Consider the following 54,816-nt stretch of genomic DNA (forward strand, 5'->3'; position numbering starts at 1 on the left):
TGCTCGTCTACCACTACTACGCGAACAACGGCGCGTCCCGGCTCGGCATCAACCTGCTCGGCTACGACACGGCCGGCTGGCCCTTCGCCTACTAGAAGCGGGGACGATGATGAGACGCATCCTGACAGCGGCCGCCGCGCTCCTCACCGCGGCCGTGGGCGCGGTCGCCGTGACGACGTCGGCCGACGCCGCCACCGTGTCGACCGGTGTGCCGTACGTGCTGGTCAACCGCAACAGCGGCAAGGCCCTCGACGTCTACAACCTGGCCACCGGCGACGGCGCGGCGATCAACCAGCACACCCGCAACGACGGGGCCTGGCAGCAGTGGAGGTTCCTGGACTCCGGCGGCGGCTGGTACCGGCTGCAGTCGGTGCACAGCGGCAAGGTCCTCGACCTGCCCACGGCCGACAACGGCGTGCAACTCGTGCAGAACACCGACCGGAACGACGCCCGGCAGCAGTTCCGGCTGGCCGACTCGGCCGGTGGTCATGTCCGGCTGATCAACCGCAACAGCGGTAAGGCGCTGGAAGTGTGGGAGTGGTCCACCGCCGACGGGGCCAAGGTGTCGCAGTACCAGGACGTCGACGGCAACAACCAGCAGTGGCAGCTCGTCGCGCTGTCCACCGCGGCACGGACGTTCATCAACCCGATCAAACGGGGCGGCCCGGACCCGTGGCTGCAACACCACAACGGCTACTACTACCTGGCCACCACCACCTGGAACTCGACCATCACGATGCGCCGTTCGGCCACCCTGGCCGGTCTGGCCGGCGCCCCGGATCAGGTCGTCCTCAACCTGGCCGGACGGCCGAACGGCTGCTGCACCATGTGGGCGCCGGAGTTCCACCTGATCAACGGGCGCTGGTACCTCTACTACACCGCCGGGCAGAACGTGTCCGACTTCAACCCCACCCAGCGGCTGCACGTCGCCGAGTCGGCCGGCAGCGACCCGATGGGCCCGTACACGTTCAAGGCCGACCTGGGCAACGAGTGGGCGCTCGACGCCAGCGTGCTGCGCGTCGGCAGCAGCCTGTACCTGATGGGCACCTACAACGCCGGCGGCTCCTACGGGCAGTCCAACTTCATCCAACGGCTGTCCAACCCCTGGACGCTCACCGGCTCCAAGGCCCGGCTCAGCTCGCCCACGCTGTCCTGGGAGCGGCAGACCCATCCGGTCAACGAAGGCCCGGAACCGCTGTACCGCAACGGTCGCGTCATGGTCGTCTTCTCCGCCTCGGCCTGCTGGGGACCGGACTACAAACTGGGCATGCTCACTCTCACCGGCACCGATCCGATGAACATCAACCACTGGACCAAGAGCCCGAACCCGGTATTCCAGCGCAACGACGCCAACAGCGTCTTCGCCCCCGGCCACAACGGGTTCTTCAAGAGCCCCGACGGCACCGAGGACTGGATCGTCTACCACGCCAACGACTCCGCCGGCGGCGGCTGCGACATGAACCGGTCCACCCGCGCCCAGAAGTTCACCTGGAACGCCGACGGCACCCCGAACTTCGGCGCCCCGGCACGTCTCGGCGTCACCCTCACCGCACCCTCCGGCGAGTAACCGTCCTTCCCGCGCCCGCCCCGGCCACCCCGGCCGGGGCGGGTGTCCCTCCGCGCCCCGGAAAGGCAGAATCCCCATGCCACTGTCCCGACGGAACCCGGGCCCCCGGCCGTCCGCGTCGATCATCGTCGAGTCGCCGGCCAGTGCGATGAGCATCGGTCTGGATGTCGCCGACACGGCGAGACAACAGGAATACGGCTCACCGCCTTCTGGCCCTCGTTCGCTGTTATCGCTAACATTGACGGTTGACATGACCGTAACGTGCTCGGAGGCGCTATGACCGCCCGGCGAGCCGGCGCCCTGCTGGCCACCACGACCGTGATCACCGGATGTGCCATCGCGTTCCTCGACGCCGCCGCCCAGGCCGCCACCCTGCCCACGGGCGCGCGCTCCCTGGAGCCGGTCAACTACCCCGGGCGGTACGTGCGCCACCTCGACGGTCTCGCCCGGATCGACCCGGTCACCTCCAGCAGCACCGCCCAGGCCAAGGCCGACGCCACGTTCACGGTGGTCAACGGGCTCGCCGCGCCGTCGTGCTACTCGTTCCAGGCCAAGAACGGCCAGTTCCTGCGGCACCGCGACTACCGGCTGCGGCTGGACACCAACACCGGCGACGCGACGTTCCGGGGTGACGCGACATTCTGCGCGGTCGACGGCTCGGTGGCCGGGTCGGTCGCGCTGGCCTCGTACAACTATCCGTCCCGGCGGATCCGGCACCGCGACTACGCGCTGTGGCTGGACACCTATCAGGACACGGCGGCGTTCCGGGCCGACAGCTCGTTCCGGCTCACCACCGCCTGGGCGCCGAAGACCGCGAAGAACCCGGTGCTGCCCGGCCTGTTCGCCGACCCGCACATCACGAACTTCAACGGCCGCTACTACCTCTATCCCACCACCGACGGGTACGCGGGCTGGGCCGGCACCTATTACAAGGCGTTCTCCTCGGCCGACCTGGTGAACTGGACCGACCATGGGGTGATCCTGGATCACGGGCCGGACGTGTCCTGGGCCGACAACTCCGCGTGGGCGCCCGCGGCCGCCGCCGCCAACGGCAGGTACTACCTGTACTTCTCCGGTGGCCTGGCCAGCGGCAACACCGCCAAGCAGCTCGGTGTGGCGGTATCGGACTCGCCGACCGGGCCGTTCCGCGACGCTCTCGGCCGGCCGCTGGTGACCAGCGGCCAGTTCTCCGGCGGGCAGGCCATCGACCCGATGGTGTTCACCGACACCGACGGGCGCTCGTACCTCTACTGGGGGCAGGGCGTGTGCCGGGTCGTGCCGCTCAACGCCGACATGACCTCGTTCGACCCGGGCCAGGTGCGCACGATCACGCCGAGCGGGTACAACGAGGCGCCGTTCGTGCTCAAACGCAACGGAACGTATTACCTGATGTGGTCGGAGAACGACACCCGGAGCGAGAACTACCAGGTGGCGTACGCGACGAGCAGCTCACCGCTGGGCCCGTGGACGAACCGGGGTGTCGTACTCAGGAAAGCTCTTGATCTCGGCATCAAGGGCACCGGTCACCACTCGGTGGTGCAGGTCCCCGGCACCGACACCTGGTACATCGCCTACCACCGGTTCGCCGTGCCGGCCGGCGACGGCACCAACCGGGAGACCGCCGTCGACCGCCTGGAGTTCACCACCGACGGCACCATCCGCCCGATCGTCCCCACCCTCTGACTGCGCTTCTTCGTTGGCGACGGCTGATGCCGGGCCGCCGCGCAGGTAGGCGAAGAGGACGGCGTGGACTGCCGCGGGCGGGCCGGTCAGCATCGGTGGCTCGGTGCCCGGGAAGGTCATGATGCAGGTGGCGTCCTCGAGGTAGTACTCCATCACCGCCGCGTGGTCGCACCGCAGCCACCTGCCGTCGAACACCGCCACCTCGACCGGCACGGTCCCGGCTGGGAATCCGTGCGCGACGGTGCCGCCCACGACCAGGGATGGCCGCTCTATCTGGCCCGCTACGCCACCCTGTTCACTCAGCCGGATCCACCGATGGCTGAGGTGTGGAGCGGCGGCCCATCAGTGGTTCCAGGCCGGCGAGCAGGACCTCGATGCGGGCCTTGATCTCGTCACGGATCGGGCGGACGGATTCGACACCCTTGCCGGCCGGGTCCTCGAGTTTCCAGTCCTCGTAGCGCTTGCCGGGGAAGACGGGGCAGGCGTCGCCGCAGCCCATGGTGATGATGACGTCGGATTCCCGGGCGGCGTCCCAGGTCAGCTTGGTCGGGATCTGGTCGGTGATGTCGATGCCGACCTCCTTCATCGCCTCCACCGCGGCCGGATTGATCGTCTCGGCGGGAGCGGAGCCGGCGGAGCGGACCTCGACGGTGTCGCCGGCGAGGTGGCGCAGCCAGCCGGCGGCCATCTGGGAGCGGCCGGCGTTGTGGACGCAGACGAACAGGACGGTGGGCTTGGTGTCGCTCATGGCCGGAACTCGCTTTCGTACGGCACGGGGTGTCAGTTGACGGTGGGGCTGCGGCGTTCGAGCAGGATGACGTCACGCCAGTGGCCGTGATGGCGGGCGATGCGTTCGCGGGTGCCGATGGTGCGGAAGCCGCGTCGGGTGTGCAGGGCACGGCCTATTCCCTGGCCGCTGCGGTCGGGGTGGACGGAGACGGAGTGTTCGGCGACGCCGGCGTACGCGGCCCGGGTGGACACCGCTGAGCAGGCGATCCAGCCGATGACAGTACCGTCGGTGTCGGCGGCGACATGGCGGTGCCCGGCCGGCCGGGCGGCGTCGAAGGCGTCCCAGGTGGGTGCGGCGGTCTCGAAGGTGGCGTTGCCGGTGGCGATACCGGCGGCGTAGATCGCCGGCACCGATGCCGCGTGCTCGGCTGTCATCGCGATCACCCCCACGGTGCTCATGCGCGGGCCGGGCCGGCGTCGTTGTGCGGGACCACGACGGCGTGGTCACCGGCGTGCGGATAGAGCGCCACCACCAGGCCCACCCCGATGAGCAGGCCGGCGAACTGGGCGAGGACGAAGCCGGGGACCGAGGCGGGGGCGATGCCGGCGAAGGTGTCGGTGAAGGCGCGGCCGATGGTGACGGCCGGGTTGGCGAAGCTGGTGCTGCTGGTGAACCAGTAGGCGGCGCCGATGTACGCGCCGACGGCGGCCGGGGCGGCCGCAGCTCTGCCGGACCGGCCGAGCGCGAAGATCAGCAGGAGCAGGCCGGCGACGGCGACCACCTCACCCAGCCACAGGTTGCCGGCGGCCCGTTCCTTCGCCGACATCGTGACCGGGGCCAGGTCGAACATCAGGTTCGCCAGGATCGAGCCGGCGATGGCTCCCAGGGTCTGCGCTACGGCGTACCCCGCGAGGTCTTTGATGGTCAGGCCGGTGCCGGTGCGGCGGCCGAGGAACCAGTCGGCGGCCGACACGACCGGGTTGAAGTGGGCGCCGGAGATCGGGCCGAAGGTGAGGATGAGCGCGCCGAGGGCGAACGCGGTGGCGACCGAGTTCTCCAGCAACTGCAGGCCGACGTCGTCCGGCGACAGTTCGACCGCCATGATGCCGGAGCCGACGACGGCGGTGACCAGCAGCGCGGTGCCGAGGAACTCGGCGAGCAGCCGCCGCCACAGGATGATCGGGGTCATGACGGTCCGCCGGCCGCGAGGGCGAGCCGGTCGACGCGGTCGGCGAGGTCGGTGTACGCGGCCTCGAACGCCTCGTCGGTGTCCACCCGGGCGGGATCGGGCACCGACCAGTGCAGCCGGGGCCGGACCGGGCCGGTGAGATCCTCGTGGGCGTTGTCGCAGACCGCGATGATCAGGTCGCCGTCGTGCACGACGTCGTCGACGTGGTGGGTGCCGGCCGGGTCGAGGGCGAGGCCGTGCTCATGGGCGACCCGGACGGCGCGGGGGTGGACCCGCTGGGCGGGCGCGGTGCCGGCCGAGGCGACCGGGCCGCCGACACGGTCGCGCCACAGGGCGGCGGCCAGCTGCGACCGGGCGGAATTGTGGGTGCAGACGAATACCACCCGATCCGCGCTGTCCCACCGCGGGGTGGTGAGCGAGGACAGCACGCCCGGGACGAGGCGCAGGTAGGTGCGGCGGCGGTCGCCTTCGGACCGTGTCCGCACGAGCAGGCCGGCCTCGTGCAGGACCTTGACGTGGTGGGCGACGAGGTTGCTGGGCATGCCGAGGTCGGTGGCGATCTCGCCGGGGGAGGCGTCGCCGAGGACGAGCGCGTCGACGATGGCGAGGCGGGCGGGGTCGCCGAGGGCGGCGTGCACACGGGCCCGCGCCGCCAGCGATGAAGGTTCAGCAGTCATTGACTCAATAGTCGCTGAGAAATTCCGTCGTGGCAAGTGAACGTCAGCCGAGCAGCGCCGACAGTCTCCGGATCATGTCCTGCCGGGGGCGGTAGTAGACCCAGCTCGCCCGGCGCTCGGCGTCGACCAGGCGGGCTTCACGCAGGGTCTTCAGGTGATGGGAGATCGTCGGGCCGGACACCGCGGACGCAGATCTCGCGGCCCGGGGCCGAGGCGATCATCGACATCAGCTGCAGGCGGACCGGGCCGCCGAGCGCTTCGAAGGCCGCGGACAGGTTCACGGCGGTGGTCGCGTCGATGCGCTGCTGTCCCATCGGCGGGCAGCACGGGGCCTCCGTGTCCTTCTCCGGGGTGTCATCGCGCGGCTGTCAGACGGTTCTCGACCCGGTCGGGCAGCCGCCGGCGTTCCGGAGCCGAGGTGTGCAGCACCTGGAACAGCTCGGCGGCGTCCGGAACGTGATCGGGACGCCGCTCGTGCAGGGTGAACGTGACGAGTTCCCAGGTGCGCGGGTCGACCCCGTACGCCCCCAGTCGGATCTCGCCCTTCTCGGTGGCCTCGGCGAGCCGGGTGTCCGTTGTGCGGGTGACGGCCACGATGTCGGCATCCGCGGTCAGGGCGGTCCGCTGCCGGATCGCGTACGCCGGAGGGGTCCGCCAGTCCGCGGCCTGGTGGGCGGTGCCGCCGATCCAGGTCTGCACCACCGGCCGGCCGAAGTCACGCAGGATCGCGGTGAAGCCGGCGCCCGACCAGAGGAAGGACGACGCACCCGCCGTGTCGGCCCAGAGGTAGAACGGGGCGTACTGGTTGGCGGTGGAGCCGTCGATGCCGCGTTCGCGGATCAGGAATGCTTTCAACCCCAGACCGGGGTACGAGTCGAGCAGGTGACCGGAGGCGGCGACCCGGTCGCGGATGATCCGCATGTCGTAGTCGGCGGGCAGCGTCATCTCGTACTGCATCGCAAGCATGTGTTCTCTCAGTCCCTCGGATAGTCGTCGGCGTGGGAGGCGACGGCGATCACGGCGCGGTCGCCAGTCCCTTGAGCAGGCCGAGAAGGCCCCAGACGGCGGCGGTGAACCGCTCCTCGTCGAGGTCGGCGCGGGCGAGCACGTACCCACCCTGCAGTGTGGACAGGATCGTCGCCGCGAGGTCGCCGGGCGCGATGCCGGGGGCCAGCTCGCCGCGGGCCTGTCCGTCCTCGATCACCGCTGCGAGCGCCCCGCGCACCCAGGCCAGGGCGTCCGCCACCGGCTGCCGCAGGTGGTCGGCAGCGAACACCTCCGGGTCCTGCGTCATGCGGCCGATGCGGCAGCCGCGGAGCACGTCCCGGTCGCGCAGCAGGAACCGCTCGAGCCGCTCGTAAGCGGTGCCGGGGGAGTCGAGAGCCTCCCGGGCGGCCCGCGTGAGGGTTTCGGCGTTGTGCCGGATCGCGGCCACCGCGAGGTCCTGCTTGCCGGCGAAGTGGTGGTAGAGGCTGCCCTGCCCGACCGCGGCGCGTTCCAGCACGGCCGAGGGGCTGGTGCCCACGTAGCCGCGTTCCCACAACAGATCCGCCATGCCTTCGACCAGGCGCGTACGAGCGTCTTTGCCTGTCACGGTGCAACCCCTGCCTCTCCGGGCGAGCGCCGAGCGAATGCCGCACCGGCTCGCTCACCATACATACTAGTAGGTATGGCGGCAAAGCCTGGGCAGCGTCGCTTTGCCGAGGCCGCGAATCGTCAACCCGCTGCGGTGATCCGGTGTACCGCGGTTGCGGTATCAGGGGCGCCGGTAGTTTTCGGCGGAGTAGCGTCGTCGGCCTGGCGTCCCTCACGTGCGCTCAGCTGCCGGTCGGGCAGCCGGACCAGGTGCGTGCCGTCCCGGACGCGGTGCGGGCCGGGAACTGACCAGCTGAGAGCAGGGGACACCGCCGTGTGGCGGTGTCCCCACGAGCTGTCAGGCGCCGACGGACAGCACGGTCTGGCCGATCCGGGTGGTGCCGTCGCTGTAGGCGATCAGGCCGAGGTAGCGGCTTCCGGCGGTCAGGCCGGTCCACGCCGCGGTGACCTTGGCCGGGGTGCCGAGGGTGACGGCCTGAGCGGCCGGGGTGGCCGTCAGGTTGCCCGCGGCGGTCTCACCGACGATCCACGAGTGGTGCGCGACGTCGAGCTCCTCCACCCCGGGCGCGGTGGCGAACTGGACCACGTAGACGTCGTACGCGCCGGCCGCCAGGGTGACCTTCTCCTCGGCCGTCGAGCCCGCGCTCGACGCCACCAGGGTGCTGGTGCCGGCGCGGTAGGCGAACAGGTCCAGGTCGGTGCCCGCCGGCACGTCGGCGTCGAAGGTCGCCGCCCGGGCCAGGCGGGTGCCGGCCGGAACGGTCAGCGTCACCTTGCCGACGGACGGGCCGGCCGCCGGGGCCGCCGAGTCGAAGTCGGTCTCCGAGCCGGCCAGGTGCAGCCGGTCCACCACGGACGGGACCAGCCCGGCCGGGGTGGCGCTCAGGGTGCCGGCGAAGCCCGGAATGACGGTCAGGTCCGTCGAGCCACTGACCCCGGTCCCGGTGGCCTGCACCGGGGCGGCGATCGCGACCGGCCGGATCGCGATCGGGCTGCGCACGTCGGACGAGACCAGGCGCTTCGGGTCGGCCCGGTTGACCCAGGTCAGGGAGCCGAAACTCCACTGGCCGATCGCGGCGTCGGTGCGGGTGACGGTCACCTTGTACGACGCGGACTTGCCGGGCGCGACGACGAACCGCTTCGGCGTGACGGTCACCGTCGTACCCGCGGGCGCCTGGATCTTGGCTTCGTAGATGCCCGGGAACCTGCTGACGTTCGTCACGGTACGGGTGGTCGTCTGCTTGCCGGCCAGGTCACCGATCGAGATCGACGGGTAGTTGAGGTCCGTCGGGTCGATCGCGCCGTACTGGGCGCAGGCGGCCCCGGTCGCGCCGCTGCCGCACGCGAACCGGATCCAGTCCGGGTAGGTGGAGTCGAAGACCAGACCCGGCCGGTACGACTGGCCGGGACGAACGTGCCCGGAGCCGTAGTCGAGCGGCGTCGCGGCGGTCCCGGCCCGCTGGATCGGCCGGCCGGTGGCGTCGGTCTGGCCCGCGGTGGTCATCATCGCCGACTTGACCCAGATCGGGGACCAGCGGGGATTCTCGCTGATCATGAGGGCGGCCAGGCCGGCGATGTGCGGGCTGGACATCGAGGTGCCGGAGTACGCGTCCCACGTGCGGCCGTTGTTCGCCGGCGGGGCGACCGGCGCCACCACGTCGACGCCCGGCGCGGTGATGTCGGGCTTGAGCAGGTCACCATTGCCGGCCAGGGCCGGGCCGCGCGACGAGAAGGAGGCCATCTCCGGGGCACGGACCTTGACCGCGACACCCGCCGACAGGCTCGCGGTGGCGCCGGCGGAGGCCGCGTACGCCTTGATCGCAAGCCCTGCCGCGCTGTTGACGTGCACTGTCGGCACGAAGTGGTAGTCGGCGTTGACCGAGTTGTCGGGGTTGTTGTAGAGGATCATCCCGACGCCACCGGCCTGCTTGACCGCCAGGCTCTTGTCCGGACGGGAGTTGCCGCCCCGCAGGCACAGCACGATCTTGCCGGTTACCGTGGCCGGGTCGAGCTTGCCGGAGTAGCACAGCCGCGCGTCGGCGACCGGGGTGCCGGGCAGGCCGGCCACCTCGGAGTCGATCAGCGGCGCCGACGGCACGGCCGAGCCCTGCCCCGCACCTGCGTAGGTGGCGCCGTTGCCCAGCGTCACCGACTTGTTGGACCCGCGGTCATGGGTGCTGGCCGCCACCGTGGTGACCCACGGCGAGTTGTGCGCGACAGTGCTGGCGGTGGGCCCGCTGTTGCCGGCGGACGCGGCGACGAACACGCCCGCGTTGGCGGCGTTGAGGAACGCCAGCTCCACCGGGTCGACGAACGACGACGTGGAACCGGAGATCGAGTAGTTGATGACGTCGACACCGTCGGTGACCGCCGCGTTGATGGCCGCGACCAGGTCGACTGTCGTGCCGCTGCCGCCGCCGCCCTGATCCCACAGGGCCTTGTAGACGGCGAGACGGGCGGCCGGGGCCATGCCGGACGCGTCCCCGACGACCTTGCCGTCGATGACCGCGTCGACGCCGTGGTTGCCGACGGCGGTGCCGGCGGTGTGCGAGCCGTGGCCGTTGAAGTCACGCGGCGACCGGAACTCGGCGGGATTCGTCTCGTCGAGCGAGCCCTCGGTGAAGTAGCGGGCGCCGATCAGCTTGTTGTTGCAGGTGACGTTGCGGGCCGGGTCCGTCTCCTCGCCCTGCTGGCAGACCCCGCGCCACTTGGCGTCGATGATCCGCTGGTCCGGGCGCGGGCCGGGAAGGGCGGCGAACGCCGGGTTCTCCGGCCAGATGCCGGTGTCGATCACGCCGACGATGACGCCGAGCCCGGCCCTGGCCGAGCCGCCGAACTGGCGCTGCCACACGCCGCCGCGGCCGGTCAGCCCGAGCAACTGCGGGGTGGAGACGGTGTCGGCCTTGTGGACGGTGTTCTTCGACACGGCCAGCACACCGGGGCTGCGGCGCAGCACGTCCGCCTCGGTGGTGGACAGGCGGGCGGCGTATCCGCTGAAGGCCACGTCGTACTCGTAAAGGGTCTCGCCCGCCGACACACCCGCCAGCCGCTGGGTCCGCTGCCGTTCGGACTTCAGATGCGCCCGGTACGCCTTGGCGGCGCTCGTGCTCAGGTCGATCTTCTCGCCCGAGCCGGGCCGGGTCGCGGGGATCCCGGAGACCCCGCCGGTGTACGCGGCGACCGGCGGCGCCGCCAACTGCACGATGTAGAGGCTCGCGGCCTGTTCCGGCGCCCCTCGGGCCACGTCGGCGCCACCGATGACCAGGGCGGCGGACATCGCTACGGCTAAGGCCGTGCGGGCGGTGTGTCTCGTTGGCACAGGCGTCCTCCGGGTAGAAACGCTCACATTGATCCCGGAGCATATTGAGAAGCATCTACCGGCGGAAGATCACGGATCGGTCCTAGCGCGGGGTGATGATGGCGGTATGGAATCGCGTCTGCGCACCCTGTCCGGGATCGTCACGGCCGGCGTCGAGCATCAATGCCTGCTGATCGGCGACTATCAGCTCGTGGGTGGGGATCGTGCGGTGATACGTGCCGGGGCGAACGTCGCGGTCACCGGCCGGGTGATCCCCGACCTGGTCACGACGTGCCAGCAGGGCACACCGTTCCTGGTCAGCTCGGTGCAGCTGATCGGCTGATCGCCGGGTCACCCGCATCCGCGGCGTCAGTATGCTCGCGGTGATGGATAACGACGTGACGGTCCGGCGCCGTGCCGTGGGGCGGGTGCCGGTCATCGCGCTCACCGGCCACCTCGGCGCCGGCAAGACGAGCCTGCTCAATCATCTGCTGCGCCGGCCCGGCGCACGCCTGGGCGTCGTGGTCAACGACTTCGGGACGCTGAACGTCGACGCGGCGCTGGTCACCGGGCAGGTCGACGAGGCCGCGGCGATCTCCGGCGGCTGCGTGTGCTGCCTCGAGGACGCCGGCGGCCTGGACGACGCGCTGCAGCGTCTGTCCCGGCCCCGGCTGCGGCTGGACGCGATCCTGGTGGAGTCCAGCGGCGTGGCCGAGCCGGTCGCGCTCGCCCGTCTCATCGGCCTGAGCAGCGTCAGCGGCATCCGGTCCGGCGGCCTCGTCGAGGTGATCGACGCCGTCGAACACTTCCGGACCGTGGACCTCTGGCCGGAGCCGCCCCTGCGCTATGCGGCGGCGACGCTCGTCGTCATCAACAAGGTGGACCTGTTGCCGGCCGGGGACCGCGACCAGGTGCTCGACCGGATCCGGGAACGGGTCCGGCTACGTCAGCCGCACGTGCAGATCGTCACCGCCCGGCACGGCAGGATCGACCCGGCGCTCGTGTTCGACACCGCCGCCGACGAGGACCCGGTCGACGAACTGCCGCTGGCCCGGCTCGTCCGCGAGCAGAACCGTGAGCGTGACGACCACGAGCATGCCCGGGCGGCCTCCACACCACTGACCCGGCCGGTCTCGCCGAGCCTGCTGATCGACCTGCTGGAGAACCCGCCCACCGGCGCCTACCGGCTCAAGGGCCGGGTACGGGTGCACGGGTCCCGGGCCGAACAGGGCTTCGTCGTCAACGTCGTCGGCACCCGGATCCACATCATGCCGCTGCCCGAACCGCCGCCGGCCGGTGAGCTCGTCGCGATCGGCATGCACCTGGACCAGGCGGCCGCACAGCGGCGCCTGGACGCCCTGGCGAGCACACCGGCGAACGAGCCGGACACCGCCGGGCTCCGGCGGCTTCGCCGTTACCGCCGGATCAGTACCTGACACGGTCCGCTACGCCGAGAGTTCGACCGCGCCAGACTTCGTCTACTTCCTGCTCACGTACGCGCTCGGCATCACCCGCTGGAACGGGTCCGCCGGCGCACGGCCGGAACGTCTGCTCGGGAAGATGCCACGGCAGACCCGGCTCGGCCCGGCCTCCGGTGTGTGGACGCCGCTGAACCTCCTTGGCGCGCGCTGCTGGGTGCACCAGCGCTTCCGTGACCAGATCGCCGCCGCCGACCGTGACGCCGGCTTCACCCCATAGGCATTGCGGTAGGGATGAGCTGAGCTGACGGCGCACGCGGGAGTGGCGGGCCGGTTCGAGGGCGTCTACGCCGCGCGCGGAGGCGCGGGTCCGCGAGCACTGGATGAAAATTCTTATTGCTCAGAATGCGTTGCAATCGTAAAGGTTTTTGCCTTCTCATTGACGGAAGTCGACGACGATACGGCTCGGCTCACCCCCTCCAAGGAGCTATCTCGTGACCAGATCTCTCGTCCGCCGCATCCTGGTGACAGCCGTGACGGTGGCCGTCGCCGCGGCGGTGACAGCCGTCGGACTCACCACCGCCGCGCCGGCGAGCGCCGCCGTGGCCTGCGGTGTCCTCTTCGACGACTTCGACTACGGCTCCAGCGCCGACCCGGCGCTCGGCCGGCGCGGCTGGCACGTACGCACCAATCAGGGCGGTCCCGGTGTGCCGGGAGCGACCTGGTCCGCCGGCAACGTCTCGTTCCCCACCGTGGACGGTCAGAAGGTGGCTCGTCTGCAGGCCTCCACCGACGGCACCGCGGGCGGCACCAGCCACGCCGAGTTCTCGCTGTCCGGCCGGCGGTTCTTCGAGGGCACCTACCTGGCCCGGATCAAGTTCTCCGACACCCCCGCCACCGGCCCGGACGGCGACATCGTGAACCAGACCTTCTACACGATCAGCCCGCTGCGGTACGCGTTCGACCCGATCTACAGCGAGCTCGACTTCTCCGAGTACCTGCCCAACGGCGGGTGGGGCGAGAGCGGCCCGACGAACTTCCAGACCACCTGGTACACCTACCAGCCCGACCCGTGGGTGCAGGACCGCCAGTACAGCAAGCAGAACGCCAGCATCGCCGGGTGGCGCGACGTCATGGCCACGGTGGCGAACGGCGAGATCAAGTACTACATCGACGGCCGGCTCGTCGGCGCTCACGGCGGCAAGTACTACCCCCGGCAGAACATGTCCCTCGACTTCAACCAGTGGTTCATCGACCTGACCGGCCACTCCGGCGGCACCAGCGTCTGGCACCAGCACATCGACTACGTGCTGCACGCCAAGAAGCAGGTGCTCACGCCGGCCCAGGCGACCGCGCAGGCGAACGCCTTCCGGGCGAACGGCGCCACCCACACCGACACCGTCACCGGCGACAACGACTGCACGCCCGGCTCGACGGGCAACCCGCAGCCGACCGGTACGCGGATCGCCAGCAACTGGAACAACAAGTGCGTCGACGTGTCCAACGGCAACTTCAACCCGGGCCAGCGCCTGCAGGTCTGGGACTGCGCCGACACGGTCAACCAGAGGTTCGAGTTCACCGGCGGCACGCTGCGCGCGCAGAACAACACCTGCATGGACGTCGCCGGGGCCGGCACCGCCGACGGCACACCCATCCAACTGGCCACCTGCAACGGCCACGCGGCTCAGCAGTTCGTCCTCACCGCGGCCGGCGACCTGGTGAACCCGATGTCCGGCAAGTGCGTGGACATCGCGGCCTGGAACCCGGACAACGCCGCACCCCTGCACCTGTGGACCTGCGTGGGCGGCGCCAACCAGAAGTGGCGCCGCATCTGACGCGCCATGAGCCGCGACGAGTTCCGCACCGATTCCGGCGACCTGCGGCGACTCATCGAACGGCCGACCGTCACCCCGGCCGAGGCGATCGCCGCCGCGCTCCACTGACCGGCCGGCGCCGCCGCCGGTGACGCTGATCAGCGTCACCAGGCTGAACAACGCCTTTCCGGTGCTGTCAGCCGTGGTCAGCGGGCGTCGAGGAGCGCGCGGCCCGCTGACCGGAGGCGTTGCTACCGTGCGCGCATGACACACGGACCCGGAGGTTCCTCCAAGGTGGCCGGCCTCGCCGTCGCCGCAGCCGTGGGCGCGCTCGCCGGCGCCGCACTCACCGGCCGGCGCGGCTCCCGGGCGGCGGCCGGCGGGCTGGCCGGCGCGGCGATGCTCACCGCGGTCGAGGCGGTCGCCCGTGCCCGCCAGCGGCCCGGCGAGATCCCGGCGTGGTGGTCACGCGTGGTGATGAGCGGCGCATTCGCGGCGCCGGCGGGATGGCTTGCCGGGCGGCTCACCGGCGCCGGGCCGGTCACGGTGGGGGTGGCCGCAGGCGCCGTCGCCGGCGCGCTCGGGTTGCGCCCGCAGAAGGTGGTCCTCGGCCCGGTCGCCGGGGCCGCCGCCGGGCTCGCCTGGCGCCTGGCGGGCGGCCGCGGCACGCCGCCTGCCGTGGTCGCGGCGAGCGCGGTGGTCGGCTACCGGGCGCTGGCCGCGCTGCTGTTCCGCGACCCGCAGGTGAGTCTGCTGGCCGAGCGCGCGCGGGCCGAGGACCTGCCGTTCGTGGTGCCGCTGGAGGCCCGCGCCGGCTACGTCGGCACCGGGTATGTGCGTGAGCTGGCCGGCGTGCTGGGTGGCAGTTACCGCGCGGACGCGGCGGATGCCGGGATCGTCGCCTCGCTCGACGACCTCGCCGGGCCGGACTTCGACCCCGCCGGTGTGCACCCGCTGGTACGTGAGTTCTACGAGCGGACCACCCGGTTCACCCTGGACATCGTGCCCGAGTGGCGGCCCTGGGTGCGGCCCGGCTACCTGCTGTACCGCACTCTGGTGGCCCGGCCGCTGGGCCAGGCGAACGTGCCGATGAACCAGCGCGAGACGGTCCGCGGCGTCCGCAGCCGCATCGACACGATCACCCCCGACGGCACCGGCGTGATCGGCGTACGCGGGTGGATCCGCTCGTTCGCCGACACCGACGAGCCGATCTACGTCGGCATCTACACCACCTACCGGCACGACGGCCGGGGGTATGTCAGCGTCGGTTTCCCGGTGCCGCAGAGCAACTTCACGGCCACGCTGCTGCCGCTGCCCCGGCCAGGTGGCGGGCTCGTGCTCACCAGCAGCAGCGCGCTGCCCCACCCCGGCCACTATCTGAGCTACGTCGACCCGGAGACCCGGGAACTGACCACGCTGGCCGTGCACGGTTTCACCGAGCGGCTCGACGTCTTCGTCGCCGACGGCGAGCTCCGGGCGGCGCACGCGTTCGCGCTCTACGGCCTGCCGTTCCTGACGTTGCACTACCGCATCCGCCGCAAGGCCGTGACCACCTGACGCACTGGCCGGGTTCTTCCTCGGCGCCGGCGTCAGGAACGTCATCATCCGGAACCTGACCATCGGCGACACCGCGATGGCCGCCGATGACCCGGACGACAAGGACTTCGACTACGACGGCATCCAGATGGACACCGCCGACCACGTGTGGATCGACCACACCGGCCAGCGCGACCCCAGCGCCGGCAATCTGCAGAGCGGCAGCATCCTGGTGAGCTGCACCGGCAAGGCGACCACGTCGGGGCCGGCGTTCAACCCGGGCGACTTCTATCCGTACACCCTCGATCCGGCGGCCGACGTGCCCGCCCTGGTCCGGGCCGGCTCCGGCCCGCAGCCCGGCATCGGCTTCTGACAGAGCCGCGGGTTGACGCCCGGCGGCAGGATGGCGGGCATGCTGGACTTCCTCGAGGCGCTGCACCCCGGGTGGTTTGCGCTGCTGGCGCTGGTGGAGAACATCCTGCTGGCCGGGGTGGGCGCGCTGCTCGGGCACGTCGCGCTGCGGCTGCCCGGCGCGCGGCGGCTCACCCCCGAGCCCGGGCCGGTGAGCCGCCTGGAACTCGGGCTGGTCGCGAGCACGACACTGCTGAACACGGCGGTCACCGTGGCGGGGTGGTGGCTGTGGAAGCACGGCGTGATCGAGTTGCGGGGCGGGTTCGGGTTCGGGGCGCTCGCTGAGCTGCTGGTTCTGATCATGGTGATGGACGTGCTGATGTACGCCGGGCACGCCACGGTGCACCTGCGGGCGCTGTTCCCGTGGGTGCACCGGCTGCACCACGTGTTCGCGGACGCGCGGCCGATCACGCTGTTCGCGCTGCATCCCCTCGAGGCGATCGGGTTCGGGGCGATGTGGCTGGTGGTCCTCGCCGTGTACCCGTTCACGGTGGGGGCGCTGGCCGCGTACACCGCAGTGAACCTGATCTTCGGGATCCTGGGGCACCTCGGGGTGGAGCCGTTGCCGCCCGCCGTACGCCGCAATGTGGTCTTCCGCTGGGTCGCCACGCCCGCCATGCACGTCGGGCATCACGCCGACCCCCGCTACAACCTCGGCTTCTACACCACCGTGTGGGATCGGCTCCTCGGCACGCTGGAGCCGGGGTACGACAGGCGGCGCACCGCTGACGTCCCCGACCCGTACCCCGTGGCCTAGTCGTCGACGCGGAACCCGAGTTTCACCAGCACCTGGTAGTGGGCCACCTCCCCGTCCACCACCTGGCCACGGATCTCCTTGGCCTCGAACCACTCGATGTTGCGCACCGTCTCCGCGGCCTTCCTGACCGCGGTGCGGATGGCGTCGTCGACGCTCGTGGGGCTGCTGCCGACGACCTCGGTCAGCCGATACACGTGATGGGTCACGGGCCCAACCTACGGGCGCTCTCAGGGTTTTGACAGCGGAACGCTGGTAGCTTTCGCCGTCGACCGAGCCGTTCGGTCGAGCCGGAGGACGCACCAATTCATGATCGTTTTAGCTGTGCTGGCGGCGGTTGCCGTCGTCGGCGTGTTCGGCGCGCTGCATTGGTACCTGTGGCGGCGCCTGGTCGCGGCGACCACCACGCCGGGAAGCCGGTGGCGGCGAGCCGGGACGGTGCTGTTCACCGCCGCGCCCATCCTGGCGGTGGCGGCGATGGCCGGCGAGTCGCTGCCGGTCCCGCTGGTGGTCAAGAGCATCCTCGCCTGGCCGGGGTACATGTGGCTGGCGATCTTCCTGTATCTGCTGCTCGCGGTGCTTGCGGGGGAGCTGGTACGGCCACTGCTGACCCGCTGGCTGCACAGCCGGGACGCCGCGCCGGTGCTCGTCGGGGCGGCGGGTGACACCCGTACATCTGACGCCGAACCGGAGACCGTGACCGGGCCGCCGCAGATCAACCGCCGCATATTCGTCTCCCGGGTGGTCGGCGCGGGCGCCGTCGTGGCCGCCGCCGGAACCGTCGGGCTCGGCACCTGGAGCGTGCTCAACGGCCCCGGCGTCAAGCGGATCACCGTGCCGCTGGCGAAGCTGCCGCGCAGCGCGCACGGGTTCCGGATCGCCGTGGTCAGCGACGTCCATCTCAGCGCGGTGCTCGGGCGCGGGTTCGCGCAGCGGGTCACCGACACCATCAACGCCACCCAGCCGGACCTGATCGCCGTCGTCGGTGACCTGGTCGACGGCGACGTCGACGAGCTCGCCGGGTCGGTGGAGCCGTTGCGGGGGCTGCGATCGCGGCACGGAACGTTCTTCGTCACCGGCAACCACGAGTACTTCTCCGGCGCCGACGAGTGGATCGACAAGGTGCGCGAGCTGGGCTGGCAGCCGCTGGAGAACGCGCGGACCGCGATGCCCGGGTTCGACCTGGCCGGGGTCAACGACGTCGCCGGGGAGGACTCGGGGGCGGGGCCGGACTTCGGCAAGGCGCTCGGCGACCGGGATCCGGCGCGGGCGTCGGTGCTGCTGGCCCATCAGCCGGTGCTCATCGACGAGGCGGTCCGCTACGGCGTGGACCTGCAACTGTCCGGCCACACCCACGGCGGTCAGATGTGGCCGGCCACCATGATCGCCGACGCGGCGAACCCGACGCTGGCCGGGTTGGAGCAGTACGGCGACACGCAGCTGTACGTCAGCCGTGGCGCGGGCGCGTGGGGGCCGCCGGTCCGGGTCGGCGCCCCGTCCGACGTCACGATCGTGCAGCTGGCGTCCCGCCAGGCCTGATTCCAGCGTGTTGAGTTCGGCCGTCATGTGCGCCCGTAATCCACACGCCGCTGGGTGTGTTGAGTTCGGCCGTCATGTGCGCCCGTAATCCACACGCCGTCGGGTGTGTTGAGTTCGGCCGTCATACGCGCCCCGATTCCACACGCCGCTGGGTGTGTTGAGTTCGGCCGTCATGCGCGCCCGAAAGTCACACGCCGTCGGGGTCAGCGGTAGATGCCCAGGAGAGCCCGGGAGGCGGCCTCGACGATCTCGTCGGTGGACGCCTCCAGGGCGCCGTCCAGCCAGGCGGTGATCAGCTCGGCCATGCCGCCGATGAACAGCATCCCGCCGATCTCGTCCTGCGCGGCGCTGCGCCCGGGATCACCGAGGACCTTGCGGGACTCCAGCGCCGACTGATGGGCGAGATGCCGCAGCAGGGCGGTCCGGCGCTGGCGTAACGCGGGCACGCCCACCGACTCCACGATCGCGACCCGCCCCTTGCGCGGGTCGGCGACCAGCAGCTCCATGAACGCCCGCACCGCCGCCCGGACCCGGTCGGCCGGGTCGGCGCCGGCGGCCTCGGCGGCGGCCCGGCTGCACTCCTCGATCTCGGCCGCGATCCCGTCCATCACCGCTTCGAGCAGCTCGTCGAGGCCGGTGAAGCTCTCGTAGAGGTACCGCTCGCTGAGCCCGGCCTCGGCGCAGACGGCGGTCATCGTGGTGCGGGTCCGCGGGTCGGCCCAGACGGTGAGGGCGGCGGCGAGCAGCCGGGCGCGGCGCCGGGCCACCCGGTCGACGGCGCTGACGCCACGGTAGACCGCCATGTCCGCAACCATGCCACAACAGTCCGGAAACATTGACAGGGCTCTCTTCCAGATTCAGGCTGGCCGGTACGAGGACGCCAGCGCGAGGTGAGCCCATGACGGCTGAGACGCGGAACCCGAGATCACTGCCCGGCCTGCGCCGCGAGGATCGTGGCCTGCCCTGGGTCGGCAACCTGTTCGTCTATCAGAAGGATCCGGTCGCCTACTACCGGCGGCAGTGGGAGCACTACGGCCCGGTCGCCCCGTCGTACATGATCGGCCGGACCACGGTGATGCTGCTCGGCCCGGACGCCTGCGGCGCGGCGCTGCAGAACCGGGACAAGGCGTTCGCCAACGGTCCCGCCTGGTCGGAGCTGGTCGGCCCGTTCTTCACGCGCGGCCTGATGCTGCTCGATCTCGAGGATCACCACGGGCACCGGCGGATCATGCAGGAGGCGTTCACCCCGCAGCGCCTGGACGGGTACACCCGGCGGCTGCACCCGGCGATCGAGCGGGGTGTCGCGGGCTGGGAGACGGGTCAGCGGTTCCCGGCGTACCGGCATCTCAAGCAGCTCACCCTGGACATCGCCGCCGACCTGTTCATGGGCGGGGCGGGGGAGACCAGCGCGGCCGAGATGGCCCGGGTCAACCGGGCGTTCATCGCGTGCGTGCAGGCGGCCGGCGGGATGATCCGGGCGGACGTGCCGTTCACCCGGTGGGGCCGCGCGTACCGGGCCCGGCAGGTCCTGGAGAGGTTCCTGCGGCACTACCTGCCGGCCAAGCGGGCCACCACCGGCGACGACATCTTCTCGGTGCTGTGCCACATCGAGACCGAGGACGGCGCCAGGTTCTCCGACGACGACGTGATCAACCACATGATCTTCCTGATGATGGCGGCGCACGACACGTCCACGATCACCACCACCGCGATCCTGCAGTACCTGGGCCAGCATCCGGAGTGGCAGGACCGCTGCCGGGCGGAGTCGCGGGCGCTCGGTCCCGCGCCGGACCGGGCCGGTCTGGAGTCCCTCACCTCGCTGGACCTGGTGATGCGGGAGGCGCTGCGGCTGCGCGCGCCGGTGCCGGTGCTGGTCCGCTACACGGTCAAGGACACCGTGGTCGAGGGCGTGCGGATCCCGGCGGACACGTTCTGCTCGGTCGGCATCCAGTTCACCCAGCTGATGGAGGAGTACTGGACGAACCCGATGGTCTTCGACCCGGAGCGGTTCGCGCCCGGCCGCCGCGAGGACCGTTCGCACCGGTTCGCGTGGGAGCCGTTCGGCGGCGGCGTGCACAAGTGCATCGGCCTGCACTTCGCGGGCCTGGAGGTGAAGGCGATCATGCACCGGCTGCTGCGCGGCCACCACTGGGACGTCGACCCCGGCTACGTGCCGCCGATGGACCAGCACTCGCTGCCGTTCCCGAAGGACGGCCAGCCCATCGTCCTGGTCCGGAACTGAGAGGGGTCGGCCGTGGACAACGGACCGGTCAGCGCCCATCGGCCCGCCTGGCTGACCGACGCCCGGCTCGCCTCGCTGCGCCGCTGGGTCGCGGTGCCCGCCTCCGGCGGCAGGACCATGCAGACCGCGATGGCGCCGTACGACGCCCTTCCCGCCGTTGCCGTGCCGGTGTGCACCGTCGAGGACGTCGAGGTGGCCGCCGACCGGGCCCGGACCGCGCAGGAACACTGGGCCGGACTGTCCTACTCCGCGCGCGCGGAGGTCGTACTCCGCTTCCATGATCTTCTCGTCGGCCGCCAGGACGAGGTGCTCGACCTGATCCAGTGGGAGACCGGCAAGGCCCGCCTGCACGCCTGGCAGGAGGTGCTGCTGCTGGGCACGGTGGCCCGGCACTACGCCCGGCACGGCGGCTCCTATCTGGCCGACCGCACCGTGCGCCCGGCCGTCCCGGTGCTCACCCGGGCGCGCGAACTGCGTATCCCCAAGGGTCTCGTCGGGATCATCGCCCCCTGGAACTACCCGCTCTACCTCGGCGTCGGCGACCTGATCCCGGCGCTGCTGGCCGGCAACGCCGTCGTCGGCAAGGCGGACGGCCAGACGCCGCTGACCGTGCTGTGGGCCCGCGCCCTGATGGCCGAAGCGGGCCTGCCGGAGCACGTGTGGCAGGTCGTCACCGGGGACGGGCCGGCCATCGGCTCCGCCGTCGTCGATGTCGCCGACCACCTGTGCTTCACCGGCTCCACCGCCACCGGCCGGGTCGTCGCCGAACGTGCCGCCCGCCGCCTGATCGGCGTCTCCCTGGAACTCGGCGGCAAGAACCCGCTGATCATCCGGGCCGACGCGGACCTGGACCTGGCCGCCCGTGGCACCGTCGAGGCGGCGTTCGCCAACAGCGGCCAGATGTGCATCCACATCGAGCGGGTGATCGTGGACGCGTCCGTGTACGACGCGTTCACCGCCGCGCTGCTGGCCGCCACCAGCGCGCAGCGGCTCGGCCAGGGTCTCGGCTACGGCTACGACGTCGGCCCGCTCGCCACCCGCGCCCAGCTCGACAAGGTCAGCGCGCACGTCGCCGACGCGGTCGCCAAGGGCGCGACGGTGCTGGCCGGTGGCCGGGCCCGCCCCGACATCAGCCCGTACGCCTACCAGCCCACCGTTCTCGCCGACGTCACCGACGACATGGACCTGTGCCTGGGCGAGACGTTCGGGCCGGTCCTGGCGCTGCACCGGGTCACCGGCGACGACGCCGCGATCGCCGCCGCCAACCGGGGCCGGCAGGGGCTGTCCGCCGGGATCTTCAGCCGGGACACCGTCGCGGCCGAGGCGATGGCGCGCCGGATCCGGGCCGGGGCGGTCAACATCAACGACGGGGCCGGGCTGGCGATCGGCACGGTGGAGGCGCCGATGGGTGGCCGCGGGGAGAGCGGGCTGGGCCGGCGGCACGGCGCGGAGGGCATCCGCCGGTTCACCGACGCGCAGACGGTGGCGGTGTCCCGGATGGGGCCGCTGGGCCCACCGCCGGGCCGTCCGGCGGAGTCGTTCGTGAACCTCGGCAATCGACAGTTGCGGCTGCTGCGGCGGCTCGGCATCCGGTGAGCCCGGCTGTCCCGGCACCGTCCGGACAGCCACCCTCAGCTTCCGGCGACCAGAAGGGATCAGTGTGGATTTCGACGACACCCCCGACGAGGCGGCCTGGCGGGCCCGGGTCCGCGCGTTCCTCGAACAGCGACGACCCGACCCGGACGATCCGCGGGGCTGGCAGGCCACCCTGTACGAGGCCGGCTTCGTCGGGGTGGCCTGGCCGGAGGCGGCGGGCGGGCGCGGCGGCACCCTCATGCAGCAGGCGATCGTCGACCAGGAGACGGCCCGGCTCGGGCTGCCCGCGCTGATCAACCTGATCGGCATCGGGATGTGCGGGCCGACCGTGATCATGCACGGCAGCGAGGACCAGAAGAGCCGGTACCTGAAACGGCTGCTGCGCGCGGACGACCTGTGGTGCCAGCTGTTCAGCGAGCCGGAGGCCGGCAGCGACCTGGCCGCGCTGCGGACCCGGGCGGTCCGCGACGGCGACGGCGGGTGGCGGATCAGTGGGCAGAAGGTGTGGACGACCCTCGCGCATCTGGCCGATTACGGGATCCTGCTCACCCGTACCGATCCCGATGTCCCCAAGCATCGCGGTCTGACCATGTTCGTCGTCGACCTGAAGGCGCCAGGCGTCACCGTACGGCCGTTGCGGCAGATGAACGGCGAGGCCCACTTCAACGAGGTGTTCTTCGACGACGTGGCGATCCCGGACAGCGAACGGCTCGGCGACCCCGGCGACGGCTGGCGGGTCGCGCTGACCACGCTGATGAGCGAGCGGCTGTCGCTCGGCGGCGGCGGCACCGGCATCGGCCCGAAACCCGAGGCGGTGGCCCGGCACGTCGCGGACCACCTCGGCGCGCTGCCCACGGACCGGCAGGCGCTGGCCCGCCAGCAGCTCGGGCGGGCGTACGTGGCCGCGCTCGGCGCCCGCTACACCGGCTACCGGCAGCTGTCCAAGCTCAGCCGCGGCGAGCTGCCCGGCCCGGAGGCGTCGGCGGGCAAGCTGAGCGGTACGCGATCCGCCCGCGACCTGACCGACCTGGCCGTCCGGGTGCTCGGCGGCGACGCCCGCACCGGCGGCGGCATCTGGCCGAACGCCCAGGCCGTGCTGCCCGGGATGGCCATCGCCGGCGGCAGCGACCAGGTGCTGCGCAACATCATCGGCGAGCGGGTCCTCGGGCTGCCCGCCGAACCCCGAGCGGACAAGGGCGTCACCTTCCGGGAGAGCATCCGATGAACTTCGACCTGGACACCGAACACCTCGATCTCGCGGCTGCGGCCCGTGACCTCCTGTCCGCCGCCGCGTCCCCGGCGGCGGCCCGGGACGCCCTCGACGGCGGCGGCCCGGTCCGGCCCGGCCGGGAGGAGCTGCTCAAGAGCGGTTTCGCCACGATCACCTGGCCGGACAACGGCGGCAGCGTCCTGCACCTCGCCGTGGTCGCCGAGCAGGCCGGGCGGGTCCTGGCCGGGCCGTCGCTGGTCACCTTCGCGCGGGCGGCGGTGCTGCTCGACGGGGACACCGAACGGCTGGCCGGGATCGCCGACGGCAGCCTCGCCGTGGCGGTTGTCGACGACGACGGGCCGGTCCTCGACGCCGCCGGGGCGACCACCTTCCTGGCGTTGCGGGACGGCGCGCTGGTCTGCGGGCCGGGCGAGGTCACCGTGCGGGAGCCGATCGACGCGACCCGCGGGCTCGGCGACGTCGTCCTGGGGCAGACCACGGTTCTGGTACGCGACGCGGCAGCGCTGTGGGAACGGGGCGAGCGGGTCGGCCGTACCATCCTGGCCGCGGAAGGCCTCGGTGCCGCCGCCGCCCTGCTCGACATGGGTGTGGCGTACGCGAAACAGCGGCACGCGTTCGGCCGGCCCATCGGCTCCTACCAGGCCGTCAAGCACATGCTCGTGGACGTCTACGTCGCCGTGGAAGAACTGCGGTCGCTGGTCTGGTGGGCCGCCTGGGCCGCCGACCACGCCCCCGGGGAACTGCCGCTGGCCGCCGCCGCCGCGAAGGCCGCCGCCGCGACCACCCTGGAACTGGCTGCCGAGACGGTGATCCAGGTGCACGGCGGGGTCGGGTTCACCTGGGAGCACGACGCGCACCTGTACTGGCGGCGGGCCAAGGTGGACCGGTTCCTGCTCGGCGACGACATCGCGGCCTTCGACGAGGTCGCCCGGCTCGCGACGGGAGCGGCGGCATGAGCTTCCACCTGGCGGTCCTGGCCGAGCAGGCGTACGAGCGGCTCGGCGACTACGAGTCGCTGTTCTTCGAGGGCGCCTGGCTGACCTCGACCGAGATCCACGAACGGTCCGTGCGGGCCGGGGCGGGGCTGCGCGCGCACGGGGTCCGGCCCGGCGACCGGGTGGTGGTGATGACGATGAACACGCCCGAGGTGTTCATCGCGTACCGGACCATCTGGCGGGCCGGCGCCGTGGTCACCCCGGTGATCTTCCTGCAGAGCGAGCCGGAGCTGCGGCACATCCTCACCGACTCCGGCGCCACCGCGGCGATCATCAGCCCCGAGCTGGCCGGCCTGTTCCGGGCCGCTTCCCATGACCTGGACATCGCCACGTTCGTCATCGGCGGGAACTACGCCGACCTGGAGGCCGCCGAACCGGCCGGGATCGTCCCGCGCGCCGACGACGACCTGGCCGCCCTGCTCTACACCGGCGGCACCACCGGCCGGGCCAAGGGCGTCATGCTCAGCCACCGCGGCCTGTGGGAGTCCGGCCACGGCCTGCAGCAGGCCGCCCGGACCGTCGACACCACCCGGTCGCTGCTGCCGCTGCCGCTGTCGCACGCCTACGGCCTGATCGTGGTGATCAGCGGCCTGCACTCGGACCGGCGGCTCGTCTCGGTGCTGCAACGCTGGTTCGACCCGGCGGGCTGGCTGCGGCTGGTCGCCGAACACCGCCTGGAGACCAGCCCGGTCGTGCCGACCATGCTGCAGATGCTGCTCGCCCAGCCGTACGCCGAGCATGATCTGTCGACGCTGCGGTCGTTCGGCTCCGGCGGCGCGACCCTGCCCCCGGCGATCCGGGCCGCCGCCGAGAAGGCGTTCGGCGTCACCGTGCTGCAGGGCTACGGCTGCACCGAGAGCAGCGCGGTGATCTCCGCGGAGACCCTCACCGAGCACCGGGCCGGCAGCGTCGGCAAGCCGTTGCCGCACGCCGAGGTGGCCATCGTCGACCTGTCCGGCAAGGAGCTGCCGGCCGGGGAGGACGGCGAGATCTGCGTACGCGGCCCGAACGTGATGCTCGGCTACTGGAACGACCCGGACCTGACCGCCCGGACCGTCCGGGACGGATGGCTGCACACCGGCGACGTCGGCCACCTCGACGACGACGGCTACCTGTACGTGGTCGACCGGATGAAGGACCTGATCATCCGGGGCGGGTTCAACGTCTACCCGCGCGACGTCGAGGACGCCCTGCTGGAACACCCCGCCGTGCAGATCGCCGCCTGCGTCGGCCGGCCCGACACCGAACACGGCGAGGAGGTGGTCGCGGTGGTGCAGCTCGTGCCGGGGCAGCGGGTGGACAGCGCGGAGCTGATCGAGTTCGCCAAGGCCCGGCTGGCGAAGTACAAGTACCCGCGCGACATCAAGGTCCTCGACGCGGTGCCGCTGACCAGCGTCGGCAAGATCAACCGCCGTGCGGTACGCGACCTCGTGAACCCGGGAGACGGCGATGACTCGTAAGATCGCCGGGATGGCCGTGATCGTCACGGGCGGCGCGCGCGGCATCGGCCGGGCCACCGCCGAACGCCTGGCCCGGCTCGGCGCCTCGGTCGCCATCGGAGACCTCGACGCCGATCTGGCCGCCACCGTCGCCGCGCCGTTCGGCGACCGGGTCGTCGCCGCCCGCCTCGACGTCACCGACCCCGCCTCCTGGGCCGACTTCCTCACCGAGACCGGCCGGCTCGGGCCGTGGGACGCGCTGATCAACAACGCCGGGATCATGCCGCTCGGGTCGCTGCTCAAGGAACCCGACCAGCTCACCCGGACGATCTTCGAGGTCAACGTCTTCGGGGCGATCAACGGTACGAAGGCGGTCGCCCCCGGCATGGTCGACCGCGGCCGCGGCCACATCGTCAACGTCGCCTCGGCGGTCGGCCGGCTCGCCGTCCCGAACGCGGCCAGCTACTCGGCGTCCAAGTTCGCCGTCGTCGGCTTCAGCGAGGCGATGCGGGCCGAGCTCGCCCCCGCCGGCGTCGACGTCACCGTCATCCTGCCGACCGTGGTCCGCACCGAACTGTCCGCGGGCGTGCCCACCGGCCGCGGCGTCACCACGGTCAGCCCGGACGAGGTGGCGCAGGTGATCGAGTCCGCGCTGCGCAAGCCGCAGCCGGAGCTGTGGGTGCCGCGGTGGGTGCAGGGCCCGACGAAGGTCACCCAGGCGCTGCCACGGCGGGTGGCGGCGGTGCTCGACCGGCTGTCCGACGCGGGCCAGCTGCTCAACCGGGTGGATCCGGCGGCGCGGGAGGTGTACGAGGAACGCGCCCGCCGCTCCGCCCAGGACCCGCCCTGAGGCCGATCAGAGCAGGCCGGTCTCGCGGGCGTGGTTGACGGCCTCGCTGCGGCGTGACACCGCCAGCTTGCGGTAGATCGCGCGCATGTGCGCCTTGACCGTGTTCACCGAGATGCCGAGATCGGCGGCGATCTCGGCGGCGCTGAGCATGGTCGGCAGGAAGCGCAGCACCTCGGCCTCGCGTTCGCTGAGCACCTCGCCGGCCGGTGTCCGGCGGGCGCCGCGGCTCCCGGAACGCAGCTCCTCCAGGAAGGCGCCGTGCCCCTCGCCGGGCAGCAGCAGCGGCAGCCGGTGCAGCAGGTCGTCGAGGCGGCTGCCGGCGTGGACCAGGAACGGCCGGCGGATCTGCTCGCGCGCGGCCAGGTGCAGGGTTCCGCTGAGCAGCTCCACCGCCTGCGCGGCGTGCCCGCGGGTGTCCGCGATCAGGGCGCTGAGCAGGCCCGCCTCCACCGTCGCGGCGGTGTACGGCAGGGCGACCGGCCGCGGGTCGAGCAGCAGCGCGGCGGCCCGTAGATCCTTCTGGGCCAGGGCGGCGCGGGCCAGGACGACCCGGTGCGCCAGGTCGTCGCCGGGGGCCGGGGGAGCGGACGGCTCCGGTCCGGGCCGGCCGGCGGCCAGGTCCGCCTCGATCGCGACGGTGGTGAGCCAGCGGTCCAGCCACGGCACCCGGGTCCGGGGGCTGCGCCCGGCATGGGCCGACTCCAGGAACATCCGGGCCCGCCCCGGTTCGCCGCGGGTCACCGCCAGCCAGGCCTGTGCGGCGGCCAGGACGATGCGCTGGGCGGCCTCCGGTTCGCTGCGGTGCGCGCGGATCGCGGCGTCCAGGGTCTCCTCGGCGTCGGCGAACTCGCCGCGCTGCACGTGCACCAGGACCAGGGCGACGTACGCGGCGACCGCCTGGACGGTGTGCCGCCAGCCGCCCTGTTCGGCACGGGACCGGGCGCCCGCGGCGAGCCGGGCGGCCTCGGCGACCGACCCGCGGGTGGCCTCCAGGACGGCCAGATGCCCGGTGGCGTTGATCTCGGCGAGTTCCAGGCCGGCGGCGTGGGCGGCGCTCGACGCCGCCCACAGGTCCCGGGCGGTGTTCTCGGCGTCGCCTGCCCACAGCCCGGCGACGCCCCGGTTGTTGAGGGCGATCGCCCGTTGCTGGGTGACGGCCGGCCCGGCGGCGCCGCCGTCGGCCGCGAGCAGGGCCAGGATCTCGGTGCAGCCGGCGTGCACGGCGGGCATGTCGCCGATCGCCCGGTCGGCGGCCAGTTGCAGGGTGAGCAGCATGATCTCGACCGGCCGGCGTTCGGCGACGGGCCGGCGGCGCAACAGCCGGCGGGCGTGGTCCAGGCGTGCCGGGATGGCCTCGTAGTCGCCGTCGTGGAACAGCAGCACCGCGGCGGCGATCATCAGCTCGGCGGTGGAGCCGAGCCGGTCGGCCGGCACCTGCCGCAGGATCCGGACCAGCGCGGGCCGGTGCGCCGACAGCACCAGCGGCGCCGCCTGGCCGGTGACCAGCCGCCCGATGTACGCCCAGTCGCGCGCCGCCACGGCGTGCGTGAGCGCCTCCATCACCAGGTCGTTGGCGGCGTGCCAGCGGGCCGCCCGGCGGTGCAGTTCGGCGACCGCGGCGGGCGCCTCCACCCGCAGCCGGTGGCCGAGCGCGTCACGCAGCAGATGGTGGTACCGGAACCAGAGCGGCCGGTCGCCCAGCCGTACCACGAAGTCGTTGTCGTTCTCGAACTCCTCCAGCATCCGCTGGGCGTCCTGGCCGGTGGTGATCGAGTTGGCCAGGTCGGCGCAGACCCGCTCACAGATGCTGGTCTGCAACAGGAAACGCCGCTGCCGCCGGGTCCGCCCGGCCAGCACCTCGTCGGTGAGATACTCGTCGACGCCGCGGCCGTCGCCGGCGAAGTCGGCGACCGACCGGGTGTCGTGCCCGGCCAGGAACCCGGCGCCCAGGTGCAGGCCGACCGCCCAGCCCTCGGTACGGCGGACCAGGGCGCTCAGATCGGCGGCGCCCAGCGCCAGCCCGTGGCCGCGGACCAGACCGGCCGCCTCGTCGTCGGTGAACGCCAGCTCGGCGGCCCGGATCTCGGTGACCTGCCCGGTGCCGCGCAGCCGGTGCAGGGCGAGCGCCGGCCGGGACCGGCTGATCAGCAGCAGCCGCAACGGCGCCGGCGGATGGCGCAGCAGGTCGTTGATCTCGGTCAGCACCTGCGGGTCGTCGATCTCGTGGAAGTCGTCGACGACCAGCACCGACCGGTCCGGCAGGCGGCTCAGGCCGTCGGCGAGCCAGCGGACCCGCTCCCGTTCCCCGGCCGGGACGGCGGCGGCCGTGCCGAGCGGGTTGCCGTCGGGCAGCAGGCCGGCGGTGCGCAGGGCGGCCACCACGTACGCCCAGAAGATCCGTGGGTCGTTGTCGTGCCGGTCCAGGCTGAGCCACGCGACCGTGGGCCGGGCGCTCTGCGCCCAGGCGGAGACCAGCATGGTCTTGCCCCAGCCGGCGCCCGCGGTGACCAGCGTGACCGGGGTGTCCATGGCGGTGTCGAGCAGGTCGCACAGGCGCTGCCGGAGCACGCCGGCGCGGGCCAGGCGGGGCCGGGCCGTCTTGACCGGCAGCAGCGCGGCGCCGGGCAGACCCGCGCCCATCGTCATACCGCCCCCGCCCCGTCACCGGACTCCTTGGTGGATCGTCCGATCCGGATCATCGCATGCGCGGCTGCGGCGGCCGCCGTGACGGCCAGCACAGCCAGCGCCGGGCGGTAGCCGCCCAGGTTCTGCCAGGCGTACGCCATCAGCAGGGGGGACAGGAAGCCGGCCAGCCCGCCGGACGCGCTCGCCACCCCGGTGATCAGGCCGGCCGTGCCGGGCGGCGCGGCCTTGCCGATCTGGGTCAGCACGGCGGTGCCGGCCACCCCGAGACTGACCGCCAGCAGCGGCAGGGTGACCGTCAGGACCACCGGCAGCGGCGGGCCGAGGGCCTGGACCGCGACGGTGGCGGCCAGCACGGCCAGGGCCGCGACCAGCGGGCGGGCCGGGGAGAGCCGGTCGGCGAGCCAGCCGCCGGCCGGCCGCATCAGCACCGCGACCACCATGAACGCGGCCATCACGTCGCCGGCCCGCTCCGGGGTCAGCCCGTAGGCGTTGCCGAGGTACACCGGCAGGTACGACGTGAACGTGACGAACGCGGCGAAGCACACCGTGTACCAGGTCGTGGACCATCGGGTCAGCGGCAGCTGCAGCACCGCCCGGACAGCGACAGGCGACCGATTATGATCACCCGCCGAGGGGTAGGGGTCGCGCAGCGCCACGAGGGCGACGATCCCGTACGCGCCGACCACCACCGCTGTCGCCAGGAACGGCGCCGCCGGCCCGTACGCCGTCGCGAGCCGGACCGCGCCGGCCCCGCCGAGCGCGCCCCCGCACAGGCCCAGCCCCAGCACGCCGAGGGCCAGGCCGCGCCGCCCGGCCGGGAACCAGCCACCGACGAACGGCACGCTCGCGGCGAACATCGCGCCCGCCGCCCCCAGCAGCACCGCCCCGGCCATCAGCCCCGGCACCGACCGGTGCCCGGCCACCGCCAGCTCCACCAGCGCGAGCACGGTCGCGGCGACGACCAGCAGCTGCACCCGGCGGCCGCCGATCCGGTCGGTGAGCGCCCCGGCCGGCACCCGGGCCAGCGCCCCGGCCACCACCGGCACCGCGACCACCAAAGCCTGGGCCATCGCGTCCAGCCCGAGCCGGTCCCGCAGCAGCGGCGCGAGCGGGCCGAGCAGCGTCCACGCCCAGGAGGTGAGCAGGTAGCCGGCCAGCGCGAGGCCGAGCATGCCGTGGGCGGTGGCACGGGCGGGCGTCGCCGCCTGCCGGGTCGAAGCCATGCCGTCGCCCTCCGCCGTCGTCGTCGACGGTCCGTATCCTCGCCGGGCGGGTGGCATCGTTCAAGGCCGCTGACCGGTTTCCGGCATCTCGTCCCTCGTCTTGCCAGCGATCTCACAGCGTCACCCCGAGAGCGTGTGGAATTGCGGTGCGCATGACGGCCGAACTCCACACATCGGGGGGCGTGTGGAATTGGGGCGGGTATGGCGGCCGAATTCCACACGCTCTCGGGGTGGCGCGTCCCGGGCGGGCGCGGGACGGCTCCGTTAGGGTCGATGGCGACCGCCGGCGACGAGGACGACGAGGACCCGATGACCCGCACCGACGACGACGTCACCCTCGAAGCGGCACGGGATCCGCTGGTCCTGGCCCTGGACATCGGCTCCACCGCGACCCGCGGCGGCGTGCACGACGCGTCCGGCCGGCGGGTCCGCGGCCTGCAGCACAAGGTGGCGCACGCGTTCACCGTCGCGCCCGACGGCACCTCGGTCATCGACCCCGACCAGGTCGTCGCCGAGGTGGAACGGGTCCTCGGCGCGGTGACCACCGACCGCCGGCTGGGCACCCGGATCGCCGGTGTGGCGATGGACACCTTCGCCGCCTCGCTGATCGCCGTCGACGCGTCCGGGCGCGCGCTGACCCCCTGCCTGACGTACGCCGACTCGCGCAGCGCCGCCGCCGTCACCGCGCTGCGGTCCGAGCTGGACGAGGCCGCCGTGCAGCAGCGCACCGGCACCCGGCTGCACACCAGCTACCACGCCCCGCGCCTGCGCTGGCTGACGTCAGCCGAGCCGCAGCTGGTGGCGCGGACGGCGTCCTGGTGGTCGCTCGGGGAGTACGTCGGGGCCCGCCTGATCGGGCAGCCGCTCGCCGGGACGTCCACGGTGGCGTGGACCGGCCTGCTCGACCGGCGTACCGGGGCGTTCGACACCGAGCTGCTCGACGCCGCCGGCCTCGACGCCGCCCGGCTGTCCCCGCCGCTCGACGTGACCGCCCCGGCGCCCGCGGCGGCCCCGGCCCGCTGGCCCGCGCTGGCCCGGGCCGTCTGGTTCCCGGTGATCACCGACGGGCTGGCCAGCAACCTCGGATCCGGGGCGACCGACGCGACGGTCCTCACCGCGGCGACCGCCACCAGCGGCGCGTTGCGGGTGCTGCTCGACGGGCCGGCCGACCCGCTGCCGTTCGGTCTGTGGAACTACCGGGTCGACGGCGGGCGCACCCTGCTCGGCGGGGCGATCAACGACGTCGGCCGGGCGGTCAGCTGGGCGCAGGCCACGCTGCGGCTGAGCCCGGACCTGTCGCCGGTGCTCACCGCGCCGCCCACCACGGCCACCCCGCTGGTGCTGCCGTACCTGACCGGCGAACGCGCGCCCGGCTGGGCCGGCGGGGTCCGCGCCCTGTTCGGCGGTGTGTCGGTGGCCACCGACGGCGACGCGCTGTTCCGCGGGATCGTCGAAGGGGTGGCGATGACGTACGCCCGGGTCGCCGGCGAACTGCACCCGGCCGCCCCGCAGGTCCTCGAGGTCGCGGCGGCGGGCCGGGTCAGCAACGACCAGCCGGAGTGGCTGCAGGTGCTGGCCGACGTGCTCGGGCGGCCGGTCACCCACGTCACCCGGCGGCGCGCCACCCAGCGCGGGACGGCGCTGCACGCGCTCGGGGTGCTGGCGCCGGACGTGCCGCGGGCGGCCCGGGCGACCGGGGTGACGTACGAGCCGCGGGCCGCGTACGCCGGGTACTACGCGGAGCGGCAGGCCCGGTTCGCCGAACTGTACGACGTGGCGGTGGGCGGAGGGCCGCCCCACTGAGATCCGCGAGGCTCACAGCAGCGCCCGCGACGCCGTACGCACATGGCCGCGCAACCACCGCCGTACCGGATCGGTGTCGGTCCGCGGATGCCACGCCATCCCGATCGTCGTGGCCGGCAGCGCGAACGGCAGCGGCAGCACCCGCAGCCCGGCCCGCCCGGCGGCGTCGCGCTGCCGGTCCGGGACCAGGCAGACCAGGTCCGTGGACGCCGCCAGCAGCAGCGCCGGGGCGTGTGCCGGAACGACCACCACCACGTCGCGGCGCAACCCCAGCCCGGCCAGATGCTCGTCGAACGGCCCCGCCACCAGGCCCCGGGGGGAGACGCTGACGTGCCCGGCCGCAGCGATCCGGTCCGCTGTCAGCTCGCCCCGGGTCAGCGGATGATCCGGGTGGACCGCGAGCGCCGGGGTGAGCGTCCCGAGCGTCTCGGTCAGGGTCTCCGGGTCGGTGTGGTCGATCGCGCCGACCTCCAGATCGATCAGGCCGTCGCGCAGCGCCGCGGCGCCTTCGGCGTGGTCGGCGGCGAGCCGGAGGCGTACCCCCGGCGCCTCCGCGCGCATCACCGTGAGGAGGCCGGGCACCAGCCCGGCGGTCAGCATGTCGCTCATCTGCACGGTCACCGTGTGCCGCCACGACGCCGGGTCGGTGCAGGAGTCGTCGGCGAGCACCGCGCCGGCGCTCTCCAGCAGCGCCCGCACCCGCGGCCGCAGCCGCACGGCCCGCTCGGTCGGCACCAGCCGGCGGCCGGCCCGGACCAGCAGCGGATCGCCGAAGTGGCGGCGTAATCGGCCGAGGGTCCGGCTCATCGCGGGCGCCGAGGTGTGCAGGCGTTCCGCGGCGGCGGTGACACTGCCGGTGTCCAGCAGCGCGTCCAGCGCGACGAGCATGGTCAGATCGGTGCGGGTGATCACCGAGGGAATGTATCGCTATCGATTCCGTGCCGGTGGGCGGCTCAAGGGACGCGCAGCAGCGGGGCGGGCGAGCCGGGCCTCCAGTCGGCGGGCAGGACGGCGAGGAAGTCGGCGTTCGCGGCCGCGTGCAGGCCGACCGAACCGGCGCCGATCAGGGTGCCGTCCGCCTCGGCCGGGACGATCCGGACACCGCCCGGCATCAGTTTCGGGTCACCGGTGACCGGGGCGCACGGCAGAACGGCGGCGGGGCGCCCGGCCAGGGCGGTCAGGAGCGGTTCCAGGAGGGTCAGGGCGGCGACCAGGCCGGCGTACGGGTTCCCGGGCAGACTGACCACCCAGCGCCCGTCCGGCAGCACCGCCAGGGCCTGCGGGTGCCCGGGCCGGCAGGCGACACCCCGCACCAGCCACGTCGCTCCGCCCGCGCCGAGCAGGTCGTGCAGGTGGTCCGCGGCGCCCGCCGACGACGACCCGCTCACCACGATCACGTCGGTGTCCGCGTCGCGCAGGGCCTCGCCGAGCAGGTCCCGCCGGTCCGGCAGCAGCCGCCGCCCGCGCAGCACCCCGCCGGCGCGCGCGGTGACCGCGGTGACCAGGCCGGTGAACGTGTCCCGGACCTGTCCCGGCCCCGGCGCCCCCTCGGCGATCACCTCGTCCCCGGTGACCAGCAGCGTCACCGCGGGCGCCCGGTGCACCGGCACCCGGTCCACCCCGGCCTGCTCGACGGCCGCCACCACGGTCGCCGTCACGGTCCGCCCGGCCGGGACCACCAGCGCGCCGACGGCCAGGCTGTCCCCGGCCCGGCGGATGTGGGCGCGCTCCGGGCGCTCGGCGAGCACCGTCGTGCCGTCGACGGCACACTGCTCGTACGGGATCACCGCCTCGGTGCCCACCGGCACCGGCGCGCCCGTCGCGATCTCCACCGCGGACCCCGGCGTCACCACCGGAGCGCTCGCCGCCGCGCCGGCCAGCACCCGTCCCCGGATCGTCCACGGCCCGGGGCCGGCGATCGCGTACCCGTCCATGGCCGCGTTGTCGAACGCCGGGACCGCCCGCTCGCACCGCACCGCCGACGCCAGCACGCGCCCGGCCGCCGCGCCCACCGGCGTCAGCTCGCCGGGCAGCGGTTTCGCGCTGTCCCGCGCGGTCGCATAGGCCTCGGCCCACGACATCTGCACCGGCCGAGTAGATCCGCCCGGTGTGTCCGCCCCGTGCCCGTCGCGCTGCCGCCGTGCGACCAAAACCTCTCCCACCGTCCGCCCCCATTGTGACCGGCTGTCTCCGTCAGCATCCTGACGATCCGCCGATCCGCCGGTCAGGGCCACAGGTCCTATCTTCGCTGGGCGCGGTACCGGCGCAGCAGGGCGGTGACGCGCGCCGGGTCGGCCGGGCCGTTCAGCTCGTCCAGCAGGTCGTCGGGGCACAGCTCGTAGTGGTCGCCCCACCAGCGGCGGGCCTTGCTGTCCCAGATCCGGTAGCCGCCCGGGACGCCGCGTGCCACGTACCGCCGCCTGCTCATTCCGGCGGCAGCGCGGTGGACTGCAGGTTCGTGCAGTGCTCCCGCAGCACCCCGAGGACCCGCTCGCTGACGACCAGACCGGTCCCCGGCAGGAAGGCGATCTCCTGCGCCGGGTCGTCGCCGGGGATCAGCCGCAGCAGCGGTGGTGGCTGATCCCCGGGCTCGACCCCGAACGCGTCCTCATGGAACACACCCCGGGCCGCTCCGGTACGGAATCCGCCCACCCCGCGCGTCTCCAGCTCGGCGGCCAGCTCCGGGCTGATCACCAGGTCCTCCAGGCGGCCCGCCAGCGCGTCCGGCCGCCAGGACAGCTCCACGACGAGAACACCGTCCCGTTCCTCCGACCAGTCCCAGGTGGGGTCCGGCTCAAGCACGTAGGCAGTCACGGCAGCAAGTGAAGCACGAGAATGTCGTACCGCCTCGGTAGCCTTCGCGGCAGTTCTCATGGGGGAGGGGTGGTTCCGGGTGGGCGAGGTTCCGGCGATCGTGAAACGGCACCGGTACGTGCGACGCGGCAGTGTGGGCGCGCCGCCGTTCGTGGTCGACACGTCGGGCGCGGCGGCGGCCGGGGAGCGACTGGCGGCCGAGCGCGCCGCCGTCCTGGCGGTCCTCGACGAGCCGGGGACGCCACAGCCACTGGCCGAGGCCGGCCGGGCCTGGCTCGACGGCGGACCGGACGTCACGGCGGCGGGCGCGGCGGCGGTCCTCGCGGCGCTGAGCACCCGCGTGCACCACCCGGAGGATCCCGTCGCCCTGCTCACCCCGTTCGCCGACGTCTGGATCGCCCGGCACGGCCTGCTGTTCGCCGCCCGCGCCGCGGTCGAGTTCGCCGGCCTGGTCTGCCGCGAACGCGAACGGAGCGACCCGATGCGCCGCGCCCCGTTCCACCTGGCCGAGGCCATGCTGGACGAGAGCGCCTACCGGGGCCCGCAACGCGACATCCTGCTCCGGGTCCGGGCCGCCGTCGCCGTGGCCCCCGACAGTGAGTACGCGCAGGTGGTCGCCGCGCTCCGCGAGTACCGGCACCGGAGTGCCGTCGCCACCGCCGTCCTGCTGCCCGGCGAGGCGGACGGGGTCGAGCAGGCCGTGCGGACGGCCGCCCCGAACCACCAGGACCTGGCGGTGCTCCTGCTGACCGCGGCGGGCACGGCGGAGCAGGCCGAGATCCTCGCCCCGAGGGTCACCTCCTGGTGGCAGGTGCCGATGCTGCGGCTTCTCGCCACCATCGCCGACGGTCTCGGCCCGGCCGCGGCCGGCGCCCTGCTGACCTGGTTCGACGAGCCGTACCACCGCGCCGGGACCCAGCAGCGGATCCTGGCGGTGCTCACCGAGCTGGACGGCGACGCCGTGTTCGAGGCCCTGCTCGCCCGGATCGACCGGAAATACGTGCCGGGGGCGGTGCTCGACGCGGCGGCGCGGTTCCCGGCCCGGGCGATGCGGCTGTTCGCCGAGACCGGGTCGCCGCTGCTGCGGGCCCACGTCCTCGCCCACCCGGAACTCGTCGGCGAGGTGCTGCCCACGGTCGGCCCCGAGGCGGCCGGCCGGCTGCGTGACCTGGCCTCCGCCGCCGCCGGCGTCACCTTCGCGCCGCTCGCCGCCGTGCCCGCGGTCCTGACCAGCCCGCCGTGGCTGCGCCGCGTCACACCGCCGAAACCCGTCGTCGTCGCGGGCCTGCGCTGCGACGACCCGGAGACGGTCGCCTGGCGTCCCGGTGAGCGCGACCGGTGGCTGAACACCCCGGGCGACTGGGGCGATCCCTGGTTCCCCTGGGAGAAGATCGCCGACCTGGTGTCGTCGGGCTACAACGAGTCGCACGCGGCGACGCTGTTCACCGGTGGCCCCGACGAGATCGTGCGGCCGCTGCTCGCGACCTGGCAGCCGGCCCGGGCACGTCAGTTCGGCCCCTGGCTGCGGGTCGCGGCCGCGCGGTTCGGGCTCGACGCGCTGCCGCTCCTGCGCGGTGCGGCCGAGGGACTGCCCGCCATGGCCGACGTGCTGATGCCCTATTCGTCGCCGTCGGTCGCCGTGTTCATGGCCGACCGGTACGCGCGCATGAAGAGCGCCCGCCCGGCCGCGCTCACCTGGTTGCTGCGGCACGCCGGCGTCGCGGCCCGCGCGCTGATCCCGCCCGCGCTCGGCCGGATGGGCCCGGCCCGGCGGCAGGCCGAGGCGGCGCTGCTGGCCCTGCCCGCCGAGACCGTCCGGGCGGCCGCCACCGGGTACGGTCCGGCCGCCTCCGCGGCGATCGCCACCCTGCTCGACCGTGACCCGCTGATGCTGCTGCCCGCCCGGCTCCCGGCGAACCCGCCGTGGGCGGTGCCGGCCACCCTGCCGCCGGTGCGGCTGCGCGACGGGTCGGGCGCGCTGCCGCCGCCGGCGGTCGAGGCCCTGATCACCATGCTGGCGATCGCCACGATGGAGGAGCCGTACGCCGGTGTCGCTCACGTCGCCGCCGCCTGCGAGCCCGGCGACCTCGCCGAGTTCGCGTGGGAGCTGTTCGAGGCGTGGCAGCGGGCCGGGGCGGACCCCAAGCAGGGATGGGCGCTCGACGCCCTGGCGCTGTTCGGCGACGACACGACGGTCCAGCGGCTCACCCCGCTGATCCTGGCGTGGCCGGGCGACGGCGGGCACGCGAAGGCGGTCACCGGGGTCCGGGCGCTGGCGGCGATCGGCAGCGACGCGGCCCTGATGCGGCTGTACGGGATCGCCCAGCGCGCCAGGTTCAAGGGTTTGAAGACGGCCGCCGAGGAGAAGATCACCGAGGTCGCCGACGGGCTCGGGCTCACCGCCGAGCAGCTCGGCGATCGCCTCGTCCCCGACTTCGGGCTCGCCGCCGATGGCAGCATGACCCTCGACTACGGGACCCGGGAGTTCCGGGTGGGGTTCGACGAGCAGCTCAAGCCGTACGTGTCGGACGCCGCCGGGAAACGCCTCAAGGACCTGCCGAAACCGTCCACGCCGGTCGCCGAGCAGTCCCGGAAGGTGTTCGCCGCGCTGAAGAAGGACGTCCGCGCCGTCGCCGCCGACCAGGTCAAACGCCTGGAACACGCCATGGCCACCGGACGGCGCTGGACCCCCGGCGAGTTCGCCCGCTACTTCACCGGCCATCCGCTCCTGTGGCACATCGTGCGACGGCTCGTCTGGACCGTGTCGGACGGGGGCTCGTTCCGGGTCGCCGAGGACCGCAGCTACGCCGGCGTCACCGACGAGCCGTACACCCTGCCCGGCGACGTCACGGTGGGTGTCGCCCACCCGCTCGACCTGGCCGGCGATCTTCCCGGCTGGAGCGGGATCTTCGCCGACTACGAGATCCTCCAGCCGTTCCCGCAGCTGGCCCGCGAGACCTACCCCACCGCCGACGTCGACCTGAAACGGCTCGTCGGCGCGGTGACGCCAGCCGGCCGGCTGCTCGGGCTGGAACGGCGCGGCTGGCGGCGGACCACCCCGGAGGACGCCGGCGTGCAGAACCGCATCGAGCGGATCACCGGCGACTTCACCGTCGTCGTCGAACTCGACCCGGGCATCGCCGTGGGCCTGCCCGAGGAGCTCGGCGACCAGACACTGGACGCCATCTACGTCCACGGGCAGGGCGGCACGCAGGCGTTCACGGCCCTCGGCGCGGTCGCCGCGTCCGAGGTGATCCGTGACCTGACCCTCGTCACGTCACCCCGGTGACGGCGTCCCGCTCAGCGGCGCGGTCGCTCGAACGTGACCAGCAGACCCTCGACCCCGCCGGGCCCGACCCGGCCCTTCACATCAGCGGAGGTGATCGCCTTGAGCCGCCAGCCCTGGTCGGCGTGCTCGTTGAGCACCCGTTCCAGTTTGTCGCCGGACATCTTGCCGCCGATCATCTTCTCCCGGATCTCCACCACGCGGTACTCATACAGTTCGGCCATACCCTCCATGGTGGGCGCCTGCCGCAACGTGACAACAGTCGATATCGTGCACGGCAGGCACGCCCGCCGCATGTGAGGAGACCGAGATGCGCCCGCGAACCGTGATCCTGACCGTCGTGACATTCCTGCTCGCCACCATCGCCGCCGTGCTCACCGGGCCGGGAGCGGCCCTCGCCGGTTACACCTGGTCCAACTGATCCTCAGGGGTTCCACACGCCGCGGGCGGCGGCAACGGCGGCGTACGCGGAGAAGTCCACGCCCGGCCGGCCCAGGACCTTCTCCACCACGCCGGTCGGGACGGTGTCGCCGCGTGCCTCCAGTGCCGTGAAACCGGCCACCAGCATGTCGACGACCTCGTCCGGCAGGCCGCCGTCGCGCATCGCCGACCGGTACGCCTCAGGGTCGCCGTCGAAGACGATCTCGCGACCGGTGACCCGGGAGATCTCGCCGGCCGCCTCACCGAACGACAGCGCCCGCGGGCCGGTGATCTCGACCAGCTCACCGACCAGATCGTCACCGGTCAGCGCCGCGACCTCGACGGCCGCGATGTCGACGGCGTCGATGAATCCCTGCCGCGCGGTCGGCACCGGCACCGCCAGCCGCCCCGCCAGAACGGCGGGCCGGAAGAACGTCTCGAAATCCTGGTGGAACCAGTCGGGGCGGACAATGGTCCAGTCCAGGCCGCTGTCGCGGACGTCCTGCTCGGCGTTCTGCAGATTGTCGTTGCCCATCACCTCGAGGCCGCGATCCGAATGCAGAACGACCCGCCGTACCCCCGCCCGCCGTGCCTCGCCGAGGAATTCCGGTGGTAATCCGGTGTGATCCGGTAAAAGGAGAAACATTTTCGGTGCGCCGGACAATGCGCCCGCCCACGTTCCTGGATCGGCCCAGTCGAATCGTTGTCCGGAGTGGCGTGCCGCCACCCGCACGTCCTCTCCGGAATCGCGCAACAATGTCACGACCCGGCTGCCGACCGTTCCGGTGCCACCGAGTACGAGAATGGGGTCCATGAACCGACCCTAGCGCGACGCCGCCGCGTGCGCCGCGTCCCACCGCCGAATCCATTCCTGGGCGCGTTCCGCCAGTGCCGGAAAACGTTTCGCCATGTCCTCGGCGATCGCCATCAGACCGGCCCGGGAATCAGCCGGAAAGAAATCGTCGATCCACAATGCGACCGCCGCGCGGTATTCGTCGTCACCGGCCAGCCAGCCGCGCGCCACCGGGAGGACGTTCGCCTGCTCGTCCAGCGACCACGCCATCGAGGTGACGATCTCCGCGAGCCCCTCCGGGGGCAGACTCGCGGCCCGGCGGTCCACCAGGAAATCCATCACGTCCGAGATGTCGATCGATGGCATGGCGGAGAACCTACCGGCTCGGCCGGGATCCTGTGGTCCCCTTTCCGCCCTCGAGCCACCTCGCGCCGTGGCCGGTTCACCTCGCCTCGCTCCTGGCTTGGCCCGCCCGGGCCAGGGCCGGGCCTCGCCGTCCCCGCTCCGGCCGATCACGCCACACTGTGGGGGTGACGGACGAGGATCTGCTGAGGGACATCTGGAACCGGGCCTGCACCGGCGACGGCGCCGGAGTGGGCGATCAGCACCTCGGCGCGCTGCTGCTGGTCGACGGCATGGTCCAGAACGGTGGCCCGCACCACGCCGCGAACAGCTGCGAACCCGGCGAGATAGCCGCCGCCGCCGCTGCCGCCCGCTACTTCGGGCTCGACGACGTGGCCGCGGTGATCGACGCGCTGCCCACCGCTGCCGACGACGATGACGCCGACGACCGGCTGTCCGGGGAGTACCACCGGCTCATGCCGGACAGCGAACGGCTCACCGCGGCCCTCGCCGCCCGGCACGCCGCCGCGCCCGGGGACTTTCAGCCGCTCTGACGGCTGCCGCTGACACAGAAGCGGTTGCCTTCCGGATCGGCCAGGACGACGTAGGCCGGTTCGGCGGGATGCGCCTCGCCCGGCTTCGGGTAGAACGGCCAGTCCACGTGCCGCGCGCCGAGCCCGACCAGCCGGGCCACCTCGGCGTCCAGGTCGACGTCGCCGGCATCCAGGTCGAAGTGGATCCGGGGGAGGTCCTGAACCGGGGTCTCACTGCAGTCCATCGCGATCGGCGCACCGGCCGCACCCGGCGGCGGCTGGATCACGATCCAGTCGTCGCCGTCCCAGCGGGGTGGCCGCCGCACGTAGCCGAGCGCCCCGGTCCAGAAGGCCCCCGCCCGTTCCGCGTCCTGCACCCCGAGAGAGATCTGCGCGATCACTGCCATCGGCCGAGCCTATCGCCGCGGGGATCGCCGGCCTCGACCTGACCTGACCGAACGGCTCTGCCGGATCGAAGGAGGGGATCGCGTCGGATCCGGTCCGGCGGTTCGAGGGCTCGTGGCCGGACGGATGTCGGCCGTGACACGCTGGAGCCGGCCGAACTGCTCGGACCTTGGGGGAGGCGGCGCATGCGGCTGGAGAAGATCAAACGGCCCGGTGGGCTCTACTGGTTCGACCTGGAGACGATCCGGAGCGACGATGACGGGGTCTGGCTGCGGGGGCCGATCGGGTCGCCGTGGGGCGCGCCGCACGACAGCGGGGTTCTGCCGGTGCCGATCGTGGTGCTGCTGGCGGCGGGGCGGCCGTGGGTGGCGTGGTGGGTCGCGGACCCGGCCGATCCGCGGCTCGAGATCGACGTGTGCCTGCCGCCGGAGCAGACGCCGCACGGCTGGCGCTTCATCGACCTGGAACTCGACCCGATCCGTCATGAGAACGGGTCCCGGGTGGAGATCGAGGACTGGGACGAGTACGACGAGGCGCGCCGGGCGGGGTGGATGACGGTGGAGGACGCGCGACTCGCCAGGGGTACGGCTGAGGAACTGGCCGAGGCCCTCCGCTGCGGGGACGGGCCGTGGCAGGCGCGTGGCTGGGAGCTTCTCCCGCTTCCCGGGTAGAGCCGGCCGGGGGTCAGTGAAGGTGGATCACGGTGATGACCAGGTCGGTGAGGACGGTGGTGAAGAAGACGGCCCAGCCGATCAGGTTGCGGGAGCCGACGCGCAGGTGGGCGACGAGGGCGCCGGTGAAGTACAGGACCAGGCCGACCGCGGCGGCGGCGCCGACGGCGGGGACGGCGAAGCCGGTCAGCAGGCCGATGGTGCCGGCGGCCAGCAGACCGCCGAGCACCGGGACGTACCCGCGGGGGATGCCTTTCATGTCGGCCTGGGACTTCGGGTACTCGTGGCCGATCAGGTAGAAGACGGCGGCGCTGCCGGTGAGGAAGGCGGTGACGAGGGTGACGGTGACGTACGCGGCGGACATGGAGCCTCCTGTGGATGGTCGCCAGGGGGACGATCGAGGCCGCCGGAATGTGACAGCTACCCGCTGACCAGCGTGTGGACGACCGGCCGTCCGGCGTCGGCGACCCGGCGGGTCAGGATCGTGCCGAAGGCGTCGTGGCGGGTGCCGTCGGGGCGGCTCTCCAGCAGCGGGGCGACCCGCATCACCGCCTGGCCGGAGGGGCACAGCAGATAGACGGAGTTCTGCCCGTCCTCGCGCAGCACGTGGATCTCCAGGCGTTCCATCTCCATCCACAGCGCGGCCCTGGCCCTGCCGTTGCGCACGTGCACCAGGCCGCGTTCGTAGGCGTAGGCGGAATGGCTGCCGCGGAGCGCCACCAGCACCGTCCAGCCGAGCAGGGCCAGGCTGAGCAGCAGCGCCGGGACGGCCAGCCAGATCAGCGCCGGCAGCACCGTCCCGGCCAGGTGGAACAGGCCGAACGAGGCGGCCAGGCAGACGAGGGTGCAGGCGAACGCGTACACCACGGCGCGCAGCACGCCGTCGTCGTCGCGGCGGCCGATCAGCTCGCCCAGATCGTGGCCGGTGGCGAGCGCCGTCACGTTGGCCGGTACGGGTGTCGCCTCGTCGTCCTCGAACGCCATTCTCGCCCCCGTCGCGTCGGAATCGACGAGCATCATCGGTCACCCGTCTGGCAGCAATCTGGCAACAGTTCGGCGATTTCGACATCGGCTGATGGGTCAGATTCCGCTGTCGTGGCGCGCGCTGCGGGAATGGTGAGTCAACAACTTGTTAACAGGCGCCCGCGTGGCCGATCAGCACCTGGATCGTTGCTGTCAGTGGGTGCATCACCGCTGGTGACGGGGCTTGCATGCACAGCATGCTATGACGGCGCGTTAACGTGATGAACCCTTGGACTTCACCGTAAGTTAACCTACTGTGTTGATCATTTAACACCCATTGAACAAGGGTCCACCAGGAGGCGGCATGCCGCGGCGAGTGTTCGTGCACATCGGGGCACCCAAGACCGGAAGCACCTATGTGCAGAACATGCTGTTCGGCAACGCCGAGCGGCTGGCACGGATCGGCATCCACCTGCCGGTGTCGTTCGCGGCGCAGGACCAGGCGATGACCGACCTGCGCGAGGTGCCCTGGCGCGACCCGAAGCTGTACTGGACCTGGGAGCGGATGCTCGAGAAGGTCGTGCAGTGCCCCGGCGACGTGATCCTCACCAGCGAGGGGTTCGGCGCGGCCACCGCCACGCAGGCCCGGCGTGCGGTGGAGAGCCTGCAGCCGGCCGAGGTGCACGTCATCGTGGCGGCCCGCGACCTGTGGCGCACGTTCCCGTCGATGTGGCAGCAGAGCATCCGGGCCCGCAGCACCTGGAGTTTCGAGGAGTTCCTCGGACTGGTCGAGAACGGCAGGTACGAGGGTTTCTGGGAGCACTACACCGCGAACCGGATGTTCTTCCGCTGGGGCGACCTGGTGCCGCCGGCGCAGCGGCACCTGATCACCGTCCCGCCGCCGGGAGCGCCGCACGACCTGCTGTGGCGGCGGTTCGCACGCGTCGTCGGCATCCCCGACGGCGTGTGCGAGGAGGCGGCGCCGGTCGCCAACCCGTCGCTGGGCGCTGCCGAGATCGAGGTGCTGCGCCGGGTCAACGGGGCGCTCGGTGAGCGGTACCCGCACCGGATGCCGTACCAGCGGGTCGTCCAGCACCATCTGATCAAGGCGGTGCTCCAGGCGCGGGCCAACGACGTGCGGTTCGGTGTCGGGCTGGACCGGGCCGAGTGGGTCACCGAACTCGCCGAGCAGCAGATCAAGGAACTCCAGGACTATCCCTGCCAGATCGTCGGCGAGCTGAGTGACCTGCGGCCGGTCGCGATGACCGACAGCCGCAGCCCGGACGAGCTGACCGAACGCCAGATCCTGGACGCGGCGATCGAGACCATCGTCGGGATGATCGGCCACGCGGACCACCTCCAGCAGCAGTTGCCGGAGGAGGTCCCCGGGGTGCTGACCAAGCTGCAGAACCGGGCCGGCCGGGTCAAACGCGGCTTGAAGCGCCGCGTGATGGGGTGACGGCGAGGGTCAGGCGCGCAGCCGGCGGTAGGCGCGGGCGGACAGCGGCACGAAGATCGCGGTGAGCAGCAGCGGCCAGCCCAGCGCCAGCCAGACGGCGTGGTCGGCGAGGACGCCGCCGGTGATCCCGGTCGGGCTCCCGAACAACTCGCGGGCCGCCGTCGCGGTCGCCGACAGCGGGTTCCCGGCGGCGAGCGTGCCGAGCCACGGCGGCATCGTCTCCGGCGACACGATCGCCGTCGACAGGAAGCCGATCGGCCAGACCAGCACCTGTACGGCCATGGTCGCGCCGTCGCCGCGGAACGTCAGGCCGACGAAGATCCCGATCCACAGCATGGAGAATCTCAGGAGCAGCAGGAGGAGTACGGCCGCCGCAGCCGAGGCCGGATCCGAGGTGATCCGCCAGCCGATCGCCAGACCGCCCAGGATCAGCACGAACAGCTCGACCGCCGAGTTCGCCAGGTCCGCGCCGACCCGCCCGAACGCCACCGCCGTGCTGCCGATCGGCATCGACCGGAACCGGTCGGTGATGCCCTTCTTCGCGTCGTCGGCCATCTTCATGGCGGTCGCCTCGACGCCGAACATCATGGTGAGCGCCAGCATGCCGGGCAGCAGGTAGTCCAGGTAGTCGCCGCCGCCCGGCACGGTGATCGCCCCGCCGAACAGGAACCCGAAGACCAGCAGCAGCATCACCGCGAACAGCAGGCCGAAGATCGGCCCCCACGGCTGGCGGACCCAGTGCGCCAGCTCGCGCCGGGTGAGGATCCAGGCGTTCATCGCACGCTCTCCTTCGCGGTCAGGTGCAGGAAGACCTCGTCCAGGGTGGGCCGCCGCAGCTGCAGGTCGGCGGGGCGGGCGCCCAGGCCGTCCAGGGTGCGGACGACGTCGATCAGGTCGGTGGTCACCTCGACGGTGATCCGGGAGTCCTCGTCGGCCTCCGCGCCGAGCCGCCGGGCGATCTCCGCGGCGTTCTCCCGCACGGTGAACGTCACCCGGTCCCCGCCGATCCGCCGTTTCAGCTCGTCGGGGGAGCCCTCGGCGATCACCCGCCCGTGGTCCACCACCGAGATCCGGGAGGCGAGCTGGTCGGCCTCGTCCAGGTACTGCGTGGTGAGCAGCACGGTGGTGCCGCGGCCGGCGATCTCCCGGACGGTGTTCCACACCTCGTTGCGCCCGCGCGGGTCGAGCCCGGTGGTCGGCTCGTCGAGGAACAGCACGGCAGGGGTGAGGATCAGGCCGGCGGCGATGTCCAGGCGGCGGCGCATCCCGCCGCTGTAGGACGACACCGCGCGGTCCGCGGCATCGGCCAGGCCGAAAGTGGTCAGGAGCTCCTCGGCGCGGGTACGGGCGTCCGCCTTGCTCAGCCCGTACAACCGGCCGAACATCACCAGGTTCTGCCGGCCGCCGAGGACCTCGTCGACCGCCGCGTTCTGGCCGATCAAGCCGATGCTGCGGCGCACCTGCCGGGCCTGGGTGCGCACGTCGAACCCGGCGACCCGGGCGGTGCCGCCGTCGAGGTCGATCAGGGTGGCCAGGGCCTTCACCGCGGTGGTCTTGCCGGCGCCGTTCGGGCCGAGCAGCCCGTGGATGACGCCGGGGCCGGCCTGCAGGTCGAATCCGTCGAGGGCGTGCAGGTCGCCGTACCTCTTGCGCAGTCCTTGGGCGATCAGGGTGTGCACGGGTGCCGCTCCTTAAACTCCGTATGGCGTACGGAAAAACGTCGCGCCGAACACCGTACACCGCACGTTGTAGATTTGCCAGATGGAGAAAGCGGACCTGGACCGGACGATGAACCTGCTGTGGCGCCGCACCCTGGGCACACCCCAGGGCAGTCGCGGGCCGAAACAGCGGGTCAGCGTCGACGAGGTGATCCGGGCCGGGATCGCGGTGGCCGACGCCGAGGGGCTGCCGGCGTTCTCCATGCGCAAGGTCGCCGACCGGCTCGGGCTCAAACTGATGTCGATCTACACGTACGTCCCGGGCCGTTCCGAATTGATCGGCCTGATGATCGACGAGGTGATCGGCGAGGTCCCGCACCCCGCCCTGACCGGGACGCTGCGGGAGCGGCTGACCGTGGTCGCGCGGCACCTGTGGGACGAGTTCCACCGGCACCCGTGGCTGCTGCAGGCCGAGACGGGCCGCCCGTGGCTCGGCCCGAACGTGTCCGAGCGCTACGAGTGGCAGCTCTCCGCCGTCGAGGCCACCGGCCTGACCGACCTCGAGATGGACCAGGTCACCACGCTGGTCGGCGACTTCACCGCCGGTTCGGCGCGCACCTCGATCCTGGCCCGGCGTGCCGCCGAGGACTCCGGCATCTCCGACGCGGAATGGTGGGAGGCCACCGCGCCGGTGCTGGAGCGGGTGATGACTCCGGGCGCCTACCCGCTGTCCGGGCGGGTCGGCACGGCAGCCGGTCAGGAGTACAACGCCGTCGGCGACCCGGCCCGCTCGTTCCGTTTCGGGCTGGAGCGCCTCCTCGACGGGGTGGAGGCGCTCCAGCGGGACCGGCCGTCAGCCGCCGAGGGGCACGTGTGACCCGGTCTCGGCGTCCCAGACCAGGTAATGCGCGGCCTCGCGGCTCAACGCCCAGCGCATGACCTCCTCCTCGGTGCCCTCCGTGTCGGCGTAGGCGCCGCGATCACCGTCGCCGCCCTGCCAGATCGCCTTGTAGGTGCCGTCCCGGTAGCCGGTCACGAAGACCGTCCCGGTGCCGTTCGCTGGAGGCCGGTTGCCGCTCACTGTCGCCTTCCTAAGGTGTCAAGGGTGACGCTGGTGCCGTGGTAACGATCGAAGGGCGTGATCGGGAATGGACTACGACGAGATCTACCGGAACGGGGCCGCGCCGTGGGAGATCGGCGGCCCGCAGCCGGCGCTTGCCGAGATCATCGACAGCGGCGGGGTACGCGGCCCGGCCGTCCTCGACCTCGGGTGCGGCACCGGGGAGCTGGCCCTCGCCCTCGCGCGGCGCGGTTTCCAGGTTACCGGCGTGGACCTGTCGGCGGTGGCGATCGGCCGGGCCAGGGCCAAGGCGGCCGCGGCCGGGCTGACCGCCGACTTCCGGGCCGGCGACGCCCTCGCGCTTCCCGGCGGCCGGTTCGACGCGGTGTTCGATTCCGGGCTCCTGCACAACCTGCACCGGCACGGCGGCGCCGACCGGTACCTCGACCTGCTGCCGCGTCTGACCGCGCCCGGCGCGACCGTCTTCGTGCTGGCGATCTCCGCGTGGGGCCTGACCGAGGACTATCTGCGCACCGGGTTCGCCGCGCCGGCCTGGACCGGCACCGAGATCACCGAGATCGAGGTGACGGCGACGGCCGGGCCGATCCCGGGTTTCCTGATGCGCACGATCCGAGGGAACCCGCCGGCCTCCTGATGCCTTGGGGAAGGGTATGACTCAGCGCATCAGCGCACTGCTGGACGAGGCGGTCGCCGGCCTGGAACCGGCGCACCCGGACCCGGTCGCCGCGGTGGTCCGCCGCAGCCGGGCCGCGCGCCGCCGGACCGCCGTCACCGCCGCCGTCCTCTGTGCCGGCCTGGCCGCCGGCGTGACAGTGGTGAGCGGCCGGGTGCCGGTGGACCGGCCGCGTCCCCCGGCCGGAGCGGCAGCCACCATGCTGCCGGAACCGGCCGTCGCCGACGGGAACGTGGTCGCCGGCGCGCTGACCCTGCCGATCCCCGCCGGCTGGCAGGTCTGGTCCGAGGGGAGTGCTGTCGAGTGTCGCTTCGACGCCCGGCTGGTCGCGATCGACCGGGCGGATCAGCAGGGTTGCGGGGTGGCGGGGATCCAGATCCGGCCCACCGGCGATCCGCTTCCCGAGACCGGCCAGACGAAGGTCAACACGGTCCGGCCGTTGATCGTCCATCCACCCGTCGTGGTGACCCTGCCCGGCGGTGAACCGGCGCTGGTGTCGCGGCGTTTCCTCGGCACCGGGTTCGAACTCGACGTCGCCCGGGTCACCCTGCCCTGGTCGAAGCTCTCCATCTGGATCCAGGCCCGTGAAGTGAAGGTGCACACCCTCCTCGGGTCCGCCCGGACCACGCCGACCGCCGCCGGCACGCTCGCCCTGCCGGAGACCGCCGGCACCGCGTCGTTCACCCTTCCCGACACCAAGGGCCACGTCGACGTCGCCGGGCACGCCGGCACCACCGACCCGGACACCGTCGCGAAGGTCCTGGACCTGATGCGCGACCAGGACGACGTGGTCGGCAACGCGGAGGCGTGCGCGAACGACACCCAGCGCGCGGCCCGGCTCGACATCGGCGCCACCTCGGTGATCATCACGCTCGGCGACAGGTGCCAGGAGGCGCTGTCCACCGACGGCGGCCGGGTACGGCTCAGCGACGACACCGTCCGCGAGCTGAAGTCGCTGTTCGGGATCGGTATCGCGTGAGCGCCGCACCCGACGGCTTCGCCGAGTTCGTCACCGCCCGCTACCCGGCGCTGGTCAAGTACGGCGCGCTGCTCACCGGCGACCGCGGCCACGGGGAGGACCTCACCCAGGAGGCCCTGGTCAAGACGTACCGCGCATGGCGGCGACTGCATCCGGACGGCAACCCGGAGGCGTACACCCGGCAGGTCATGGTCCGTGCCGCCTGGCGTTCCGGGCGCCGCCTGTGGCGTGGTGAGATCCCCGCCGCCGCCCCGCCCGACCGCCCCGCCGACGGTGACGCCTTCGACCGGCGGGACACCTCCGAGGCGGTGCTGGCGGCGTTGCGCGCCCTGCCCGCCGGGCAGCGGGTGGTGCTGGTGCTGCGCTACTGGGCGGGCCTGTCCGAACAGGAGATCGCCGCGCAGCTCGGCTGCTCCACCGGGACGGTCAAGAGCCGGGCGAGCCGGGCCATCACCGCCCTGCGGCAGCTCTATCCGGACCCCGTACGGGAGCGGTTAAGGTAGTCGCATGTCGTTCCTCTGTGCGTAGGCCCGCGGTGCCACTGCCGCCTTGCCTCCTTTCCACCTCCGCAGAGGAACTTCGTCATGCCTTCCTATTACGCTGTGCTGCGGGCGCCGTACGCCGCACGCACTTTCGGCGCCGCCCTCGTGGGCCGCCTCTCCTACGGTGTCGTCTTCCTGTCGTTCGTCCTCGCCGTCACTTACGCCACCGGCTCACTCACCGTCGCCGGGACCTTCACCGCCCTGTACGGGCTGACCAGCTCGCTGCTGTCCCCGCTGCGCGCCCGGCTGATCGACCGGCTCGGGCTGCGCCGGGCGCTCACGCCGATGGCCACCGCCTACGCGATCATGCTCGCCGTGATCGCCGCCGTCACCTGGCAACCCGGCACGTCCCCCCTGCTGTTGTGCGGTCTCGCGGTGGCGGCGGGCGCGCTCACCCCGCCGCTCGGGCCGATCATGCGCGCCCTGTGGACCGGGATCGCGCCGGCCGAGGAGCTGCGCCGGCGGGCGTTCTCCCTGGACACGGTGTGTGAGGAGCTGCTGTACGTGACCGGCCCCCTGCTGGCCGGCCTGCTCGCCGTGGCGAACCCGGCCCTCGGTGTCGCGGTGAGCTCCGGGCTGATCCTCGTCGGCAGCCTGCTCCTGGTGACCTCACCCGTCGTCCCGTCCCGCACCGCGGCGGCTCCCCCGGATGATCACCGGCCGGTGCCGGCGGCCCTGTTCCGGCCGGCTCTCGTGGCGGCGGCGATGGGTCTCGGGCTCGGGGCGCTGAGCCTGCTCGCGGTCGCCTTCGTCAGCCGGGGACACGATCTCGCGGCGGTGGCGTGGGTGGAGGCGGCGCTCGCCGTCGGCAGCGTGGCAGGCGGCCTGGCGTACGGTGCGATCCGGTGGCGGTTGCCCGCGGGCGTACGGCTTCCGCTGCTCGCCGCGGCCGCCGGGATCGCGCTGGCGCTCGCCGGGCTCTCCACGGGGCTGATCATGCTGGTCGTTCTCGCCGGCGTCACCGGGGTGTTCGTGTCGCCGGCGCTGACGACCGCCTACCTGCTGGCCGACGACACCGCCGAACCCGGCGCCCGGGTCCGGGCCGGCGCGTGGGTGAACACGGCGTTCAACCTGGCGAACGCGCTCGGCGCGGCCTCGATCGGCCTGCTCCTGGACCGGCTGCCCCTGCCGTGGTGTTTCGCGCTCACGGCCGCGCCGGCGATCGCCGTCGGGGTGCTCGCCCGCGTGACCGTCCGGTCCCCGCTGACCGCCGGAGCCCGATAGGTCGCCGGCCGTCGCTCAGACGCCTTACGGCGCCCGGTTCGCGCGCGTGGGCGACGGCTGGCGGGGGTTGCGGTTGCGGGCGTTCGCCTGCCGTCGCTCAGGCGCGTTCTGGGTCCGGTTGGCAAGCCTGGGCGACGGCTGGTGTTCGTCGGCCGTCGCTCAGGCGGGTTTCAGCGGCCGGATGACGCGCGTGGGCGACGGCTGACGAACCGGGACAGGGGTCAGACGCGGCGCAGGACCGAGACGACCTTGCCGAGGATGACCGCGTCGTCGCCGGGGATCGGCTCGTAGGCGGGGTTGCGAGGCTCCAGGTACACGTGGCCGGAACGGCGGCGGAACACCTTCACCGTCGCCTCCTCGTCGATCATGGCGGCGACGATGTCGCCGTTCCAGGCGTCCGACTGCTGGCGGACCACCACGATGTCGCCGTCACAGATCGCGGCGTCGATCATCGAGTCGCCCTGGACCCGCAGGCTGAACAGGGTGCCGCGACCGACCAGATCCCGGGGCAGGTTCAGGGTCGTATCGTGGGCCTCCTCGGCGAGGATCGGCGTGCCGGCGGCGATCGTGCCGACCAGCGGGACCCCGACGGTGTCCGCCGGGGGAGCCTGCGAGGCGGCGGGTTCCAGGAACATCCGGATGTCGACGGGCCGGGCCACACCCCGGCCGCGGCGCAGGAAACCGTGCTCCTCGAGGGTGCGCAGATGGCGGCTGACCGAGGAGGTGGACATCCCGAGGGCGTCGGCGATCTCGCGGGTGGAGGGCGCGTACCCGTACTTCACCGCCGCGTCCCGGATCACCGTGAGGATGCGCCGCAGGCGCTCGGGCAGGACGGACGTGTCGTATTCCTCGGGTAGCACCCCAAGATCCTGCCCCATCGGGAAGGCGAACGGCGAACGGCACGCCGAAGCTCACAGGTCACGCCGCTGGAAGGAGAGCGCGGCCAGGGCCAGCACCAGGACCGTCCAGATCGCCGCCCAGGCCAGGTACGCCCCGGTCAGCGGCGCCATGCTCAGGAACGGCGACTCCTCCGCGCCGGACCCCACCTGCGCGAGCAGCGCCGGATCCTGAAAGGCGTTCATCGCGCCCCGCCACAGCCCGTCGGTCGGCAGCAGCATCCGCGACACCGTCCCCACCATGGCGACGCTCGGGTTGCCCAGCGCGTCGCCGACCGACCCGACGACCCCGGCGATCCAGGTGGCGCCGAACAGGCCGACCGCCACGATTCCGGACGCCATCGGTGAGATCAGGGTGGAGAACAGCAGGCCCAGGGTGAGCAGCGCCGCGGTCTGCCCGGCGAGCAGGGCCAGGCCGGTGACCGGGTGCGGTGGCCAGTACCCGACGGTCAGGTGCACGATGACGAACTGGGCGAGCCCGGCGACGGTGACGAACCCGGCGCCGAACACGACCAGGCCGAGCCACTTGCCGGCGAGCACCCCGGCCCGCCGGATCGGCCTGGTCATCATCGCCAGGGCGATGCCGGACTCGACCTCGCCGGACAGCGTCGGGCCGGCCAGGAACGCGGTGCCGAGCGCGGCGATCAGGCTGAACCCGAACATCACCAGGTTCAGCACCGTCGACCCGGCGATCTTGGCCTCGCCGCTGGTCAGGCCACCGAACTCGGCGTCCAGGCGGGCGAACCCCCAGGCGCTGAGCGCGAGCAGCACGCACGTCAGCACGGCGAGCGAGCGCAGCACCCGGCGGCGGGACGCCTCCTGCAGGGTGAGGGCGGCGATGGTGGCGACGGTGTTCACTGGTGCTCCCCGGGGTGCGTACGCAGGATGTCGAGCAGCCGTTCCTCGAGGCTGACCCGCGCGGGTTCGACGGCGTGCACGCGGACGCCGAGTTTGACCAGGTCGGCGACGAGCGCGGGCACGTCGTCGGGCATGGCGACGGTGTAGAGGTCACCATCGCGCTCGGCGGGCTGAAGATGATCGAGCGCCGCCGGAGCGACCTCGGTCAGGCGCAGCCGCAGGGTCCGGCGGCCGAGCAGCTCGGGCAGGGTTCCGGCGGCGGCGACCCGGCCCCGGTCCAGGATCACCACCCGATCGCAGACCCGTTCCACCTCACCGATCAGGTGCGAGTTGAGCAGCACGGCGACACCCTGATCCTTCAACGACAGCAGCAGATCCCGTACGTCGGCACGCCCGAGCGGATCCAGCGCGCTCGTCGGCTCGTCCAGAACGACCAGTTCGGGCCGCGCCACCAGGGCGACGGCCAGCCCGAGCCGCTGCTGCATGCCTTTGGAGAACCCGCCGACGCGGTCCTGCGACCGGTCGGCGAGACCGACGAGGGCGAGGTTCTCCCGCCGGTCGCGGTCAGAGATCCTCAACCCCGTCAGCCGTACGTGGAGAGCGAGCACCTCGTCGGCGGTGAGCCAGGGCTGGTAGCGGAACAGCTCGGGAAGGTACCCGATCCGCTGCCGTGACCGCGGGTCGGTGTTCGGCTGCCCGAGCAGCATCACCTCGCCGGCGTCCGGGCGCACCAGCCCCAGCATCATCTTGATCACGCTGGTCTTGCCGGCGCCGTTGGGCCCGAGCAGCCCGACCACCTCACCCCGGCCGACGGTGAGCGAGACACCGTCGACCGCGGTCCGCTTCTTGTACCGTTTCCGCAGGTGGGACACCCACACCGCCGGAGATGACGTCACTTGGCCCACTGTGTCTCCGCCGCCACCCGCAGCACCTCGGCGGCGCTCAGCGAGCCGCCGACCCCGTTGATGAACCCGCCGTCGACCCAGACCACGGCGGAGATCGCGCCGCCCTCGGTGGTCAGCACGGTCGCCGGTTTCCCGTTGACGGTCGTGGTGAAGCTGGTCTCGCTGCCCGCCTTCACGATCAGCGGCAGCGTCCCGCCGTCCTTGGTGAACGTCTTCAACTGCCCGGCCACCGACGCCGGCAGCCCCGGCAGCGACAGCAGGTAGTCGCGGGCCGTCTCGAACGGCACCCCGCTCGAGAACGCCTTCGGCGCCACCACCCGGCCGATCACCAGCGCGGGCGCGCCGCTCGCCCCGGGCCACACGGCGGCCAGCCCCGGCCCCGCCGTCATCCGGAACTGGCTCGTCTCCATCCCGGCCGGTGGCTGCGGAACCGGTTGTCCGAGCGTCTTCTCCGTCCGTGCCCGATCGAAGGTGAACGTCCCGGTCAGCTTGTCCCCGACCAGGAACCGGGGCTGACCGGTCACCCCGTCCGGCAGGTTGTTGATCCGCGGGCTGGCCAGGCCGGTGATCTCCCGGGCGTCCCGGGCCTCGTCGACGGTCCGGACGTTCGGCCGCGCGTCCCGGGTCATCGTGCCGAAGTCCTCCAGCTCCGGCAGTTGCACCAGGTCCGCCTGCGGAACCGTGATCGGCGCGACCTTCTCGGTCTTGAAGATCGGGAACCAGTCCCCGGCGGCGGCAGCGGACGCCCCACCGAGCAGCGCCACCACACCGACCGCGGCGACGACCGGGCTGCGCAGGCCGATCCGCTTTCTCGTCGGCGGGGGCGTCGGCGCCTCGGTCAGGCTCCCGGACAGCTTCCGCCAGCCCTCGTCCACGTCCAGGTCCGGGACGTCGAAGGCCAGCGCCGACCCGGCGAACAGGGCGTCCTCGGAGGCCGCGGACATCCGCGACCGGCATTCGGGGCAGGCGTCGGCGTGGTCGCGGTCGACGTCGGCGACACCGTCCGGCTCGTCCAGCAGCCGGCGCAGCGTGCCGTCAGCGGGATGACGCATGACGGTTCAACTCCTCACGAAGAGCGGTCTCGGCGCGCCGGACGGTGGTGCCGACGCTGCCGGGGGAGAGGTCGAGAGCGGCCGCCACCTCGGCGTAGCTCAGCCCGCTGTGCCGCAGCACCAGGGCCACGGCCTGCTTGCGGGGCAGGCGGGACAGGGCCGCCCGGACCCGCCGGTGCTCGTCCCGGGCGACCACCGCATCCGCGACGTCCGGGGCGACCGCGACCCGCGGATCCCGTGCCGCCTCCTCGCGGGAGGCCCGGCGCCGCCCGGAGCGCAGGTGGTTGAGCGCGGTGTGCGCCGCCGCCACACAGAGCCAGCCGATCGCCTCGCCGGCGGGAACGCCGGTGCGGCTGAACGCGAGGAAGGTCTCCTGCGCCACGTCCTCGGCCTCGTCCCGGGAGCCGAGGACCCGGGCGGCCACCCCGACCACTTTGGGGTAGGCCGCCCGGAATATGTGTTCCAGGTCGGATCGCACGGAGGCCGGCACGGCGTCCTCCCGCTCGGGTACCAGTAACTTGACGCTCACATCACTGAAGCACCGCCGCTACGCGGAATGTGACATCTTCCCGATCCCGTCCGCGGCCGTCCCCCGGTTCACGGCCGTGAACCGGCGGTGACCTGTGCCAGCCAGTCGCCGACCAGGGTGAGGTCGGCGCCGGTGAGCCCGGTGAACGGGTCGACGCGGTGGAGCAGGGCGGCCCCCGGGTGGTGGTCGCCGACCCATCGCCGGTCGGCGCCGGTCAGTTCGTCGTCGAGCCAGACGAACGGCCGGCCGGCGGCCCACCGGGTGAGGGTCACCGTCTTCCAGTGCAGACCGTTGCCGGTCAGGGGGTCATCGTCGTCGGGGAACGGCACGACCGGTAGCTCCGGCAGCCCGAGCCGGGGCGCGACGAGCTCGTTCGCGGTGTCCATCCAGGTCGTGGCCCACACCAGCGGGCAGCCCAGCGCCAGCAGCCGGCGGCTGTCCTCCGGATCGAGCCGGTGGATGAGCGGATGCCCCGAGGGATCCGGCGCGGGCGGCC

The 54,816-nt window shown here is 72.7% G+C and carries 56 protein-coding genes and 2 pseudogenes (1 of these 58 only partly in view); 27 read left to right on the forward strand and 31 right to left on the reverse strand.

What is annotated here, in order from left to right; translation table 11 throughout:
• The first annotated feature begins 106 nt into the window (after positions 1–106).
• The 3 genes and pseudogenes from ACZ3II_RS39195 to ACZ3II_RS39205 all read left to right on the forward strand — a co-directional run.
• Positions 107–1,567 carry a family 43 glycosylhydrolase gene (locus ACZ3II_RS39195; protein WP_465525110.1) on the forward strand — a complete coding sequence of 487 codons (1,461 nt, stop codon included), beginning with the start codon at positions 107–109 and terminating at the stop codon, positions 1,565–1,567.
• Positions 1,568–1,843: 276 nt separating this feature from the next.
• Positions 1,844–3,250, forward strand: coding sequence for a family 43 glycosylhydrolase (locus ACZ3II_RS39200; RefSeq protein ID WP_465525112.1), 1,407 nt, complete (start codon positions 1,844–1,846; stop codon positions 3,248–3,250).
• Between the two features lie 186 nt (positions 3,251–3,436).
• A pseudogene (locus ACZ3II_RS39205) lies at positions 3,437–3,538 on the forward strand (ATPase); the annotation flags it as partial.
• A gap of 7 nt (positions 3,539–3,545) precedes the next feature.
• Here ACZ3II_RS39205 and ACZ3II_RS39210 read toward each other — a convergent pair.
• From ACZ3II_RS39210 to ACZ3II_RS39245, 8 genes and pseudogenes are all read right to left on the reverse strand, one after another.
• Positions 3,546–3,998 (reverse strand): arsenate reductase ArsC, encoded by a 453-nt coding sequence (locus ACZ3II_RS39210; RefSeq protein ID WP_465525114.1) that lies wholly within the window; start codon positions 3,996–3,998, stop codon positions 3,546–3,548.
• 32 nt (positions 3,999–4,030) lie between these two features.
• Positions 4,031–4,438: a GNAT family N-acetyltransferase gene (locus tag ACZ3II_RS39215; protein ID WP_465525116.1), complete on the reverse strand. Its 408-nt coding sequence runs from the start codon at positions 4,436–4,438 to the stop codon at positions 4,031–4,033.
• Entirely contained in the window at positions 4,435–5,169 is a 735-nt protein-coding gene (locus tag ACZ3II_RS39220; protein ID WP_465525118.1) for an aquaporin, read from the reverse strand. The genes ACZ3II_RS39215 and ACZ3II_RS39220 overlap by 4 nt, the downstream gene beginning before the upstream one ends.
• The gene (locus tag ACZ3II_RS39225) at positions 5,166–5,846 is read right to left on the reverse strand and encodes an arsenate reductase/protein-tyrosine-phosphatase family protein (RefSeq protein WP_465525120.1); all 681 of its coding nucleotides are present in this window, start codon (positions 5,844–5,846) and stop codon (positions 5,166–5,168) included. The genes ACZ3II_RS39220 and ACZ3II_RS39225 overlap by 4 nt, the downstream gene beginning before the upstream one ends.
• A 43-nt stretch (positions 5,847–5,889) precedes the next feature.
• Positions 5,890–6,160: pseudogene (locus tag ACZ3II_RS39230) on the reverse strand (ArsR/SmtB family transcription factor).
• A 40-nt stretch (positions 6,161–6,200) separates the two neighbouring features.
• Complete coding sequence (locus ACZ3II_RS39235) at positions 6,201–6,812, reverse strand: DUF4865 family protein (RefSeq protein ID WP_465525122.1); 612 nt, start codon at positions 6,810–6,812, stop codon at positions 6,201–6,203.
• 49 nt (positions 6,813–6,861) lie between these two features.
• Positions 6,862–7,401 carry a TetR family transcriptional regulator gene (locus ACZ3II_RS39240; protein WP_465525124.1) on the reverse strand — a complete coding sequence of 180 codons (540 nt, stop codon included), beginning with the start codon at positions 7,399–7,401 and terminating at the stop codon, positions 6,862–6,864.
• A gap of 378 nt (positions 7,402–7,779) precedes the next feature.
• Positions 7,780–10,719 (reverse strand): S8 family peptidase, encoded by a 2,940-nt coding sequence (locus ACZ3II_RS39245; RefSeq protein WP_465525126.1) that lies wholly within the window; start codon positions 10,717–10,719, stop codon positions 7,780–7,782.
• Between the two features lie 148 nt (positions 10,720–10,867).
• Between ACZ3II_RS39245 and ACZ3II_RS39250 the strand changes: the two genes are divergently transcribed.
• The 7 genes from ACZ3II_RS39250 (at position 10,868) to ACZ3II_RS39280 (ending at position 16,676) form a co-directional block, all read left to right on the forward strand.
• Positions 10,868–11,083, forward strand: a complete 216-nt coding sequence (locus ACZ3II_RS39250; RefSeq protein WP_465525128.1) for a hypothetical protein — start codon at positions 10,868–10,870, stop codon at positions 11,081–11,083.
• Positions 11,084–11,126: 43 nt separating this feature from the next.
• On the forward strand, positions 11,127–12,176 hold the full coding sequence (locus tag ACZ3II_RS39255) for a CobW family GTP-binding protein (protein ID WP_465525130.1): 1,050 nt from the start codon (positions 11,127–11,129) through the stop codon (positions 12,174–12,176).
• Between the two features lie 124 nt (positions 12,177–12,300).
• Positions 12,301–12,438 (forward strand): hypothetical protein, encoded by a 138-nt coding sequence (locus ACZ3II_RS39260; protein ID WP_465525132.1) that lies wholly within the window; start codon positions 12,301–12,303, stop codon positions 12,436–12,438.
• 214 nt (positions 12,439–12,652) lie between these two features.
• Positions 12,653–13,993: a ricin-type beta-trefoil lectin domain protein gene (locus ACZ3II_RS39265; protein WP_465525134.1), complete on the forward strand. Its 1,341-nt coding sequence runs from the start codon at positions 12,653–12,655 to the stop codon at positions 13,991–13,993.
• 243 nt (positions 13,994–14,236) lie between these two features.
• Positions 14,237–15,529: a hypothetical protein gene (locus tag ACZ3II_RS39270; protein WP_465525136.1), complete on the forward strand. Its 1,293-nt coding sequence runs from the start codon at positions 14,237–14,239 to the stop codon at positions 15,527–15,529.
• A 4-nt stretch (positions 15,530–15,533) separates the two neighbouring features.
• Positions 15,534–15,881 (forward strand): pectate lyase family protein, encoded by a 348-nt coding sequence (locus tag ACZ3II_RS39275; protein WP_465525380.1) that lies wholly within the window; start codon positions 15,534–15,536, stop codon positions 15,879–15,881.
• 39 nt (positions 15,882–15,920) lie between these two features.
• Positions 15,921–16,676 carry a sterol desaturase family protein gene (locus tag ACZ3II_RS39280; protein WP_465525138.1) on the forward strand — a complete coding sequence of 252 codons (756 nt, stop codon included), beginning with the start codon at positions 15,921–15,923 and terminating at the stop codon, positions 16,674–16,676.
• On the opposite strand, the gene ACZ3II_RS39285 is transcribed toward ACZ3II_RS39280, so the two are convergent.
• Positions 16,673–16,882 carry a dodecin gene (locus tag ACZ3II_RS39285; protein WP_465525140.1) on the reverse strand — a complete coding sequence of 70 codons (210 nt, stop codon included), beginning with the start codon at positions 16,880–16,882 and terminating at the stop codon, positions 16,673–16,675. The genes ACZ3II_RS39280 and ACZ3II_RS39285 overlap by 4 nt on opposite strands.
• A gap of 100 nt (positions 16,883–16,982) precedes the next feature.
• On the opposite strand from ACZ3II_RS39285, the gene ACZ3II_RS39290 reads away from it, so the two are divergent.
• Positions 16,983–18,212 (forward strand): metallophosphoesterase, encoded by a 1,230-nt coding sequence (locus tag ACZ3II_RS39290; RefSeq protein WP_465525142.1) that lies wholly within the window; start codon positions 16,983–16,985, stop codon positions 18,210–18,212.
• 203 nt (positions 18,213–18,415) lie between these two features.
• On the opposite strand, the gene ACZ3II_RS39295 is transcribed toward ACZ3II_RS39290, so the two are convergent.
• Positions 18,416–19,015, reverse strand: coding sequence for a TetR/AcrR family transcriptional regulator (locus ACZ3II_RS39295; protein WP_465525144.1), 600 nt, complete (start codon positions 19,013–19,015; stop codon positions 18,416–18,418).
• A gap of 95 nt (positions 19,016–19,110) precedes the next feature.
• On the opposite strand from ACZ3II_RS39295, the gene ACZ3II_RS39300 reads away from it, so the two are divergent.
• The 6 genes from ACZ3II_RS39300 to ACZ3II_RS39325 all read left to right on the forward strand — a co-directional run bounded on the left by ACZ3II_RS39300 (position 19,111) and on the right by ACZ3II_RS39325 (position 26,565).
• The gene (locus tag ACZ3II_RS39300) at positions 19,111–20,454 is read left to right on the forward strand and encodes a cytochrome P450 (RefSeq protein WP_465525146.1); all 1,344 of its coding nucleotides are present in this window, start codon (positions 19,111–19,113) and stop codon (positions 20,452–20,454) included.
• Between the two features lie 12 nt (positions 20,455–20,466).
• Positions 20,467–22,050, forward strand: coding sequence for a succinic semialdehyde dehydrogenase (locus ACZ3II_RS39305; protein WP_465525148.1), 1,584 nt, complete (start codon positions 20,467–20,469; stop codon positions 22,048–22,050).
• 64 nt (positions 22,051–22,114) lie between these two features.
• Positions 22,115–23,275 carry an acyl-CoA dehydrogenase family protein gene (locus ACZ3II_RS39310; protein WP_465525150.1) on the forward strand — a complete coding sequence of 387 codons (1,161 nt, stop codon included), beginning with the start codon at positions 22,115–22,117 and terminating at the stop codon, positions 23,273–23,275.
• Complete coding sequence (locus ACZ3II_RS39315) at positions 23,272–24,237, forward strand: acyl-CoA dehydrogenase family protein (protein WP_465525152.1); 966 nt, start codon at positions 23,272–23,274, stop codon at positions 24,235–24,237. Before ACZ3II_RS39310 ends, ACZ3II_RS39315 begins: the two co-directional genes overlap by 4 nt.
• A complete protein-coding gene (locus tag ACZ3II_RS39320) occupies positions 24,234–25,736 on the forward strand; it encodes a class I adenylate-forming enzyme family protein (RefSeq protein ID WP_465525154.1) in 1,503 nt (500 codons plus the stop codon). The genes ACZ3II_RS39315 and ACZ3II_RS39320 overlap by 4 nt, the downstream gene beginning before the upstream one ends.
• Positions 25,726–26,565: an SDR family oxidoreductase gene (locus tag ACZ3II_RS39325; RefSeq protein WP_465525156.1), complete on the forward strand. Its 840-nt coding sequence runs from the start codon at positions 25,726–25,728 to the stop codon at positions 26,563–26,565. The genes ACZ3II_RS39320 and ACZ3II_RS39325 overlap by 11 nt, the downstream gene beginning before the upstream one ends.
• Before the next feature lie 6 nt (positions 26,566–26,571).
• Here ACZ3II_RS39325 and ACZ3II_RS39330 read toward each other — a convergent pair whose 3' ends face one another.
• Together ACZ3II_RS39330 and ACZ3II_RS39335 are read right to left on the reverse strand one after the other, a co-directional pair.
• Positions 26,572–29,211, reverse strand: a complete 2,640-nt coding sequence (locus tag ACZ3II_RS39330; RefSeq protein WP_465525158.1) for a winged helix-turn-helix domain-containing protein — start codon at positions 29,209–29,211, stop codon at positions 26,572–26,574.
• Positions 29,208–30,434: an MFS transporter gene (locus ACZ3II_RS39335; RefSeq protein WP_465525160.1), complete on the reverse strand. Its 1,227-nt coding sequence runs from the start codon at positions 30,432–30,434 to the stop codon at positions 29,208–29,210. The genes ACZ3II_RS39330 and ACZ3II_RS39335 overlap by 4 nt, the downstream gene beginning before the upstream one ends.
• Before the next feature lie 273 nt (positions 30,435–30,707).
• Here ACZ3II_RS39335 and ACZ3II_RS39340 point away from each other — a divergent pair, with 273 nt between their 5' ends.
• Positions 30,708–32,237 (forward strand): FGGY family carbohydrate kinase, encoded by a 1,530-nt coding sequence (locus ACZ3II_RS39340; protein ID WP_465525162.1) that lies wholly within the window; start codon positions 30,708–30,710, stop codon positions 32,235–32,237.
• 12 nt (positions 32,238–32,249) lie between these two features.
• Here ACZ3II_RS39340 and ACZ3II_RS39345 read toward each other — a convergent pair whose 3' ends face one another.
• The 4 genes from ACZ3II_RS39345 to ACZ3II_RS39360 form a co-directional block, all read right to left on the reverse strand.
• The gene (locus ACZ3II_RS39345; protein WP_465525164.1) at positions 32,250–33,149 is read right to left on the reverse strand and encodes a LysR family transcriptional regulator; all 900 of its coding nucleotides are present in this window, start codon (positions 33,147–33,149) and stop codon (positions 32,250–32,252) included.
• Positions 33,150–33,190: 41 nt separating this feature from the next.
• A complete protein-coding gene (locus tag ACZ3II_RS39350) occupies positions 33,191–34,318 on the reverse strand; it encodes a molybdopterin molybdotransferase MoeA (protein ID WP_465525382.1) in 1,128 nt (375 codons plus the stop codon).
• Positions 34,319–34,476: 158 nt separating this feature from the next.
• A complete protein-coding gene (locus ACZ3II_RS39355; protein WP_465525166.1) occupies positions 34,477–34,665 on the reverse strand; it encodes a hypothetical protein in 189 nt (62 codons plus the stop codon).
• Complete coding sequence (locus tag ACZ3II_RS39360; protein ID WP_465525168.1) at positions 34,662–35,051, reverse strand: hypothetical protein; 390 nt, start codon at positions 35,049–35,051, stop codon at positions 34,662–34,664. The genes ACZ3II_RS39355 and ACZ3II_RS39360 overlap by 4 nt, the downstream gene beginning before the upstream one ends.
• 79 nt (positions 35,052–35,130) lie before the next feature.
• Here ACZ3II_RS39360 and ACZ3II_RS39365 point away from each other — a divergent pair, with 79 nt between their 5' ends.
• Positions 35,131–38,340, forward strand: coding sequence for a DUF4132 domain-containing protein (locus tag ACZ3II_RS39365; RefSeq protein WP_465525170.1), 3,210 nt, complete (start codon positions 35,131–35,133; stop codon positions 38,338–38,340).
• 11 nt (positions 38,341–38,351) lie between these two features.
• On the opposite strand, the gene ACZ3II_RS39370 is transcribed toward ACZ3II_RS39365, so the two are convergent.
• The 3 genes from ACZ3II_RS39370 to ACZ3II_RS39380 form a co-directional block, all read right to left on the reverse strand.
• Entirely contained in the window at positions 38,352–38,561 is a 210-nt protein-coding gene (locus ACZ3II_RS39370) for a DUF4177 domain-containing protein (protein ID WP_465525172.1), read from the reverse strand.
• 200 nt (positions 38,562–38,761) lie between these two features.
• A complete protein-coding gene (locus ACZ3II_RS39375) occupies positions 38,762–39,571 on the reverse strand; it encodes an NAD(P)H-binding protein (RefSeq protein WP_465525174.1) in 810 nt (269 codons plus the stop codon).
• Between the two features lie 9 nt (positions 39,572–39,580).
• Positions 39,581–39,916 carry a hypothetical protein gene (locus ACZ3II_RS39380; RefSeq protein WP_465525176.1) on the reverse strand — a complete coding sequence of 112 codons (336 nt, stop codon included), beginning with the start codon at positions 39,914–39,916 and terminating at the stop codon, positions 39,581–39,583.
• A gap of 164 nt (positions 39,917–40,080) precedes the next feature.
• Between ACZ3II_RS39380 and ACZ3II_RS39385 the strand changes: the two genes are divergently transcribed.
• On the forward strand, positions 40,081–40,446 hold the full coding sequence (locus tag ACZ3II_RS39385) for a hypothetical protein (RefSeq protein WP_465525178.1): 366 nt from the start codon (positions 40,081–40,083) through the stop codon (positions 40,444–40,446).
• Here ACZ3II_RS39385 and ACZ3II_RS39390 read toward each other — a convergent pair.
• Positions 40,434–40,832, reverse strand: a complete 399-nt coding sequence (locus ACZ3II_RS39390; RefSeq protein WP_465525180.1) for a VOC family protein — start codon at positions 40,830–40,832, stop codon at positions 40,434–40,436. The genes ACZ3II_RS39385 and ACZ3II_RS39390 overlap by 13 nt on opposite strands.
• 183 nt (positions 40,833–41,015) lie before the next feature.
• Here ACZ3II_RS39390 and ACZ3II_RS39395 point away from each other — a divergent pair, with 183 nt between their 5' ends.
• Positions 41,016–41,501, forward strand: a complete 486-nt coding sequence (locus tag ACZ3II_RS39395; protein ID WP_465525182.1) for a ribonuclease FAU-1 family protein — start codon at positions 41,016–41,018, stop codon at positions 41,499–41,501.
• A 13-nt stretch (positions 41,502–41,514) separates the two neighbouring features.
• Here the strand turns inward: ACZ3II_RS39395 and ACZ3II_RS39400 are convergent, their stop codons facing one another.
• Complete coding sequence (locus ACZ3II_RS39400) at positions 41,515–41,865, reverse strand: DoxX family protein (protein WP_465525184.1); 351 nt, start codon at positions 41,863–41,865, stop codon at positions 41,515–41,517.
• A 56-nt stretch (positions 41,866–41,921) separates the two neighbouring features.
• Complete coding sequence (locus ACZ3II_RS39405; protein WP_465525186.1) at positions 41,922–42,485, reverse strand: hypothetical protein; 564 nt, start codon at positions 42,483–42,485, stop codon at positions 41,922–41,924.
• A 343-nt stretch (positions 42,486–42,828) separates the two neighbouring features.
• Here ACZ3II_RS39405 and ACZ3II_RS39410 point away from each other — a divergent pair, with 343 nt between their 5' ends.
• Entirely contained in the window at positions 42,829–43,923 is a 1,095-nt protein-coding gene (locus tag ACZ3II_RS39410; RefSeq protein WP_465525188.1) for a hypothetical protein, read from the forward strand.
• Positions 43,924–43,932: 9 nt separating this feature from the next.
• On the opposite strand, the gene ACZ3II_RS39415 is transcribed toward ACZ3II_RS39410, so the two are convergent.
• Both ACZ3II_RS39415 and ACZ3II_RS39420 read right to left on the reverse strand, forming a co-directional pair.
• Positions 43,933–44,700, reverse strand: a complete 768-nt coding sequence (locus ACZ3II_RS39415; RefSeq protein WP_465525190.1) for an ABC transporter permease — start codon at positions 44,698–44,700, stop codon at positions 43,933–43,935.
• Positions 44,697–45,602, reverse strand: coding sequence for an ATP-binding cassette domain-containing protein (locus ACZ3II_RS39420; protein ID WP_465525192.1), 906 nt, complete (start codon positions 45,600–45,602; stop codon positions 44,697–44,699). The genes ACZ3II_RS39415 and ACZ3II_RS39420 overlap by 4 nt, the downstream gene beginning before the upstream one ends.
• A gap of 82 nt (positions 45,603–45,684) precedes the next feature.
• Between ACZ3II_RS39420 and ACZ3II_RS39425 the strand changes: the two genes are divergently transcribed.
• Positions 45,685–46,458 (forward strand): TetR/AcrR family transcriptional regulator, encoded by a 774-nt coding sequence (locus ACZ3II_RS39425; protein WP_465525194.1) that lies wholly within the window; start codon positions 45,685–45,687, stop codon positions 46,456–46,458.
• On the opposite strand, the gene ACZ3II_RS39430 is transcribed toward ACZ3II_RS39425, so the two are convergent.
• Positions 46,435–46,662, reverse strand: a complete 228-nt coding sequence (locus ACZ3II_RS39430; RefSeq protein WP_465525196.1) for a hypothetical protein — start codon at positions 46,660–46,662, stop codon at positions 46,435–46,437. The genes ACZ3II_RS39425 and ACZ3II_RS39430 overlap by 24 nt on opposite strands.
• 67 nt (positions 46,663–46,729) lie before the next feature.
• Here ACZ3II_RS39430 and ACZ3II_RS39435 point away from each other — a divergent pair, with 67 nt between their 5' ends.
• From ACZ3II_RS39435 to ACZ3II_RS39450, 4 genes are all read left to right on the forward strand, one after another.
• Positions 46,730–47,296, forward strand: a complete 567-nt coding sequence (locus ACZ3II_RS39435) for a class I SAM-dependent methyltransferase (protein WP_465525198.1) — start codon at positions 46,730–46,732, stop codon at positions 47,294–47,296.
• Between the two features lie 16 nt (positions 47,297–47,312).
• Positions 47,313–48,314, forward strand: coding sequence for a hypothetical protein (locus ACZ3II_RS39440; RefSeq protein WP_465525200.1), 1,002 nt, complete (start codon positions 47,313–47,315; stop codon positions 48,312–48,314).
• Complete coding sequence (locus ACZ3II_RS39445; protein WP_465525202.1) at positions 48,311–48,817, forward strand: SigE family RNA polymerase sigma factor; 507 nt, start codon at positions 48,311–48,313, stop codon at positions 48,815–48,817. Before ACZ3II_RS39440 ends, ACZ3II_RS39445 begins: the two co-directional genes overlap by 4 nt.
• A gap of 81 nt (positions 48,818–48,898) precedes the next feature.
• Complete coding sequence (locus ACZ3II_RS39450) at positions 48,899–50,080, forward strand: MFS transporter (RefSeq protein WP_465525204.1); 1,182 nt, start codon at positions 48,899–48,901, stop codon at positions 50,078–50,080.
• Positions 50,081–50,301: 221 nt separating this feature from the next.
• On the opposite strand, the gene lexA is transcribed toward ACZ3II_RS39450, so the two are convergent.
• From lexA to ACZ3II_RS39480, 6 genes are all read right to left on the reverse strand, one after another.
• Positions 50,302–50,940 (reverse strand): transcriptional repressor LexA, encoded by a 639-nt coding sequence (lexA, locus tag ACZ3II_RS39455; RefSeq protein ID WP_465525206.1) that lies wholly within the window; start codon positions 50,938–50,940, stop codon positions 50,302–50,304.
• Between the two features lie 51 nt (positions 50,941–50,991).
• Positions 50,992–51,834, reverse strand: coding sequence for an ABC transporter permease (locus ACZ3II_RS39460; RefSeq protein WP_465525208.1), 843 nt, complete (start codon positions 51,832–51,834; stop codon positions 50,992–50,994).
• Entirely contained in the window at positions 51,831–52,730 is a 900-nt protein-coding gene (locus tag ACZ3II_RS39465) for an ABC transporter ATP-binding protein (RefSeq protein WP_465525210.1), read from the reverse strand. The genes ACZ3II_RS39460 and ACZ3II_RS39465 overlap by 4 nt, the downstream gene beginning before the upstream one ends.
• The gene (locus tag ACZ3II_RS39470) at positions 52,727–53,791 is read right to left on the reverse strand and encodes a hypothetical protein (protein ID WP_465525212.1); all 1,065 of its coding nucleotides are present in this window, start codon (positions 53,789–53,791) and stop codon (positions 52,727–52,729) included. The genes ACZ3II_RS39465 and ACZ3II_RS39470 overlap by 4 nt, the downstream gene beginning before the upstream one ends.
• A complete protein-coding gene (locus tag ACZ3II_RS39475; protein WP_465525214.1) occupies positions 53,775–54,320 on the reverse strand; it encodes a sigma-70 family RNA polymerase sigma factor in 546 nt (181 codons plus the stop codon). Before ACZ3II_RS39475 ends, ACZ3II_RS39470 begins: the two co-directional genes overlap by 17 nt.
• Positions 54,321–54,388: 68 nt before the next feature.
• A protein-coding gene (locus ACZ3II_RS39480) for an HAD domain-containing protein (protein ID WP_465525216.1) crosses the window boundary here: on the reverse strand, positions 54,389–54,816 show its 3' portion. The gene runs 79 nt beyond the window's last position; only the last 428 of its 507 coding nucleotides appear in the window; the start codon falls outside the window, past its right edge — the gene reads right to left on this strand; its stop codon occupies positions 54,389–54,391.

The sequence above is a fragment of the Actinoplanes sp. NPDC019969 genome (assembly GCF_055562375.1).

Bases quoted from the DNA above. Each gene is read 5' to 3' on its own strand.
- ACZ3II_RS39415 (WP_465525190.1), bottom strand. From the start codon at position 44,700: ATGAACGCCTGGATCCTCACCCGGCGCGAGCTGGCGCACTGGGTCCGC.
- ACZ3II_RS39325 (WP_465525156.1), top strand. From the start codon at position 25,726: ATGACTCGTAAGATCGCCGGGATGGCCGTGATCGTCACGGGCGGCGCG.
- ACZ3II_RS39320 (WP_465525154.1), top strand. From the start codon at position 24,234: ATGAGCTTCCACCTGGCGGTCCTGGCCGAGCAGGCGTACGAGCGGCTC.
- ACZ3II_RS39380 (WP_465525176.1), bottom strand. From the start codon at position 39,916: ATGCCATCGATCGACATCTCGGACGTGATGGATTTCCTGGTGGACCGC.
- ACZ3II_RS39225 (WP_465525120.1), bottom strand. From the start codon at position 5,846: ATGACTGCTGAACCTTCATCGCTGGCGGCGCGGGCCCGTGTGCACGCC.
- ACZ3II_RS39395 (WP_465525182.1), top strand. From the start codon at position 41,016: ATGCGGCTGGAGAAGATCAAACGGCCCGGTGGGCTCTACTGGTTCGAC.
- ACZ3II_RS39315 (WP_465525152.1), top strand. From the start codon at position 23,272: ATGAACTTCGACCTGGACACCGAACACCTCGATCTCGCGGCTGCGGCC.
- ACZ3II_RS39425 (WP_465525194.1), top strand. From the start codon at position 45,685: ATGGAGAAAGCGGACCTGGACCGGACGATGAACCTGCTGTGGCGCCGC.
- ACZ3II_RS39405 (WP_465525186.1), bottom strand. From the start codon at position 42,485: ATGGCGTTCGAGGACGACGAGGCGACACCCGTACCGGCCAACGTGACG.
- ACZ3II_RS39450 (WP_465525204.1), top strand. From the start codon at position 48,899: ATGCCTTCCTATTACGCTGTGCTGCGGGCGCCGTACGCCGCACGCACT.
- ACZ3II_RS39250 (WP_465525128.1), top strand. From the start codon at position 10,868: ATGGAATCGCGTCTGCGCACCCTGTCCGGGATCGTCACGGCCGGCGTC.
- ACZ3II_RS39300 (WP_465525146.1), top strand. From the start codon at position 19,111: ATGACGGCTGAGACGCGGAACCCGAGATCACTGCCCGGCCTGCGCCGC.
- ACZ3II_RS39245 (WP_465525126.1), bottom strand. From the start codon at position 10,719: ATGTCCGCCGCCCTGGTCATCGGTGGCGCCGACGTGGCCCGAGGGGCG.
- ACZ3II_RS39240 (WP_465525124.1), bottom strand. From the start codon at position 7,401: ATGGCGGATCTGTTGTGGGAACGCGGCTACGTGGGCACCAGCCCCTCG.
- ACZ3II_RS39210 (WP_465525114.1), bottom strand. From the start codon at position 3,998: ATGAGCGACACCAAGCCCACCGTCCTGTTCGTCTGCGTCCACAACGCC.
- ACZ3II_RS39220 (WP_465525118.1), bottom strand. From the start codon at position 5,169: ATGACCCCGATCATCCTGTGGCGGCGGCTGCTCGCCGAGTTCCTCGGC.
- ACZ3II_RS39290 (WP_465525142.1), top strand. From the start codon at position 16,983: ATGATCGTTTTAGCTGTGCTGGCGGCGGTTGCCGTCGTCGGCGTGTTC.
- ACZ3II_RS39400 (WP_465525184.1), bottom strand. From the start codon at position 41,865: ATGTCCGCCGCGTACGTCACCGTCACCCTCGTCACCGCCTTCCTCACC.
- ACZ3II_RS39355 (WP_465525166.1), bottom strand. From the start codon at position 34,665: ATGAGCAGGCGGCGGTACGTGGCACGCGGCGTCCCGGGCGGCTACCGG.
- ACZ3II_RS39340 (WP_465525162.1), top strand. From the start codon at position 30,708: ATGGCGACCGCCGGCGACGAGGACGACGAGGACCCGATGACCCGCACC.
- ACZ3II_RS39255 (WP_465525130.1), top strand. From the start codon at position 11,127: ATGGATAACGACGTGACGGTCCGGCGCCGTGCCGTGGGGCGGGTGCCG.
- ACZ3II_RS39200 (WP_465525112.1), top strand. From the start codon at position 1,844: ATGACCGCCCGGCGAGCCGGCGCCCTGCTGGCCACCACGACCGTGATC.
- ACZ3II_RS39350 (WP_465525382.1), bottom strand. From the start codon at position 34,318: ATGTCGTGGGCCGAGGCCTATGCGACCGCGCGGGACAGCGCGAAACCG.
- ACZ3II_RS39435 (WP_465525198.1), top strand. From the start codon at position 46,730: ATGGACTACGACGAGATCTACCGGAACGGGGCCGCGCCGTGGGAGATC.
- ACZ3II_RS39375 (WP_465525174.1), bottom strand. From the start codon at position 39,571: ATGGACCCCATTCTCGTACTCGGTGGCACCGGAACGGTCGGCAGCCGG.
- ACZ3II_RS39370 (WP_465525172.1), bottom strand. From the start codon at position 38,561: ATGGCCGAACTGTATGAGTACCGCGTGGTGGAGATCCGGGAGAAGATG.
- ACZ3II_RS39280 (WP_465525138.1), top strand. From the start codon at position 15,921: ATGCTGGACTTCCTCGAGGCGCTGCACCCCGGGTGGTTTGCGCTGCTG.
- ACZ3II_RS39235 (WP_465525122.1), bottom strand. From the start codon at position 6,812: ATGCTTGCGATGCAGTACGAGATGACGCTGCCCGCCGACTACGACATG.
- ACZ3II_RS39195 (WP_465525110.1), top strand. From the start codon at position 107: ATGATGAGACGCATCCTGACAGCGGCCGCCGCGCTCCTCACCGCGGCC.
- ACZ3II_RS39260 (WP_465525132.1), top strand. From the start codon at position 12,301: ATGCCACGGCAGACCCGGCTCGGCCCGGCCTCCGGTGTGTGGACGCCG.
- ACZ3II_RS39215 (WP_465525116.1), bottom strand. From the start codon at position 4,438: ATGAGCACCGTGGGGGTGATCGCGATGACAGCCGAGCACGCGGCATCG.
- ACZ3II_RS39470 (WP_465525212.1), bottom strand. From the start codon at position 53,791: ATGCGTCATCCCGCTGACGGCACGCTGCGCCGGCTGCTGGACGAGCCG.
- ACZ3II_RS39335 (WP_465525160.1), bottom strand. From the start codon at position 30,434: ATGGCTTCGACCCGGCAGGCGGCGACGCCCGCCCGTGCCACCGCCCAC.
- ACZ3II_RS39330 (WP_465525158.1), bottom strand. From the start codon at position 29,211: ATGACGATGGGCGCGGGTCTGCCCGGCGCCGCGCTGCTGCCGGTCAAG.
- ACZ3II_RS39410 (WP_465525188.1), top strand. From the start codon at position 42,829: ATGCCGCGGCGAGTGTTCGTGCACATCGGGGCACCCAAGACCGGAAGC.
- ACZ3II_RS39390 (WP_465525180.1), bottom strand. From the start codon at position 40,832: ATGGCAGTGATCGCGCAGATCTCTCTCGGGGTGCAGGACGCGGAACGG.
- ACZ3II_RS39295 (WP_465525144.1), bottom strand. From the start codon at position 19,015: ATGGCGGTCTACCGTGGCGTCAGCGCCGTCGACCGGGTGGCCCGGCGC.
- ACZ3II_RS39440 (WP_465525200.1), top strand. From the start codon at position 47,313: ATGACTCAGCGCATCAGCGCACTGCTGGACGAGGCGGTCGCCGGCCTG.
- ACZ3II_RS39270 (WP_465525136.1), top strand. From the start codon at position 14,237: ATGACACACGGACCCGGAGGTTCCTCCAAGGTGGCCGGCCTCGCCGTC.